Below are 53622 nucleotides of genomic sequence, written 5' to 3' on the forward strand. Positions count from 1 at the left end.
CCTGACAAGAAAGGCACTCGCGCTCAGTTCGGTACGCCTCTCTCTGCGCCAGCAACACGTTGTTTTTCAACAATATCGGCTCGGAGCAGCCATTCGCTGCACTATGCAACAATGACTGCAGTGCCGAAGCTTGTAGTCGGTAGTCTATGCAAAGTGATCCGCCACTTCGAAGTCGATTTCTGCAATAGTCACGCCTTCAAACCAGCATTTCCAGAAAATTGAAGATCGCCTGGGTTTCGTGATCTGACGAGTTCCGTTAGCGTCCTGAAGCAACTCGAAAAACAGAAGAGAGACAAACTGCATGATCTATCCAGCTACAGAGATAGTCTTCCACAACTATCCGCAATCACCCGTAGCTGAGAAAGTGCGCGTGGCTTTCGGTATCAAGCAGCTGTCCTGGCGCGATGTCGAGATCCCGCGCCTGCCGCCGAAGCCCATGCTGACAGCGCTGACGGGCGGCTACCGACGTACCCCGGTCATGCAAATTGGGGCAGACATTTATTGCGACAGCCAATGTATGCTTCGCGAGGTTGAACGTCGTCACCCAACGCCGACACTGATGCCGACATCTGAGGCTGGTTTGATGTGGTGCTTGAGTCGCTACACCGATGGAGATCTTTTCTCGCTGGTCGTGAAAATCGTTCTTGGATCTGCGGGTGATAACCTGCCAAGTGATTTTGCAGAGGACCGCGGACGCTTGTATATTGGCCAAGACTGGGCTGCAGGGCTTAAACGCGCCAACGAGCAGCTACCACATCTTGTCGCTCAGATGCGCGCACCCCTATCTTGGATGGATGCTCAGTTGAGCGACGGGCGTACTTTCTTGCTCGGCTCTGATCCCGCGGCCATTGACGCGCAAATGTACCATATCCTTTGGTTCATTCGTGGGCGGTGGGCCGGTGGCCCTGATCTGCTATCCGAATTTCCTGACCTGATACGGTGGGAAGAAAATGTGCGCGGAATTGGGCATGGGACTTCAAAGGCTATGCGCGCGGAGCACGCAATCGAGCAAGCAAATAACGCCGAGCCCGTGTCGGAAATCGGTGTAGCTCCTCACGATTCGCAGGACCTTCAAATCGATACTTTGGTAACGGTCACCCCTGATGTTGAAGGCGGCGAGCAACCCGTCGAAGGCAAAGTGCGCTACGCAGATGCTGAAACCATTTCGATTGCACGCACAACCGATGAGGTGGGAACAGTCTGCGTACATTTCCCGCGTACAGGCTATCGCATTGCTGTAGCATAAAGGAAAATTCATGCCTGTTATCCGCATAGAAGTGCCAGAAGGCACCCCTCAAGAGTCTAAGAAGAGAATTCGTAAAGGTGTGAAACAAGCCGTTCTGGACACGCTTGCCCCCAAGGAAGTCAAATACGACTACGTCGGTGTGCGCGAAGTCTTCGGCATTTTGGGCGATGGCCTCCCACTAGTTACAGTTGACCTACGCCCAGGTCGCGACGCAGGCCGCAAGAAGGCTTTAGTCGATGCCATTGCGGTGCTGCTGCAAAAGGAACTTAACTCAGACCCTACCGATCTATACGTTCTTTTCCGGGAAAACCCCTCTGAGAACCACTATACTGGTGGTGCTCCGTTGCCTGCGTGGGTGCCTGCAGATCAGTAAAAAAGTCATCCTTAAAAGGGGGTAGCTGATCGGAACAGATTCCTAAAAGTAGTCATGCGAAGACATCGCGGCGTCAAACACTGTGGCCCAGAACTGTCATTCGCTATACTCCGCCTGAATGACAGCCTTGCGAAACGGCGCAACCGTACGAGATTTTGCAAGCGGAGCGAGCTTGATCGGCAAAGCCCCTTGGACAAAACGCTTGCAAACTGGGCAGCGTCTTCAGTCTAATCCTTTCTCAACAACAACGCTGAGCGGATAAAACTGAGCTTGTTTGACGACGTGGTTGCAACAAGGAGTAATAATAAATGTATCGTTCAATTTCACTTTCTGTTTCCGTTGCGGTAAGCCTTCTGGCCGCCGAATCTTTTGCACAAGGAACGAATGTCGCTCATCCGATGGGCTTTTTTGTTACATCAGTTGGATTGGGTGATGGAGGAAACCTCGGCGGCCTCGAAGGCGCTGACGCCCATTGCCAAAGCCTCGCGGCGGCTGTCGGCACTGATGAACGTCAATGGCGCGCGTATTTGTCAACACAGGAAGAAGGAAAACGCGGAATTTCCGCCAGAAGTCGCATCGGACAAGGTCCTTGGTACAACGCAAATGGCGAATTGATCGCTTCGGACCTGGATCAACTGCACATCTTGCCAAACATCTACTACCGGACTGCGGTTGACGAGAATGGAAACAAAATCAAGGGCCGCGGCGATAGCCCCAACGAACACGACATTCTGACCGGCACTCAGGCCGATGGAACCGCCTATTTCCCTTGGCAGGAGGGAGACAAGACGTGCTCGAATTGGACATCCAATGGAGAGGGCTCGGCGACTGTCGGACATCACGATCGTCACGGCGGGGGAAACACATCTTGGAACGCAGCTCACGGTAGTCGTGGTTGTTCTCCTGATGCGCTTCGAGGCACCGGTGGGAACGGCTATTTCTACTGTTTTGCCGCTGACTGACAGTTCTACCGGAAAGTCTGCAAATAGCTCGGAGTGGTATCAAATGTCCGCTCTGGGCTCTGGGCAGGCTTTCGCCGCGGTAATAGCCAATGAGCGTAATAGAGCCGTCCGCACCGTCCAAATATCCTGAACACCATTGGCTTGATAGCGTATTTATTGCCTTAGCGCTCGGATAAGTGCGAGAGCGCCAAGGCATTTAGCCCAAGCTGGCAAGTGCGAAGTGGTGCCATACAAAAGTGCAATCGACGGCTTGGCAGCGCCCCCTGCCCGATCAGCCATCCAGAGCACGCCATCCGATATCGCGTCGAAAGAACCCATCAGACCAATCCACACTGTCAACCATCACATAGGCTCGGTCGCGCGCCTCTTGCAGCGTTTCACCGCGCGCGGTGACGTTCAAGACACGCCCGCCGGCGGCCTGCACCTGACCCTCAACAGCCTTGGTGCCAGCGTGAAAGACCATGTTGCTGCTGTCTTCAGGCAGCGCGTCCAATCCTTTGATGACAGAGCCTTTCTCGTACGCACCCGGATAGCCATTGGCCGCCATCACAACTGTCATCGCATGATCATCGGCCCAATTGACCCGCACCTCGCCCAGCCGCCCTTCGGCAGCGGCGTGCATCAGATCCATCGCCTGCGCGCCTAGGCGCATCATCAAAACCTGACACTCAGGATCGCCAAAACGCACATTGTATTCCACCAGGCGTGGCTGTCCGTCCTTGATCATCAACCCCGCATAGAGAACGCCCTGAAACGGTGTACCCCGGCGCTTCATCTCGGCAATGGTCGGACGCACGATCTCTTCCATTGCGCGCGCTTCGATCTCTTCGCTCAGCACCGGTGCCGGTGAATACGCCCCCATGCCGCCCGTGTTCAGCCCGGTGTCGCCTTCACCTACCCGTTTGTGATCTTGTGCGGTGCCGATGGACAGGATGTCTTCCCCATCACACAGAACAAACAGCGAGGCTTCTTCACCTTCCATAAATTCCTCGATGACTACCTCAGCGCCCGCACCGCCAAAAGCGCCGCCGAACATGTCGTCAATGGCTTCAAGCGCTGTGCCTTCGTCCATCGCCACGATCACGCCCTTGCCTGCGGCCAAACCGTCGGCTTTGACCACAATCGGCGCGCCTTGCTGGCGGATATAGGCCTTGGCGGATTCCGCTTCGGTGAACCGGGCATAACCTGCGGTGGGGGCATCAGCCGCGTCGCAGATTTCCTTGGTGAAGCTTTTCGAGGCTTCCAACCGGGCAGCTTCGGCCGACGGTCCAAAAACCAGCACACCAGACTCGCGCAGACGGTCGGCCACACCAGCGGCCAATGGTGCCTCGGGGCCGACAATCACGAAATCAATCGCGTTTTCTTCAGCAAAGCTGACGACGGCCCCGCCATTCTCGATATTCAAATCCGCACAATCCGCGATCTGAGCGATCCCGGCATTTCCCGGTGCCACGATCAGACGGTCGCATTTGGGGTTTTGCAACACCGCCCAGGCGAGACTGTGTTCGCGCCCGCCGCTGCCGAGAATGAGGATGTTCATGAATGCGCTCCGATCTGCTTGGCCTTGCCTGCGCGGCGTTCTAAGCTGGCCCGGCATATGAAACAAGGCGTTGAAATGTCCGACCTGCTTGATGACCCGATTCCGGGCCAAAATACCCCTGAATACACGGTGTCCGAGATCTCGGGCGAGGTGAAACGGACACTCGAAGGCTCGTTTGGGCGAATCCGTGTGCGCGGTGAGGTCGGGCGCGTGTTCAAAGCACGCTCGGGCCATCTGTACTATGACATCAAAGATGACCGGAACGTTCTGTCCTGCACCACATGGAAAGGACAAATTTCCGGCTTATCGGTGGTGCCGGAGGAAGGGCTGGAGGTTATCGTCACCGGCCGCCTCACCGCTTTTGGGGCGCAATCGAAGTACAACCTGAATGTCGATGAAGTTTCAGTCGCCGGGCAAGGCGCGCTGATGGCGTTGCTGGAAAAGCGCAAGAAACAACTTGAGGCCGAGGGCTTGTTTGCGCCCGAGCGAAAGAAGCCCTTGCCCTATCTGCCGCAGATCATTGGGGTGGTGACATCTCCTTCGGGTGCCGTGATCCGCGACATTCTTCACCGTCTGCGGGACCGGTTTCCGCGCAAGGTGCTGATCTGGCCCGTGGCCGTGCAAGGGGCGAACTGCGCACCTGAGGTCGCCCGCGCCATCGATGGTTTCAACCAGTTGAGGCCCGGAGGTGCATTGCCACGCCCAGACCTGATCATCGTGGCGCGTGGCGGTGGGTCCATCGAAGACCTCTGGGGCTTTAACGAAGAGGTCGTCGCCCGCGCCGCTGCTACTTCGGACATACCGCTGATCTCGGCCGTCGGGCACGAAACCGATACAACGCTGATCGACTATGTCTCGGACCGCCGCGCGCCCACGCCCACTGCAGCAGCGGAACTTGCCGTGCCCGTCCGAATGGAATTGCTCGCCTGGACCGGAGAGCAAGGTGCCCGTTTGTCGCGCGCGGCAACGGATGCAGTTCAACGCCGAACCCAAAGGTTGCGCGATCTGTCCCGCGCCCTGCCGCGCCCGGACACCCTGTTGAACACCCCACGACAACGCCTTGATTTAATTGCAGATCGCTTAACCCCTGCCTTGACCCGCGGCGTACAAAACCGCCGTCTGCAAGTGGTGGAAATGTCTGCGCATCTGCGCCCCTCGACCTTGCGCAGTTTGGTAACGACGCGGCAGGAATCGCTGCGCAACCTGTCTTCGCGTCTGTCTCTGCGTCCCATTCAACGAGAAATCAGCCAGCAGCAGCAGAGCCTTGCACGGCTTGGCGATCGTATGAGCACCGCCCAGACCACACGGCTGGATCGCCTTCAACAACTGCTTGAATCGACGGACCGCTTGCGTGAAACGCTCAGCTACAAAGCCACACTGGAACGCGGATATGCCGTCGTCCGCGCGGACGGGGACTTGATCACCACCAAAGCGCAGGCCGCGAAACACTCGGCGCTTGAGATCGAATTCACAGATGGCATTCTCGGCACCGGAACAGCGGGAAAACCGACACCCAGGAAACCCAAACCGGACGCCCCGGATCAAGGATCGTTGTTCTGAACCATGCTGACTATCTGGGGCCGCAAAACATCATCGAATGTTCAAGCTCTGATGTGGTGTGTCGGTGAGTTGGGGGTGGAATATCACCGTCACGATCTGGGACACAGGTTCGGAGGGTTGGACACCGACGCGTTCCGCCAATTGAACCCAAACAGAACCATCCCGGTCATACAGGACGACGACCACCCACCCCTATGGGAGACAGGCGCGATCTTGCGCTACCTGGCCAACGCCTACGGGGATCAAGCGTTCTGGCCCCGCGATCCGGCACGACAGGCCGAAGTCGACAAATGGGCGGAATGGGCCAAGATCAATATTGCTATGGCGTTTACCGTCCCCGTGTTTTGGCAGGTTGTTCGAACCCCTAAATCAGAACAGGACCAATACAAAACTGAACGCGCCGTGGCTGCATTGGAGCACAAACTGGCACTTGCCGATGCGCAACTGTCCGAAGGCGCGTTTCTTTGCGGCGCCGACCTGACCTTGGCGGACATTCAGCTGGGTCACATCCTTTACCGCTATTACGACACCGACATATCTCGTGCAGAACTGCCGAACCTGCGCCGGTATTACATGATGCTGGCGGACAGGCCCGCGTATCAGACCCATGTCATGACCAGCTATGATGAACTGCGCGCGCCGTGATCAAACACCAACCTCAGGACCGTAGCACACCATTTCCTCACCAAGTTCTTCGGCCTCATACAGCTCCGTCGCCTCCGGATTGCCCTCAAACTGTGCGACAAGGCCGCCACCGGATTGTGTGAAAACCCAGCATTGAGGGTCGGGCCTGTCTTCGTAGAGAAAACAGATCTGCTCATCCCGCTGATACCAGACGCCTTCCTTGCAGTTGCCATCCAGAAAGGACCAGATCACGCGGCGGTTCGGCAGGTACCGCTCGACCCCGTACACCTGCCCCTCAAACCCGTAGAACAGAGTTTTGCCCTGCGTGTATTTATCAAATTCCGGGCCAGACAAAGGGGTCTGGGCCGCAACGGATTGCGCAACAAAGCTTGCGAGAATCATCCAGTATCTGAGCATAAGTGCATACTGCCAGAAGCGCTTTACCTGCGCCATTCACCCTTTGCCTCCGGGGCATCACAAGGAACTTAACTCGACGTAAGCGGTTGATTTCAAATCTCACTCCGGCTGAGATCATCTGAAAACTGCAAGGGGCACCTATGATCAATATACTCTTCTGGATCGCTCTTGGCTGCGCGCTCAGCTATCTGCCCCTTACGGCTCGCCCGGCATCGCATTTGCGCACAGTATTGAAAACCGCTTCCGTGGCCACCTTGGCCATTGTTGCCCTGGTGCACGGCGGACCTTGGTTACTTGTATTCGCGCTTGTCTTATGTGCGACGGGTGACGCTTTGTTGTCGCGCGAAACGGATGCCACGTTCATGGTGGGTATTGCCGCCTTTGCCGCCGGACATCTGGCCTATGTCACGCTGTTCCTGATCCATCCGGCCAGTGACCCTGGCCTGATCTGGAACGCGCCCGCAATGGTATGGTCTCTGGTCATCCTGGGCATCATCATGGCCACGGTGCTTGCGCCCCGCGCCGGTAATCTCAAAGGGCCCGTTCTGGCCTATATCCCCATCATCCTTGGGATGGGTATCACCGTTCTGGCGCTGCCGGATACGGGCGCAATGCGGTGGGCATTTCCTGCCGCCATCGCCTTCATCGCGTCCGATCTGATCCTTGCGACCGAAAAGTTCCTGCTGACACCGGGCCATCCGGCCCTCAAAGCGACACCCTATCTGGTCTGGCCACTGTACTGGGGCGCGCAGCTTGGCTTTGTTCTTGCGTTCGCGTGACCCTTTGCAACTGCCGCAAATCCGCATTAGTTGAAGGGAACACCTGCGGAGACCAAAAATGGCGTTTTTCTCAAAGCTAAAAGACAAGCTGTTCAAATCCTCTTCTCGTCTGGAAGAGGGGTTGGAAGCCATCGTCGAAGATGGCGGCGAGGAAACGGTCGCGCCCGATCCGGTGATCCCCGAACCTCAGCCTGAACCGCAACCGGTTCCCGAAATTCCGGATCCGGCCCCGGCCCCGCAACCGGTTGAGCCGCCTGCCCCGATCCCGACCGATCCCACGCCCGTCGCGCCACCGCCAGAGATACCGGAATCCAAAGGTATCCTGAATCGCCTGTTCAACCGCGGTGGCACCACTGAAATGCGCCGCACGCTGGATGACGACATGCTGGAGCAGCTCGAAGAGCTGTTGATCGCTTCCGACATGGGCGTTGATACGGCCTTGCGCGTCACTTCGAACATGGCCGAGGGGCGCTTTGGTCGCAAACTTTCAACTCTGGAAATCAAGCAATTGCTGGCACAAGAGGTTTCCCGCGTGATGGAGCCCGTGGCCAAACCATTGCCAATCTATCCCAATCGCCCGCAGGTGGTGCTGGTCGTTGGCGTCAACGGATCGGGCAAGACCACCACCATCGGCAAGCTGGCCAGCCAGTTCAAAGAAGCCGGCAAGAAAGTTGTCATCGCCGCCGGTGACACCTTCCGCGCCGCAGCCGTTGAACAATTGCAAGTCTGGGGAGACCGCGCCGGGGTTCCGGTACTGACGGCGCCCGAAGGCTCGGACCCGGCCAGCCTTGCGTTCGACGCCCTGACCCGCGCACAGGCAGACGGTGCAGATCTGTTGATGATCGACACCGCAGGACGCCTGCAAAACCGTGCTGACCTGATGGAGGAACTGGCCAAGATCGTCCGTGTCATCCGCAAAGTCGACGACACAGCACCGCACAACACCTTGCTGGTCCTTGACGCCACAACCGGCCAGAACGCGCTGAGCCAGGTGGAAACCTTCCGCAATCTGGCGGACGTTTCGGGCCTGGTCATGACCAAGCTGGACGGTACTGCCAAAGGCGGCGTGCTGGTCGCGCTGGCAGACAAGTTCGGCCTGCCCATCCACGCGATTGGCGTGGGCGAACAGATTGACGACCTTGCGCCTTTCGACCCCGAAGAATTTGCCGCCGCCCTGACCGGTCTGGACAAAGGCTGATCCGCCCCTTCATCTGGCCCAAAATATCCTCGGGGGGTGTGGGGGGGCAGACAGCCCCCCACCTTCTCCACCCTACAAAAGGTTGGCATTTTTGAGCAACTGGCTGATCTCACTTGAAGGGACCGAAACGGGCCACCAGCTTGCGCTGGGCTTGGCCCTTATGGCCGCCTTCCTTCATGCCGTGTTTGGCGCGCTGCAAAAAGGGCGGCATGATCCGTGGCTGTCCCGTGGGGCCATTGATGCCAGTTACTGCATTATGGCCGCGCCTTTTGCCTTCTTTGTGGTGCCCTGGCCTGAACCGCATATGTGGTCGATTTTTGCATTCGTATGGCTGATCCACATTGCCTACAAGACGCTTCAGGCCATGGCATATACTAAAGGCTCTTACACCGTGGTCTATCCAGTGGTGCGCGGCACCGGTCCCCTGTTCACCGTGATCGGCGCTTATCTGTTATTCGGCGAGACCTTTACGACAGTACAATGGCTGGGCGTCGCAACCCTACTGGCCGGGATATTCGGCCTGGCCGCGTATAACTTCCGATTTCTGGAAACCAATCGGGATACACTGGGCATCGCGTTGACACTTGCGATCATCACGGGCCTTTTTGTAGCCCTATACACCACCTATGACGCCTATGGCATCCGCGCCACCGCCGACCCGTTCACCTTTCTGGCCTGGTTTTTCATGATTGATGGCGCAGCCATGCCCATCTACGCCTTCCTCAGGTGGCGAGCCATGATCGACCGCCCTGCAGTTGGCCCGCTGATGGTGCGCGGTTTGGCCGGCGGTCTGATCGCTCCGCTGTCTTTCGGCGCAATCATGCTCGCCACTCGACTGGATAAAGTGGGTGAGGCCGCCGTTCTGCGCGAAACCTCAACTGTCTTTGCGGCATTGATCGGCTGGCTTGTGCTAAAGGAAACCGTAGGCCCCAGACGCATTGCCCTGATGGCATTGATTGCACTCGGCGCAGTAATAGTTGAAATGGGCGGGTAAACAGCAGGACAATCAGATGACAGGCAAAAAAGACATCAACCCGTTTCTCAAACAGGTGCTGGAACTGGGCCCTCCGCTGGCCTTCTTCTTCATCTACCTGCGCCTTCGCGACGACAGTTTTCTCGTCGCTGGCACCGAGTATTCCGGCTTTATCGTGGCGACGATCATCTTTGTTCCGCTGATGCTGGGGGCAATGGCCATCCTGTGGTATCTGACCGGCAAACTCAGCCGAATGCAAATTTTCACGGCCTTCATGGTGATCTTTTTCGGCGGCCTTACCGCCTGGTTCAATGACGAGCGGTTCTTCAAAATGAAAACCACGCTGGTCTACGGCCTGTTCGCCCTGATCCTGGGGATCGGCCTGATGCAAAAGAAATCCTATCTGGCTTATGTGCTGGACGAGATGTTGCCGATGCAGCACGAAGGCTGGATGATCCTGACCCGGCGTCTGTGCGCCTGTTTTGCGGTTCTGGCACTGGCAAACGAACTTGTCTGGCGCACCATGTCGACGGACATGTGGGTCAAGATCGAGACCTTCGGATTTCCTATTGCACTGATGGCCTTCCTGATGCTGCAATTCAGCATTTTGCAGCGGTTCATGGACGACCCAGAGAAAAAATAGCTGCCCTTACGTCCGCCAGGTCTGCCAAAACAAACAAAATTCTTGGCTAATGCGCCCAGCTATGGGAAATTGAGTGACCACCCACACACTCACCTTGCCCAAGATCGGTTCATACATGACGGCCTTTCCCAACAGCGGCTTCCTTTCCGAAGCCTCCGACGGGCTCAGAGACATGCTTTCGGCTCAAGCGACCGAAATTTCCCTGGCCCAAAGCGAAACACTCTTTGAACAAGGCGACGAGGGCGACGCGCTCTACGCCATATTGGACGGCACGCTGGAAGTGTCGTTTCTGGCCATGAGCGGCCGCAAACTGACCCTGACGCTGATGCGTCCGGGTGAAGTCTTTGGTGAGATTGCCCTGTTCGACAACGGCCCGCGCACTGCCACCATTGCGGCTGCAGAACCGTCACGCGTGCTGCGTGTGCGCCGCAACGACGTCATGAAACAAGTCCGGCAACAACCTGATCTTGCAGAGGATTTGATCCGCTTGGCGGGATTACGGATGCGATGGATGGGATCGCAGTTGAACGAGCAGGTCTTTTTGCCCATGCCCATTCGACTGGCCCGCAAGCTGCTGCATCTGTCGGGCCTGCAAGACAACCCGTCAGAACGGATCACCTTGTCTCAAAGTGAGCTGGCCGAGTTCGTCGGGGCCACGCGTGAAGCCGTGTCCAAAACAATATCAGGTTGGAAGCGTGACAATGTGGTCGAAGCCTCCCGGGGCGGAATATTGATTCAGGACTTCTCAGCCTTGCGTGAATTGGCCGATTCCGACCTAATTTGACCTTATGTGACCTGGTTCACAGATCGAACACAGAAGATGGTTAGGTTGGATTTGTTACCGTAGGAGGTCAGAGAATCATCCCCGATATCTGTCCAATGACCTCTCCCTGTATCTGAGCCATACGCAATAGCAGCGTATGGCTCATTTTTTCTCATTATTCAGAGTTTGAAGCCGACCAGGCAAAGAAAAAGGCCGGGATTTTGTCCCGGCCTCGTGTCTTTAGTCTTCGAGGCTCAGCGCCACAAATCGCGGGTCGCCGCCTCTTCGAACCAGAAGAAGCAAAGACTTTCTGCCAGCTTCGCGTGATTCTTCCATCCGCTTTTCCAGATCTCCGATGGTCGTTACCTTCTGCTGACCTGCTTCGGTGATCAGATCACCAGCCCGCAGACCTTTGGCGTAAGCTTGCGACGCCTGATCAACTTCGGAAATCACCAGACCTTCTGCATCTGCATCCAGCCCAAGATCCTCGCGCAGCGTATCTGTAAGAGGCGAGATGGTCAGGCCGAGAATATCAGCATTCTCATCGACGGGAGCTTCCTCGACGCTTTCTTCACTACTGTCAGCGCGTTCAGCATCCTCACGACGACCCAGCGTGACCAGCACGGTCTGTGTGCCGCCGTCACGGTGCACGATCACGCGCACGGACTTGCCAACTTCGGTTTCACCAACCTGACGCACCAGTGCGCGCGTGTCCTCGACCTCTACACCATCAAAGCTGGTGATAACGTCGCCTGCCTTCAAACCCGCCTCCTTCGCGGGTCCATCCGGGACATCGCTGATCAGGGCACCACTTGGTTTCTCAAGCCCCATGGCTTCGGCCATGTCCTCGGTCACGTCCTGAATACGCACACCCAGCCAGCCACGACGGGTTTCGCCAAATTCACGCAGTTGATCGACAACTTTGACAACAACATTGGAAGCCATCGAAAACCCAATACCGATCGAACCCCCGTTCGGAGACAGAATCGCGGTGTTCACACCGATCACTTCGCCTTCCATGTTGAACAGTGGGCCGCCCGAATTGCCGCGGTTGATCGCCGCGTCGGTCTGAATGTAGTCGTCATACGAGCCGCTCAGTGCCCGATTGCGTGCCGAAACGATCCCGGCGGATACCGAAAATCCCTGCCCCAGCGGGTTGCCCATGGCAATCACCCAGTCGCCCACTCGTGCGATATCGCTGTCGCCGAAGGTCACATACTGCAGAGGACCCGACGCCTCGACCTTGAGCAGCGCGATATCGGTTTTCTCATCTGTACCGATGACCTTGGCCACCAGTTCTTTCTTGGGCTGATCGTCGCCGGGAAAGAATTCCACAAGGATTTCATCCGCTTCGGCGATGACGTGATTGTTGGTGACAATGAAGCCGTCTTCCGAGATCACAAATCCCGAGCCCAGAGCATTGCTACGACGCGGAGCGTCGTTGTCGTCATCGCCGTTGCGGTCCTGAAACTCGCGAAAGAAATCCTCGAACGGAGATCCTTCGGGCACAATACCCTGCGGGCCGGTCTGGCCTTCAATCAGGGTGCTGGTTGTGATGTTCACCACCGCAGGGCTGATTTTCTCTGCCAGCGGTGCCAGGCTTTCGCCCCGGGCCTGAGCTTCGGCTGATTGCGCCAGCAAAAGCAACGAACCAGCAAACGCCAGCCACATCAGCCGCATCCAAACACTCACTTCGTCCCACCGGACGGATACACTGCGCGCTTTCGCCTGCACTTGAGCTCTCCTTGTTGACGTTCTTGCCAAGACCGCTCCTACACGGTCTTTCTTGACAACCAATGTAGTCAGTTTGGTCTGACGAGCAACTCGGGATCGCAGGGAAATCACTGCCAAGTGAAGGCATCGTATCAAAAACCCAGTTGATACGCCCCCCAAAGCAGGATCAGCCCACTGATGACACAAAGCAGCCCGGCCAATCGACGCGCCTGTTCAGGCAGCGACCTTAACGCTTCGAGCATACGCTCGATAAGCGAAGGGGCCAGCGCATAGGCCAGCCCCTCGACAATCAATACCAGCCCGAAGGCCAGAAGGATCATACCCATTATTCAGAGGCCGGAGCCGCCGGCACAGGCCGCCCTGTCGGAGACCCGAGGTAATTGAAGAACTCTGAATCCGGGCTCAACACCATCGAGCTATTACCGCCTTGCAGCGCATTCTCATAGGCCGTCAGTGAGCGGTAAAACTCAAAGAACTCCGGATCGGCACCGTAGGCTTCAGCAAAGATCGCGTTGCGTTCGGCGTCGGCCTCACCGCGGGTGATTTCAGCCTCACGACGCGCATCCGACACCAGTTCAACCACAGTTCGGTCGGCCTGCGCACGTACACGCTGCGCGGCCTCGTTACCACGCGCGCGTTCGTCGGTCGCTTCACGTTCCCGCTCGGCCTTCATCCGATCGAAGGTCGCCTCAAGGTTGGCCTGCGGCAGATCTGTCGCCTTCAAACGAACGTCGATCACGGTAACACCCAGCGCCAGCGCCTCGGCAATAGCACTGTTGCGGATACGCAGCATCAGCGCGGCACGGTCGGAACTCAGGATATCGCGCGAGGACACCGAACCCAGAACTTCACGGGTTTCGGCGCGCAAGATGCGATCCAGTCGATCCTCGGCAACCGGGATACCGCCAACACCAACAGCCTGACGGAATTGGTTCAGATCGGAAATCCGGTAACGTGCAAATGCGTCGACCACGAGGCGACGATCATCCAGAGGTGTGACCTCCAGCGGCTGCACATCGATGGACAAGATGCGGTCGTCATAGCGCACCACTTCCTGAATCAGCGGAATTTTGAACGCCAGACCTGGCTCTTCCTTCACCGCGACAACGCGGCCAAATTGAAGAACCAGCGCGCGTTCACGCTCGTCCACGATGAAGATCGAGGACAGCACGCCGACTATCGCGATGAAAACGATCGGCAGAATAAATGTCGTCTTACGCATCAGTTGCTCTCCCCTGCAGGGCTTCGGCGCAGCTCGTTGAGCGGCAGATACGGCACAACACCCTGCCCTTGCCCACTAGAGCTCTGGTCCAGAATGATCTTATCGACGTCACCCAAAATCTGTTCCATCCGTTCCAGATACAAACGCTTGCGGGTCACGTCCGGTGCCTTGGAATACTCTTCCAGAACCGCGCTAAAGCGGCTGGCCTCACCCTGAGCGCTGTTGATCTGTTGCGCACGATATCCTTCGGCCTCTTCCAAAATCTGTGCGGCTTCACCGCGCGCTTCGGCGAGTACCCGGTTGGCATAGGCGTCAGCGACGTTCTGCAGACGGTCACGCTCTTGCGCGGCCGCCTGAACATCGCGGAACGCAGCAATCACGTCCTGTGGCGGGTCGGCCTTGTCAAAGTTCACACGGACGATGTTCACGCCCGAATCGTAGCTGTCCATCGTCTCCTGAATCAGTTCCTGCAGGCGGTCGGCAATAATACCGCGATCCCGGTTCAGAATCGGCGCCAGTTCGCTTTGCGCAATAATCTCACGCATCGCAGATTCTGACACGGCGCGGATGGTTTGGCGTGGATCGCGCAGATTGAACAAGTATTTGGCGGGATCGTTGATGTTCCAGACCACTTGATAGTCGATATCGACCACATTTTCGTCACCGGTCAACATCAGGCCGTCATCACTGCCACGGGCACCGCCCATGTCTTCGTTCTGTTCGCGTGTTACCGGGATTACCTCAGCGGTTACGAACGGCCAGGGCGCAAAGTTTAGACCCGGATTGCCGACGGCCGAGAATTCGCCCAGGAACAACTCAACCGACTGTTCTTCTGGCTTTACGGTGTAGAAGCTCGCCAACCCCCAAAGACCGGCAGCGACCAGAACGCCAATTGCAATAGTGCCCTTGGTAAAGGCCGGACCACCGCCGCCTTGACCACTGCCGCCACCCTTGCCCGAGCCGCCGCGACCGCCCATCAGAACGCGCAGCTGCTCTTGGCCCTTTTTCATCAGTTCGTCGATCTCGGGGATTTGCGGGCCATCGCCTTCGGGGGGCTTGCGCCCATCGCCGTTGTTGCCCCGATTTCCTCCGCCGCCGGAAGAGCCTCCGCCCCCCCAGGGGCCGCCGCTGTTGCCCGCCATATGTTTCAATTCCTTCATTATGGACCGTGTGATCACGGTGTCCCTTGTAACGTGTGTATTCGCGCTTGCAAATCAAGCGGTGCGTAAAGGTTGCCGCATTGTCACCAGTTCTTCAGCCATCACCGGGTGCACCGCAACCGTGCGGTCGAAATCTTCCTTGGTGGCGCCCATCTTTACGGCGATACCAGCCAACTGGATCATCTCACCCGCGCCGGGCGCCACGATATGGCAACCCAGAACCTTGCGGGTGGCCTGGCTGACCAGAAGCTTCATCAAAACCCGCTGCGTTCCGCCAGCGAATGCCTTCTGCATCGGCTTGAACGACGTGGCATAAACCTCGATCGGTTCTTGTGCTGCGGCCTCTTCTTCGCTGAGGCCAACTGTTCCAAATTCCGGTTGCGTGAAGATCGCAGTCGGGATCAGTTCGTGATCCACGGGCGTTGGGTTGCCTCTGAACACCGTTTCGACAAAAGCCATGCCCTCGCGGATCGCTACCGGTGTCAGGTTCACCCGATCCGTAACATCGCCAATGGCATAGATCGAAGGCACCGCCGTCTGGCTGTATTCATTTACAATGATCTCACCCTTGCGACCACGTTCGACGCCCAGATCTTCCAGCCCCAGATTGTCGGCATTTGGCGCACGGCCCGTGGCGTACATCACGACGTCAAATCGATCCTCGGTGCCATCGGTTGCCTTGACGCGTATCTGGTCCCCGTCTTTGGTCATTTCCAGAACATTGGTGCCCAGACGTACGTCGATACCGTTCTGGCGCATCTCTTCACAGATCAGCCCCCGCGCTTCTTCATCAAAGCCACGCAGAATCTGCGCGCCACGATAGAATTGCGTGGTCTTGACGCCCAGCCCATTCATGATCCCTGCGAATTCGCTGGCGATATAACCGCCACCAACGATCAGGATGTTCTGGGGCAGCTTGTCCAGATGGAATATCTCGTTCGAGGTGATCGCCAGGTCCGAGCCCGGAAACTCTGGCACGACCGGACGGCCGCCAGTGGCGATCAGGATGTGCTTGGCGGTTTTGCGGGTGCCATCGGTCAGCTCGACCGTATGGGCATCAACCAAATGCGCGCGCTGGTCAAAGCTTTCAACACCGTTGTTTTTCAGGATGTTACGATAGATACCTTCCAGCCGGTCCAGTTCCGTCACCAACTTGCCGTGGAAGGTGTTCCAGTTGAACGCACCGGGTTGAATGTCCCAGCCATAGGCTTGTGCATCACCGACCATGCCCGAGTATTCACTGGCAAAGACCATCAGCTTCTTGGGCACACAGCCACGGATCACACAGGTGCCGCCATAGCGGTCTTCTTCGGCCAACGCGACCTTGGCCCCTGTCTCACCTGCCGCCACACGCGCAGCTCGAACCCCGCCCGAGCCTCCGCCGATGACAAAAAGATCATAGTCAAAGCTCATGCCGGGTTCCTTCGTTCAACATTCAAAAAATTCTCTGGATATCTGGGCGCGAAAACCCCGGTGCCAACCCCTGGGCACAGAAATTTCGAACATTCACTGACGCTTGTCGGGATCAAGGGCATCAAACTCAGTCCGAAACATCGGAAAACAGGTTGTCGCGCGACCGGCCCAAAAACTGGTCCAGCTCGATGGTGCCTGCATTGATGTCCCGCAGTTCGACCCGGCCATCGCCGTGGCCCAGAACGACCTTGTCGCAGATATCGATGAACAGGCCATTTTCGACCACGCCCGGCACCTGATTCAGGATCAGCGCCATCTGACGCGGATTGCCGATGCGTTGCAGGTGCAGGTCCAGAATGTGGTTTCCTTCATCGGTCACAAAAGGGGCCTGACCATTCATGCGCAATGCAGAGGTCGTGCCCAGAACATCCATGGTGTCCAGCGCCTCTTCGATCAGCGTCCGCGTGGTTTGCCAGCCAAAGGGAACCACCTCGACCGGCAGTGGGAAAGCGCCCAGTGTTTCAACCTCTTTTCCGGCATCAGCGATGACGATCATCTGATCACTGGCCGTGGCCACGATCTTTTCCTGCAGATGCGCTCCGCCGCCGCCCTTGATCAGGTTCAAGTCCGCATCAAACTCATCGGCACCATCAATGGTCATGTCCAACCACCCGGCTTGGTCCAGTGAAATGACCTCGACCCCGACCTCGCGCGCAAGCTGTGCCGTGCGGGTCGATGTCGGCACGCCCTTAATCCGTAAGCCTTCCTCGCGAACCCGTTCGCCCAGACGGCGCACCAACCAGGCGGCTGTGGAACCTGTCCCAAGGCCCACGCGCATTCCGTCTTCGACCATCTCGGCCGCACGGCACGCGGCCACGTATTTTGCAGTGTCGATGGGCGACAAATCTCCGGTCATGGCAGCTTTCCAAGGTTGGCTTGCCGAAGTTATAGGGAATGCGTCGGGTGACTGCGACCCCAATTTGCGACCCGGCGGGCTTAAAGACACCGAAGGACTACGCGTTTCCTATCGGAAACGTCGCAATCATGTCTTACAAGCTCATCTTTGCGTTATAAGTTGCCGCCATGTTGACGCCCTACCGCCTGCACTATGCCCCCGACAACGCCTCGCTGGTGATCCGCCTGGCGCTGGAAGAGATGGGTGTGCCTTATGAAACCGCTCTGGTGGATCGGCGCCAGAACGCGCAGGACAGCGCTGCCTATCGGGCACTCAATCCCAACGGCCTGATCCCGGTTCTGGAAACGCCGCAAGGGCCGATCTTTGAAACCGCCGCTATCCTGCTGTGGTTGTCCGAGCAGCATGGCCAGCTTGCCCCGGCCAAAGATGATCCGGACCGCGCAGGCTTTCTGAAATGGCTATTCTTCGCATCCAACACGCTGCACGCAGACTTGCGCATCCTGTTTTATGCCGAGAAATACATCGACCCGTCGCAGGCTGACACATTGCGGGCTGGCATTCGCCCCCGCGTGAGACACCATTTGCAATTGCTGGACCAAGTAGCAAAGAGCGCGCCGGATTGGTTCTGTGCTGATCATCCATCCGTTCTGACGTATTATGTCGCGTGCATGATGCGCTGGATGGCACTTTACCCCGCTCAGGCAGACCGCAGTTGGTATCAACTGCCGGACACGCCTTACCTGCAAACGCTGCTGATGAAGCTTGAAGCACGCCCAGCGACCCGTTCGGCCATTGCGGCAGAAGGTCTGGGAGTCACCCCGTTCACATCCCCAGTTCACGCCAACCCACCAGAAGGCTCAGCTATCTGATATGTTCCTCTCTGTTTTCGATATGTTCAAAGTGGGCATCGGCCCGTCCTCTTCTCACACTATGGGCCCCATGGTGGCTGCCGCACGCTTTCTGGATATGATGCGTGCGTCGCCGTTTGATTTTTCGGGTCTCAAGGGGTCATTGCACGGTTCACTGGCCTTTACCGGCGTGGGTCACGCAACCGACCGGGCGACCATCCTTGGCTTGGCCGGTTTTGTACCGGACACCTATGACAACGCCAAAGCCGAGGCTGCGCTGACGGAAATCACCCGTACGCATACGGTTACGCCAGAAGGCTTGCCGTCGCTTCAATTCGACCCCAAGACCGACCTGATTTTCGACTATGACAACACTCTGCCCGGACACGCCAACGGCATGATCCTGATGGCGACGGACGCACAGGGCGACGTTATCCTGCGGCAGGTTTTCTATTCCGTCGGCGGCGGATTTGTCCTGACCGAGGAAGAACTGGCCGAGGGAAAAGCAACCAATGAAGGCGCACCGGTGCCGTTCCCATTCAAATCAGCCGTGGAAATGCTGGAGATGGCAAAATCCAGCGGCAAGAGCATTGCCGGAATGAAGCGCGAAAATGAAATCGCGCGGGGCTGTGCTGACAGTTTTGCCAAAGGCTCAGCGCGCCTGTGGGAAGTCATGAACGCCTGCATCGAACGCGGATTGACCACAGACGGCATTCTGCCGGGCGGGTTGAAAGTGCGCCGCCGCGCCAAGGGCATTTATGACGCCCTGATGGCTGAACGCGGCATGAACCTGACCGCGCCGCATACGATCAACGACTGGATGAGCGTGTACGCGATGGCGGTAAACGAAGAAAACGCAGCCGGTGGGCAGGTCGTCACCGCACCTACCAACGGTGCGGCAGGTGTTCTGCCTGCGGTGCTGCGTTATTACCTCGACCACGTGCCCGGTGCCTCGGAAAGCCATATCGAGGACTTCCTGCTGACCGCAGCCGCCATCGGCGGGTTGGTGAAGTACAACGCCTCGATCTCGGGGGCCGAAGCGGGATGTCAGGCCGAGGTCGGCAGCGCAGCCGCCATGGCTGCTGCCGGGCTTTGCGCCGTAATGGGCGGAACGCCTGAACAGGTAGAGAACGCCGCCGAAATCGCGCTGGAGCATCACCTGGGCATGACCTGCGATCCCGTCGCCGGGCTGGTTCAGGTACCCTGTATCGAGCGGAACGGGCTGGGTGCCATCAAGGCAGTTTCTGCCGCGTCACTTTCCTTGCGCGGGGACGGTCAGCATTTCGTGCCTTTGGATTCGGTAATCGAGACCATGCGTCAGACCGGGTATGACATGCACGAAAGGTACAAGGAAACCTCGCTTGGCGGATTGGCTGTGAACGTGCCAAACTGCTGAAGGAGACCAGGAGAGGGTCGATATGCGTGGACATTGCCTGTGCGGTAAAATCAAATACGAAATCGACTCTGCGCCCCTGTCCTGCGTCAGCTGTCATTGCGACAGCTGCCGACGCCAATGCGCCGCTCCGATGACCACCTATTTCGCGGTCCGCGACGGGCAATGGCGCTGGACCGGAGAGGACCCCAAGCGCTTCAACTCTTCTCCGGGCGTTGAGCGCAGCTTTTGCCCTCATTGCGGCACACCGATCTCATTCCGTTCGACGAAGATGTCGGGTGTGCAGCACCTGTATGTCGCGACATTGGAAAACCCCGAGGCTCTGACGCCCACTCTCCATGTGGCGTATGAAGAAAAGCTGAGCTGGCTTCATCTTGATGATGGTCTGCCCACTTGCATCGGGCCGGATTACACAAAGGTTCAGCCACTGCCCGATGCGTGACATCGGACCTTTCTCCTGTGACGTGAAACGGATAGCGTCGCCGACATGACCCACGATCGCCCCGTCTTTGGCATCGTCTTGATGCTTGGTTTTTGTGTCCTCGCCCCATTGGGCGACGCGATGGCCAAGCTGTTGGGCGAGACCACCCCGTTGGGCTTGCTGGTAACAGTTCGCTTTGCTGCGCAGGCCCTGATTCTGATCCCTCTGATTGTTTTGACTGGGCGGCCCTGGCGGATGAGCGGGCGCATCCTGCGCCTGACGGTGATCCGCACGCTGCTGCACATCGTCGGGATCACGGCCATGTTCAGCGCGTTGAAGTTTCTGCCACTGGCCGACGCCATCGCAATCGCCTTTGTCATGCCCTTCATTATGCTGCTGCTGGGCAAGTTCGTTCTCGGGGAAGAAGTTGGCATACGCCGCCTGGCTGCATGTATCGTTGGGTTCGCGGGCACGTTGCTGGTCATCCAACCCAGCTTTGCCGAGGTTGGCGCCCCCGCCCTGCTGCCCCTGATCGTCGCTGTTGTCTTTGCCTTGTTCATGCTGGTCACTCGGCAAATCGCGAAAGAGACCGATCCTGTGTCTTTGCAGGCTGTCTCGGGTGTTTTTGCCACGCTCATATTGGCCCCGGTTCTGCTGGTCGGTACGCAGCTGGATGTCTGGGAGATCTCAGTGATCTTACCCGGTCCTGACATGTACTGGCTGCTGTTTGCGATTGGGGCGTTGGGCACGATTGCCCATTTGCTGATGACATGGTCCTTGCGCTATGCGCCCGCTGCCACACTGGCTCCGATGCAATATCTGGAAATCCCTGTTGCAACGCTGATCGGCTGGATGATCTTCAGCGACCTGCCAGACGGACTTGCAGCGATAGGAATCGCCATCACAATCGCCGCAGGGCTCTACGTTATTCTGCGCGAACGGGCCACCGCCCGGTCTGCCCCGACAGAAACACCCGCATAAGCGGGTCCAGCGCGGCACGCGGGATCATGACCAAAAGTCCCGGCCCGTCCATTTGCAGTTCAACCTCGGCCAGCGCACGGTTGGACGTCCCCATCTGACCGTCCGGTTCGAACTGCAACCCATCAATTGGCCACTCCAACCCGGTGCTGCGGCCGGTCACCAAGCGCATTGAAAACAGCGATACCACGTCCCCGGGGTCAACTGGCAAGCAAATCCGGGGGGGTGCGTGAAAGACCACCTCATCCTCGCCCAGCAGAATGCACGTCTGATGCTGCCTTCGGATCAGGGTATTCAAAACCGCAAGCTGATGATCCAGCCGCCCCCCCAGAAAACCTGCTCCCAAGATCACCGGGCTCTGCACGCTGCGCAGCGCCTTGTCGAAATCGGTGCTGTCTTGTTCGCGGATCGGAAAAAGCCGCTCCGACGGTATTTTTGCCTTGGCCTCGGCATCCAGCGAATCGAAGTCTCCGATGACAGCATCGGGGATATGACCTGATTCTGTTAAAACAGATGCTCCACCATCGGCCGCAACGACGGACTTGACGCGGCTCAGCACCAGATTCAGGTCATCAGGCCCGACAAATCCCCCTCCAAACAACCCAATTGGATCATTAGAGCGTACAATTGGCTCGAATTTACTAAGATTGGTCATATTTCCCGGTTTTGGACACATTAAGACCACAAAATGATAGATTCATGCAGGATGTTCAGAGCCGATGTGTGCTCCCGATTCCGGGTAAGTTGGCTCTCGTAGTTTGTAAAGGACGTGCGTCTGATGGTACAGAATAACAAGGTATTGACAGTTTCTTACGGAACCTTCTCCTGCACTTTGGAAGGATTTGACGATTCCTTTGAGACGATGAAAGCCATCGCCGAGTATTTTCGCGATCTTGCAGCGGATGACCGCTATTTCGGCTCGGAACCCCCTCAACCTGATGCCGAGATGCTGGCCCACATAGCCCGGCGCGACGCGTCGCAGCGCGTTGAAGCCAGTCAAAACGACACCGGCCTTTTGCTGCGCGCGACTCAGACGCCCGCAACCGCTGCAACTGTCACCCATCAGGATCCAGCCCCGCAAGCAGCAGCCGTGATGTCCGCTGCAACCGCGCCGACTCACGGACAGCCAAGCCCGGCCGAAACCAGCTTCGCAGAGGCGGAACCAGTTGGAGACACTCCTCCTCCGGAAGCCGACAGCATCGCCGCAAAGCTGCAGCGCATTCGGGCCGTTGTTTCTCATTCAGACGTTCCACCCGCAGCCTATTCCGAAGACGAGGATACTTCGCTGCTGACCAACCCCCAGCCCCCTGTTGACGCTGTTGCGGCAGCGTTTGAAGCCGGTGCTCTCAACGCTGAGGACTTTGCTGAACCCGAAGAACCCAAGGCCGAAGAAACGCAAGAATATGTTGTCGATGAACCTGAAGCTGAAGAAACAGATGACCTGACCGCCGAAGCCCCTACCGAAGCACAGGACACCGAAGCCGACGAAATCCTAACGTTCGAAACCGACGATTTGCCCGTGCCTCTGACCCCCGAGCACGTGCAAGTTGACGATCTGGAAGACACTTCGGAAATGGAGCAGCTTCCCGCCGAAGAACTGCTTGCGGACGTGGAACAGGAAACTGAGGACGAATTTGACGAAGAGGACATCCCGAACATCCTTAACGTCGAAGATGTGGCCATCGAAACTGCGGACGAGGTCGCAGATGACGCGGATGAAGATCTTAAGCAGGGCATGTTGACCGCTGAGGATGAAGAAAACCTGCTGAGCGAGATTTCCGATATCGAAGACAGTTTTGCCGTTCGTTCCAGCCAGAGGCTGACCGACGATGCAGATCCCGATCAGGACGTTCTGCGTCTGATGGCCAAAACAGGCGAACATATGGACGACCCGTCCAGCAGCGATGCGCGGGAAACCTATTCGCACCTGCGCACAGCCGTTGCAGCGACCGAAGCCGAACTTGATGACAACGCCACTGCGTCCTCGAAGGATGAGGAATATCGCGGCGACCTTGAATCCGTAGTCAGCCCCCGCCGCCCCGAGGTGAAGGTGACAAGTGCACGCCCGGAAACGGATGCACCTGCCCCGCTTAAACTGGTGGCAGAGCAGCGTGTTGACGACCAAAGCCAACCAACCGGACCGGTTATGCCGCGCCGCGTAACCTCGGATTTGGACGATACCGGATCGGAAGAAGGCGGCTTTGCACAGTTTGCACAGGACCAGGGCGCGCAATCGCTGCCCGACCTTCTGGAAGCAGCCGCTGCCTATCTTTCCTTCATCGAAGGCCAGGAACAGTTCTCTCGTCCGCAGCTGATGAACAAGGTCCGCTCATTGAAACAGGATGAGTTCAATCGCGAAGAAAGCCTGCGTTCATTCGGTCAGCTGCTGCGCGATGGAAAAATCGAAAAAGCTGGCGGTGGCCGGTTCGCCGCATCCAACCTGATCGGCTTCCGTCCAGATGATGAGCGCGCAGTTGGTTAAGTGACGCGCCAACAGACAAGCAGGGCCGGGTAAACCCCGGCCCTTTTTTGTCGCTCCCACGGAAAGGCGAGTTGGAAAAACTTTTTAGGCAGCGTCAACCAACAATTTATGCTGCAGTGCAGAATTGTGATATACTCTTACGGCAGAAATCTCGTCATCATGCCCGTTTCAGACAGAGGAAACGCTATGCAAGACGTCATAATTCGCCGACTTCGAAAATACGACCAAGCCTTAGTTACAAACCATTTCAACAGCTTGGATGAAGATGTTTTGTTGTCACGCTTTGGTACACCTGTTCAGCCTGAGGGATTGCGACACTACATTTCCAACATGTTTGCGAACGCAGCATTGATATTCGGAGCCTTTCCGGATTCTTGCCTGCGTGGTGTAGGAGAGTTGCGTTTGATACCTGATCATAAACACCACGCCGCGGAAGCCGCCTTTACTGTCGAAAAAGTTTGGCAGGATCAGGGGATTGGGGATGCTTTGTTGTCACGCCTCATTACGGTAGCTCAAAACAGAGGGGTCAGAGAAGTTCACATGCTATGCCTTGCAACCAATCAAAAAATGCGACGCCTGGCCGAGAAACACAATGCAGAGCTAGCACTTGTGCCAGGTCAGGTTGAGGCTACTCTGACCACCCCATGGCCGACCCCCTTCAGCATGGCGAAAGAAATCACAAGCGAGTACCGCGCGTTTACGCGCGCAGTGCTAAGCTGGCCAAACCATGTGTAAACTTCACAACAGGCTCAGGACTGATCCGGGTCTTCTTTCCCGACGCCGCGAAACACGAACTTGAACGGCAGAGCCCAAAGAATGCCAAGAACGATATAGACCAGAAGCTCCACCCAGATCGGGGGGCGCTCCAGCCAGTTCACAACTGTCACCACCGCCACAATATAAAGTGGCAGTCCAACAACAAGGATCACCAGCGACCACCGGCGGCGCGCCTTATAGCTTAGACCTGGTTTGTTTTCCTCGGTCATCAGTCAGCAAAGGGGTCGGTCACCAGAATGGTGTCGTCCCGCTCCGGGCTGGTGGACAGAAGCGCCACGGGGCATTCGATCAGTTCTTCGACCCGTCGCACATACTTGATCGCGTTGGCAGGCAGATCGGCCCAACTGCGCGCGCCTTCGGTCGATTCGCTCCAACCAGGCATTTCTTCGTAGATCGGGGTACAACGCGCCTGCTGGTCAGCTGCCGTGGGCAGATAATCCAAACGTTCGCCGTCCAGTTCATACCCCGTGCAGATTTTCAGCGTTTCAAAGCCGTCCAGAACATCGAGCTTGGTCAGCGAGATGCCGTTTACACCGCTGGTCGCGCAGGTTTGCCGCACCAGACACGCATCGAACCAACCACAGCGACGTTTGCGGCCCGTGACGGTGCCGAACTCATGCCCACGGGTTCCGAGGCGCAGACCATCATCATCGTCCAGCTCGGTCGGGAACGGCCCCTCACCCACACGAGTGGTATAGGCTTTTACGATGCCCAACACGAAATCCACAGATCCCGGTCCAATACCCACACCTGTCGCCGCCTGCCCGGCGATCACGTTCGAAGATGTCACAAACGGATAAGTTCCGAAGTCGATGTCCAGCAATGCACCTTGCGCGCCTTCAAACAGGATACGTTTGCCGGCTTTGCGTTTTTCGTTCAACACTTTCCAGACGGGTGCCGCGAACGGCAGAATCTGCTGCGCGATCTCTTTCAACTGAGCGATCAGCCCATCGCGGTCAACTGGTTCAATCCCCAACCCCTTGCGCAGCGGATCATGGTGCTGCAACGCGCGGTCGACACGTGCCTCAAGCGTCGCTTCGTCAGCCAGATCAGCAACACGAACGGACCGACGGCCAACCTTGTCCTCGTAAGCCGGCCCAATACCGCGACCAGTGGTTCCGATTTTGGTGCCTTTGCTCGCGGCTTCTTCACGTGCGCGGTCCAGCTCACCATGAATGGGCAGAATCAGCGGTGTGTTTTCAGCGATCATCAGTGTTTCCGGACTGATCTCGACACCCTGCTCGCGGATCGAAGCGATTTCCCCGACCAGATGCCAGGGGTCTAGCACAACACCGTTGCCGATGACGCTCAGCTTGCCGCCGCGCACGACACCCGATGGTAACGCGTTCAGTTTGTAGACTTCCCCGTCAATGACCAGCGTGTGACCGGCATTATGCCCGCCCTGAAAACGCGCGATCACGTCCGCCCGTTCGCTGAGCCAGTCGACGATCTTGCCTTTTCCTTCGTCACCCCACTGGGCGCCGACAACAACCACGTTGGCCATATCCGGTCCTTTTGTGCTGAATTACCAAACCCGGCTCGTATAGCGGGGCGCAAACGGCAGGGAAACCGATATTTCGCCGCAGATGAAAATCGCGCGAACGCGCAATGCCTCCGGTGGGGATATTTGAAGCCAGATGAAGAAAGGATCCCCTGTTTCATCTGGCTGGAAATATCCCGGGGAGTCGCCCGAATGGGCGGTGGGGGCAGAGCCCCTCCCCAACATTATCGCAAATGCACCGGTTGCCCGTGGGGTGTCGTCAGATAAGCCTCTTCCCACGCATGATGCAGGTCTTTCACATCCTGCGGTAGAGCGGTGCCTTGATCGGCCAGCAAACACTCAAGCGTTTCCAGCCAAGCATGGAAATAGTCATCGCCACCATCCAGTTCCCGATCAAGGCCATTGCGTTTAAGTGTGTCCGAAAAACGTGCCGCCCAGTCAGACCAGTCAAACCGCCCTGCCTCGTTCAACGCAACTGTGACGGCAAAGACCTGCGCGTGCCAGGGTTCAGCGAAGACAGGCTCAGGTGCGCTGTGGGTGATGCAATCGCTCATGCCGGCTCCAGATAGCTTTGCCACAGATCCAGCACCACTTCGTCATCAGGGTGTTCAGGGCTAGACCATAGTTCCGACGCCGGGAAAACCACCGCAAAGATCGGTTCAGGCGCTTCGCCTAACCCATGCGCATTGGAATCGGGCAGAACATGGGTTCCGTGCAGGCGTAAGATGCGCCCCTTGGCGCCAGATGCATAGATCGGCAGGCGTGTATGGCCGCCGTCTACAAGGCGATTCGCTGCACGCCGAGTCGTGACAACCTCTTGCCCAACAGAATAGCGCACCGCGATGTTTGAGGGCCTGTCTGCAGGACCACCTTTCGCCAATGCCGCGGACACAGCTTCCGCTTTCAGCATTTTGTCAGCCAGCGGGTGCGGTTCGTTCTCTCCACCACCACGCAGATCTTCAAGGGTCAATACTCCGTTCTCGACCAACAAATCGGTCAGCCCCGAGATCCATTTCTCATAATACGAAAACCGCGTGTAATCCTTGGGTGACAGCCGTTCGCGCGCATGGCGGGATACATCAATGTTCCACTGCCCCAGAAACCCGGACGCGAGTGTCACTGCCAAGGCTCGAGCGTGCCACTCCTCGGCAAAAACCGGCGCGTCTTCTGCTTCAGGGTTTATCGGCCCATCCCCAAAACGCCCCCCCATGTCATGAACGCGCGTCATGAGGGCACCCTGGGAAGGCCGGTGCCGATCATACTGTCGCGTGTAACCAGCGCGGCAAGTTTGTCTTCACTCAACCCATCTGTGCCTTCGGGACGCATCGGCAGAACGAGGTAGCGAATCTCGGCGGTCGAATCCCAGACCCGCACCGAAGTGCCCTCGACCAGGGTGACGCCGAATTCAGCCAGCACTTTGCGCGGTTCGCGCACGGCTCGGGCCCGGTAGGCGTCCGACTTGTACCAGCCGGGCGGGATACCCAACAACGGCCACGGGTAGCAGCTGCACAAGGTGCAGACGACCATGTTGTGCTGGGCTGGCGTGTTCTCGACAACAACCATATGTTCACCCTGCCGACCATAATAGCCAAGATCAGCCACCACAGGCGTGGCGTTTTCCAGCAAGGCCGCCTTGAAAGCCGGGTCGCTCCACGCTTTGGCAACGACGCGCGTACCGTTCTGTGGGCCAATCCTGTTCTGATAAGTGTCAATGATTTCATCCAGTGCCGCCGGGTTGATCAGCCCTTTGCGGGTCAGAATCGTTTCCAGTGCCTTTACTCGCAAAACAGGTTCCGGCGGCAGTAAAGCGTGCGGGTGGTCGTGATCGTCATGTGGCATGGGCCGCAGCCTGCGTTACGCTACGGCGTTCTGTCCAGTCCCTTTACCGTGATATGATACATCACGCGTCGTGATGCGAACTCCTGACTTGCCCCCGCTGGCAAACTTGCATAAGTACCTCGCGATACACGTCACGCTGTACAGGACCACCATGGAAAACGTCGTTCTCATCATCCACCTTCTGTTGGCCTTGGGCCTGATTGCCGTTGTTCTGATGCAGCGGTCCGAAGGCGGTGGCCTTGGTATGGGCGGTGGCGGCGGTGGCGCCATGACAGGCCGTGCAGCGGCAACCGCTTTGGGCAAGGTGACATGGATTCTGGCTGCGTGCTTCATCGTGACTTCGGTCACGCTGACCATTCTGGCCGCTCAGAAGTCCTCGGGCAGCTCGGTGATTGATCGTCTGGGTGGTCAGGCGCCGGCTTCGACCGAAGAAAGCACTCCGGCGATTCCGTCGGCAGATGACCTTCTGCCGCCGACACAGGGCGACAACGCGCCACTGATCCCGCAGGCGGACTGATCCACAAAACCTAGAAACCAGAAAGAGAACTGCAACAGCATCTTGCGGTTCTCTTGCGCTATTGGCGCGAATCCTTTATATGTGAAGTCCCGTGGTGCAGCGGTTTTTCGGAACCGCCGGGCAGCTGATTTTGACGTCTCACGGGAGCAGCCGAAAAACTATGGCGCGTTTTATTTTCATCACTGGTGGTGTGGTTTCGTCCTTGGGCAAAGGACTGGCTTCGGCGGCTTTGGGTGCACTGTTGCAGGCGCGGGGATACTCGGTACGCCTGCGCAAACTGGACCCCTATCTGAACGTCGATCCTGGCACGATGTCGCCGTTTGAACATGGCGAAGTGTTCGTCACCGACGATGGGGCCGAAACCGATCTGGACCTTGGCCACTATGAACGTTTCACCGGTGTGGCCGCCCGCAAGACCGACTCGGTCAGTTCGGGGCGCATTTATTCGAATGTGCTCGAGAAAGAGCGCCGTGGTGATTACCTTGGCAAGACCATTCAGGTCATCCCGCACGTCACCAACGAGATCAAGGACTTCATCGCCATTGGCGAGGATGAGGTTGATTTCATGCTGTGTGAGATTGGCGGCACCGTCGGCGATATCGAAGGCCTGCCCTTCTTTGAAGCCATCCGTCAGTTCAGTCAGGACAAACCGCGCGGGCAATGTCTTTTCATGCATCTGACGCTGCTGCCATTCATCAAAGCCTCAGGCGAGTTGAAAACCAAACCAACTCAGCATTCGGTGAAAGAGTTGCGCTCGATTGGTCTGGCCCCTGATATTCTGGTGTGCCGGTCCGAGGGTCCGATCCCGACCAAGGAACGCGAAAAACTGGCCCTGTTCTGTAACGTCCGCCCCGACAGCGTGATCGCGGCGCAGGACCTTTCCACGATCTATGACGCCCCGCTGGCCTATCACCGTGAAGGATTGGATCAGGCCGTTCTGGACGCGTTCCAGATCAGCCCCGCCCCAAAACCCGATCTGGCCAAGTGGGAAGACGTCAGCGACCGTATTCACAACGCCGAAGGCGAAGTGAAGGTCGCCATCGTCGGCAAATACACACAGCTCGAAGACGCCTATAAATCGATTGCCGAGGCGTTGACCCATGGCGGTATGGCCAACCGGGTGAAGGTGAAAGTCGAGTGGGTCGATGCCGAGGTGTTCGACACCGAAGACGCCGCACCGCATCTGGAAGGCTTCCACGCCATCCTCGTACCCGGCGGGTTTGGCGAGCGTGGCACCGAAGGCAAGATCAAGGCCGCTCAGTATGCGCGCGAACACAAGGTGCCTTATCTGGGTATCTGTCTGGGTATGCAGATGGCCGTGATCGAAGCCGCTCGGAATGCGGCGGGAATCACAGAAGCAGGCTCGGAAGAGTTCGACCACGAGGCCGGTAAAAAGCGGTTTGAACCTGTGGTTTACCACCTGAAAGAATGGGTACAGGGCAATCACAAGGTTGAACGCAAAGTCGGCGACGACAAAGGCGGCACCATGCGTTTGGGCGCTTACAACGCGGTACTGGCCGAAGGGTCCAAAGTTGCTGACGTCTATGGCAACACCCAGATCGAAGAACGCCACCGTCACCGCTATGAGGTGGACATCAAGTACCGTGAGCAGCTTGAGAAAGCAGGCCTGAACTTCTCGGGCATGTCGCCGGATGGCCGGTTGCCGGAAATTGTCGAATGGTCGGATCACCCCTGGTTCATCGGCGTTCAGTACCACCCGGAACTCAAGTCCAAGCCGTTTGATCCGCACCCGCTGTTCCGCGACTTCGTGCGCGCAGCAAAAGACACTTCGCGTCTGGTTTGATATACCGCTGTGTCGGACTGTCGCCCCCGCGTTGTTTTGTGGGGGCTGATCTCTTAACTGTATGAGGATGCGGAGTTTCTGCTTCGCAGTTTGGATGCAGTTCAGAGATTCAGGAGATTTCCGATGAGCAACGCAACAACGATCACAAACCTCCAGCAAGCGCTGCATATGGAGCTGACGGCGGCGCATCAGTACCAGCTGCACGCCCATGTGCTGGAGGATTGGGGCCTGGATATCCTGGCCGAAAAGATGCGCGGCGAGATGCAGGAAGAATTGGGCCACTCTGACGCGTTCATTGAGCGCATTCTGTTCCTTGGCGGCGTACCCGAGCTTGAGTTTCAAAAAAGCCCGGCAGCAGCAGGTTCTCTGGAAGAGATGTTCTCTGCCGACCTGAAGGACGAAACCGAAGCCGTCGATTTCTATACCAAAGCCGCGCTACAGGCCGCTGAGGCCGGAGATGTCGGCTCACGCACCCTCTTCGAACGCATCCTGTTGGAAGAAGAAGGGCACAAAGAGTGGTTGGAAACTCAGCTGAGCCTGCTGAAACGTCTTGGCGATTCTAACTTCAGTGCAAAATTTGTCTCCGGTGTGGCAGACCAAGCCTGACGGTTATCGAACCAACCTATCAGACGACACAGGCAGCTAAAGGTTCTACGGAGCGTGCCTGCAAAGCCTGTGTCGTCTCTTCAAAGTGACGTGTGGGGCCGAAAAACCTCTATTCCCCTGTCTTGCAAGTGGCTAACTGTTGCGCTGACGACAACAGGAGAGTTCCGATGACCGACCAGATCCAGAACGCGAAGACCTTCACCAGCCTTCACAAAAAAGGCGATCCGGTCATCCTTTTCAACATCTGGGACGCAGGCAGCGCGGGCGCAGTGCGGGATGCTGGCGCACAGGCGATTGCGACCGGTAGCGCCCCGGTTGCCATGGCTCAAGGGTTCAGCGACGGACAAAACATCCCGATCGACGCCGCTTTGGACAACGCCCGCCGCATTGTATCTGCGGTCGATCTGCCGGTGACACTGGATTTCGAAGGCGCTTATGCAGAAGACGTGCAGGGGATCTCAGAAAATGTGAAGCGCGCTCTGGATTGCGGTGTGGTTGGCTTCAACTTCGAAGATCAGATCATCGGAGGTGCGGGGCTTTATGATGTGGCGGTTCAGGCCAAGCGCGTCGAAGCCATGTGTGAGGCGTGCGAAAGCGCGGGCATCTCCGCTTACGTCAATGCACGCACGGATCTCTTTCTCAAAGTTTCCGCTGAGGCCCATGATGAGGCCATGCTGGACGACGCCATCGCCCGCGCTGCTGCCTATGAAGCGGCCGGAGCCAGTGGTTTTTTTGCTCCCGGCCTGAAAGACGAATCCCTTATTGATCGTTTGTGCGCAACAACCAATCTGCCGGTGAACATCATTGCCCTCCCTGGGACGCCTGATTCTTCCAAGCTGGCTGAACTGGGCGTAGCGCGCATCAGCTATGGGCCTGTCCCTTACCGGCAGATGATCAAATGGCTGACCGAGCAGGCACAGACCGCCCTGCAATACCGGGGCTAATCACCCCAACAGGCTTGGGATTGCCTTCAAGACAGTTTTTTTCACCTTTTGGTTGAACCTAACTGTGCGGTGCATCAGAGTGCTGCCCATACCCGTATTGAACGGCGATCTTGTGATCATTCGGGGCTATGACGGGTAGTCTTCGCTTGGCGAGCCACAAAATATGGAATAACCTGATCCTATGTTGAAAAAGTTTCTTCAGGCGCTCAGGCCGCCTCAACATGAACACCTGCCAGATCCCGACGCCGAGCTTGCCCTGGGTGCGCTTATGGTGCGTGTGGCGCAGGCGGATCGGGATTACAAACTGGAAGAGATCAGTCTGATCGATAAGATTCTGGCCCGTCTTTACCAGCACAACGCGATCGAGGCAGCCAAAGTGCGGGCCACCTGCGAAAAGCTTCATGCCGCGGCGCCCGATACCGACACTTTTGGCAAGCTGATCCGGGAGACAACGGACCTGAAAGAGCGTCTGGCCGCGCTGGATGCATTGTGGGAAGTTGTTCTGGCCGATGGCAGCACGGATGAGGGCGAGATGAAGATCGTCGAAGAAGCCCGCGTTGCCATGGGGCTGAGCTTCAATGACAGCCAAGCCGCACGCGAACGCGTTCAAAGCCGCTTGGATGTAAGTTAGACGCTCGCTATATCTAACTCATGTTCAGTGAATTTCTTTCCAGGCTCACGCAGCCTCAACCCGCCCCGCTTGTCGAAGATGACGCCCGCCTTGCATTGACGGCCCTATTGGTACGTTTGGCACGTTCCGACAATGACTACTCTGATACCGAGATGGCGCGCATCGACCGTATCTCGGCAGAACGATATGGGTTGTCCCCATTCGAAAGCGCCGCATTGCGCGCCCGCGCCGAAGATCTGGAGGCCGAAGCCCCAGACACGGTTCGCTTTACCCGCGCCATCAAGGAAGCCGTCGCGTACGAGGATCGGCTTGCCGTGGTACAGGCGTTGTGGTCCGTGGCATTGGCTGACGGTCATCGCACAGGCGAAGAGGATTCATTGCTGCGCCTTGTGGTCAGCCTGTTGGGCGTGAGTGACGTGGATTCGGCCTTGGCGCGTCAAAGGGCTGCAAAGTCGTGATTGCGATGCTGGGCATGTATGACATGCCTGCGCTTCAAGCAGCTCATGATCGTTTCTGGAACCTGATACGCGATGATCTGAGCTTTGGTCCAGATCGACTGACCCGCGATCATAATATGTGGGACGTATGGCAGGATCCGGGTCTGATTCTAGCGCAGACATGCGGGATGCCCTACCGAACCCGGTTGCATGGTCAGGTCCAACTGGTGGGAACGCCGGATTACGACCTGCCCGATTGCCCGGCCGGATACTATAACTCGGTCTTCGTCACACGCAGAGATGATACACGTGACCTGAAAGATCTGGCGGACGGTACCTTTGCATATAACGAGGCGCTGTCTCAGTCCGGTTGGGCAGCCCCTATAGCGCATATGAAACTGATGAACCTGCGTCCTGCGACCCTGATGGAAACGGGTGGGCACGCCCTGTCAGCACAGGCTGTGTGCATAGGGAACGCTGATTATGCCGCGCTGGATGCGCTGACATGGCACCTGCTGCAAGAACACACTGATCTGGGTGAACACCTGCAAGGTCTGACAGGCACCTCGCCGACCCCAGCACTGCCTTACATTACCGCACAGGGGCAGGATGCCGCCCGGATTGCACGCGCGGTGCGTGCGGCTATCGACGGGCTGGAGGAAGGAGATCGGCAACAGCTGCATCTCAGAGGACTGATCGATATCCCACCTGCCGATTACCTGTCTGTTCCCAACCCGCCTACCCCAAAAGCTTTGCATTCAGTCAGTTGACCAAATTGTCGAACGCATTTGGTCATTTTGAGCGTTTGAGGTCTTGATTCTGTCTTTTGCGCATTGCATTGACCTTTTTTTTCAGCCCTAGTACCGCACCAACACCACCAACCACTGGATTGCCCGTGACAGAAACCGCTCCCGTCATCGAAATCAAAGACCTTCACAAAAGCTTCGGCCATCTCGAGGTTTTGAAGGGGGTGGATATCACAGCTCATCGCGGCGACGTGGTTTCGCTGATCGGCTCATCAGGGTCGGGAAAATCGACATTGCTGCGGTGCTGCAATCTGCTGGAAGACAGCCAGCAGGGTGAGATTCTGTTCAAGGGCGAACCGGTCCAGTGGACTGGAACCCATCACGGACGCCGCCCGGCGGATTCCAAACAGGTTTTGCGCATTCGCACCAATCTGTCGATGGTGTTTCAGCAATTTAATCTCTGGGCGCATTTGACCATCCTCCAGAACGTTATGGAAGCCCCCGTAACCGTCCTGGGCCGAGATAGGGCCGAGGTCGAAGACAGCGCACGCGCGTATCTGGAGAAGGTCGGCATCGGCGACAAATGCGACGTCTACCCCGCCCAATTGTCCGGCGGTCAGCAACAGCGTGCCGCCATTGCGCGCGGCTTGTGTATGGAGCCTGAGGCGCTGCTGTTCGACGAACCAACCTCGGCGCTGGACCCCGAGCTTGAACAAGAGGTCATCAAGGTGATCAAGGATCTGGCCGCCGAAGGGCGCACCATGATCATCGTGACCCATGACATGAAAATGGCTGCCGACATTTCAAGCCACGTAGTCTTCCTGCATCAGGGCTTGATCGAAGAAGAAGGCACACCCGAAGATATCTTTACGTCACCCGAATCCGAACGGCTTCGGGGCTTTCTCTCCGCCACTCAGGCGGCTTAAAATCAAAACAGAACCAAACTGGGGAGTAACCAATGAAAAACCTGATTCTGTCCACCGCAGCACTGGCGTTGACCGCCGGTATCGCCATGGCCGACACGGTCCGCATGGGCACCGAGGGCGCCTACCCTCCGTACAACTTCATCAACGATGCTGGTGAGATTGACGGATTCGAGCGTGAGGTCGGCGACGAGCTGTGCAAGCGCGCAAACCTGGAATGCGAATGGGTCAAGAACGACTGGGATTCGATCATCCCGAACCTGGTCTCAGGCAACTACGACACCATCATCGCGGGCATGTCGATCACCGACGAGCGTGACGAAGTCATCGACTTTACTCAGAACTACTTCCCGCCTGCGGCTTCGGCCTATGTAGGCGCAGCGGAAGGCGTTGATGTCGCCAGCGGTATCGTTGCGGCGCAAACCGCGACCATTCAGGCCGGTCACGTGGCTGAATCGGGTGCAACCCTGGTCGAGTTCGCAACCCCGGAAGAAACCATCGCAGCCGTTCGCAATGGCGAAGCCGATGCCGTCTTTGCTGACAAAGACTTTCTGGTGCCGATCGTCGACGAATCGGGCGGTGAGCTGGTTTTCGTAGGCGATGATGTCCCGCTGGGCGGTGGTATCGGTCTGGGCATCCGTGAATCGGATAGCGAACTGCGTGGCAAGTTCGACGAAGCGATCACTTCGATGAAAGCGGATGGCACATTGAACGAGCTGATCGGCAAATGGTTTGGCGAAGGCGTTCCGACCTACAACGCTGACGGTTCAGTCGTTACAAACTAAACCGCATCAAACAGCGGTTCGGCGCGCCTGTTGCGCCGAACCTCGCCCGGCAACTAAGCGGGCACGACGTTCGAAAGACGCTACATGTTTTCCTACTGCGCTGATCCTGACACGCTCGGAACACTCCGTTGGTTCTCTTGTTACCTGACCAACGGTGTTCACTTTTCCTTCTACCTGTCATTTCTCAAGGTGCTGGGATTACTGGCCGTGACCGCGCCTGTTGCTTTGGCGTTTGGATTTATGGGGGCAATGGCAGCCCGGTCGCATTTTCCACCGCTGAGCTGGCTGGGCAAAGGATACATCGCCATTGTGCGTGGTGTTCCGGACATCGCTTTCTTCTTGTTTTTTGTCATTGCCTTGGATCAGGCATTCGAATGGACGCGGCATAAAATCCTGTGCCCGGAATGGACCGACTCGATCCGCCAGGGAAATGACTTCATCGTCTGTCAGGCGGCCAAACTGCCCTTGGGTACTGCCCCGGAATGGGTGCATGAAACCTATGGGTTCTTCCTGGCCATCATCACCTTCTCAATCGTTTTCGGGGCCTTTGCCGCCAACGTCTTGTTTGGAGGGATGCGGGCTGTTCCGCACGCACAGCTTGAAACCGCCGAAGCCTATGGCATGTCCCGTCGCCAGACATTCTGGCGAATCCTTGTGCCGCAGATGTGGGTCTACGCCCTGCCCGGTTTGTCGAACCTTTGGATGGTGCTTATCAAAGCCACGCCGCTGCTGTTCCTGCTGGGCATCGAAGACATCGTCTACTGGGCGCGCGAACTGGGCGGCACCAAGACGTCCAAGTTTACCCAATACCCGCACGGAGACTGGCGCATGTGGTACTTCCTGTTCCTGCTTGTCTTCTATCTTGGCATGACCCGCGTGTCCGAGATCGGATTGGAAAAACTGATGCGTAAGCTGTCGCATGGACAAGCCACCTCGGGTGGTGAACTTCTGCGCAAGGAGACCACGGCATGAGCTGCTTGCAGACCATTCATGACTATGGCCTCCGTTCTCTTGGCATTGGCGAGCGCCTGCTTCCCAAGAACGACTTCACCTTGTGCGAACAGTTCACTCTGATCGGGTCGGGCATGATCTGGAACGTGTATTTCGGTATCATGGCACTGGCGACCGGGTTCCTTTTTGCCACCGCCCTGGCGGTTGGCAAAGCATCGCAGAACAAATGGCTGCGCAAGCCCTCGGAATGGTTCATCTTCCTGTTTCGCGGCTCGCCCTTGTTTATCCAGTTCTTCTTTGCCTATTTCTTCTTCCTGTCGCTGAAGAAATCCTACCCGATGTTTGACGCGTTCACCTCGGCCTGGTTGGGCGCGCTGATCGTTCTGTTCCTGAACACCGCCGCCTATTCAGGCGAGATCTTCTATGGCGCACTGCGGTCGATTCCCAAGGGTGATATCGAGGCTGCGGATGCCTACGGCATGTCTGGCTGGGCCCGCTTCCGCCGGATCGTCTGGCCGACGATGTTACGACTGGCATGGCCGGCGTACACGAACGAGGCGATCTTTCTGTTCCACGCCACCACACTAGTCTTCTTTTCGGCTTTCCCAGCCTGGCAACAACGCGGAGACGCGCTGTATTACGCCAGCTACTTTGCCGACAAGACATTCAACCCATTCGTTCCTTATCCGATTCTGGCGTTCTACTTCATCCTGCTGACATTGGTGATCGTCTGGGGATTTGGCATGATCAACAAGCGCCTGAACCGGCACCTTCCAGCCGCCAGACAGACCAAGATGCGCTTTCGGCTGAATCTGGCGCGCTGAGACACAGCGCGCCTGTCGCCTCACGGTCAAAATCAAACCAACGGCTCAACGCGTGCAGTCTTGCTAAAACAAACCAATTTTAAGAGAAGTGGTACCGCCTCCCTGGCTTGAACAGGGGACCTCTGGATCCACAATCCAGCGCTCTAACCAACTGAGCTAAGGCGGCACTCGTGAGGGGCGATGTACCGAACGCGCCGCAGGATTGCAAGAGGCTTAAAGTCGAAATTTCCAGCTTTGCTCGACAAGATCGACGCCAAAGGAATGCACCGGTTTGCTGCCCGTTAATTCCCAGCCAAACGCCCTATAAAGCGCACATGCCGCCGTGTGACTTTCATGGGTCCACAGAACCATTTCCTGGTATCCTGCCTCCCTAGCAAAGTCTGTACAGGATTCTAGCAGCCGTTTTCCCACCCCTTTACCACGTGCCTCGGGGACAACCAGAAACAGTCGTAGTTTGGCAGTGTGCTGATCGACACTTACACAAAAAATGCTGCCCAGTCGTTGCCCGCCTTGCTCTACGATCCAACCCTTTTCGCGGATGGGATCGTGGGATGTGATGAAGCCGTCAAGGATACGTGCCACCAAAGGCGCGAAGCTGTCATCGAACCCCTCATCACGTGCATAGAGCACACCATGCTGTTCAACCAGCCAAGCGGCATCATCGGGCTGGAAAGCTCTTAGAACGACATCATCCATATCTTATCTGACTACATTGGTGACTTGATTCTCAACCCCGCGCACGCTAGCACGAACGCTCAGTCTCGGAGGCACAGATGGGCATCAACACCGAACGCGACATTCAGGCAAATCTGCAAATCGGTCCGACCGATCAGGGTATGGTACGCTTGTTCATTGAAGCCGATGGCGTGGAAATTCCGATGGATTTCGAACCGGAAGAAGCCGAAGAAATCGCCGATGAGATCCGCGCCGCAATACAGGCCGCCCTGGCGGTGAAAGGCTGATCTCACAATCGTGGATCGCGCAGTGCGTGCAGACGACGCGCTGCATCTGTTGCAAACTTCTGGATCATCTTCTTGCGTCGCGCAGGGGCAAGCTTGTCTTCGGGCGCCATACGCACAATCTCGGCGTCATAGGCATCGGCAATGATCAGTCCTGTTTCATCGGGCAACAGGTCGGTCGGAAACCCGGTATCCACAGCCCAGAAGAATCGGTCGCACCACTCTAAATAGCCCTGCCATTTCGAATCTGACTGATAATCGGCCCGGCTGGATTTGCATTCGATCACCCAAAGTTCACCCTTGGGGCCCAACCCCATCACATCGACACGCAGGCCACGTGCCGGAACAAATTCCTCAACAGAAACAAAGCCATGCGCCGCAAGGTGCCGTGCGACACCGCGCGCCAGTTTCTGTCCAGGTTGCAAATCCAAAACCATTTCGCAAATGTGAACAATTAGCGAACAAATGTAAAGCGCCTCTTCAAGCTTGACATGATACCTAATAGTATCGCATCAATGTGATACCTAATGGTATCTCACTTGAGGGTGCTTATGGAAAACCAAACTCAAAACGCGTTTCGCGCGCTTGCGGACCCAACCCGCAGAGGCATCGTGCAACTGCTCGCGGTTCAGGACATGACGATCGGGCAGTTGACCGACCGGTTCGACATGACCCGCGCTGCGGTCAAGAAACACCTGACGGTGCTGTCTGATGGAGGGTTGATCTCGGTCGAAGTGCGCGGTCGAGAACGTATTAACCGACTTGAACCACTTGGGATGGCCCCTGTTCTGGATTGGCTCAGCTACTTTGACCAATTCTGGGATGATCGCCTCAATTCTCTCAAGGAAGCTGTTGAAGGGGAAGAAAAATGACCGATTCTGTATTGCAAAAAACGATCTTTCTGCGGGCCAAACCGGAAACCGTATGGGCCTATTTGACCGAGCCCGAACGGCTGGCGGAATGGTTTCACAAACCCCAGCGCACATTGGCAAGGGGACAAAAGCTTGAGATGTTCGGGACCACCAGCGGCGATCTTCTGATCTGGGGGGAAGTGCGCGAGGCGCGCGCGCCGGAATATCTGGAGTATACCTTCACCGTCAAACCGATGGGTGACGCCGTCAGCGTAGTCAAATGGACGCTGACCCCTGTTGCGGGCGGGACACGACTGAGCCTGCTGCACGAAGGATTGCCGCAAACCGCCGAGGCCTTCGGCCTGATCTTGGCACTGGACAACGGCTGGGACGAACATTTCGGCAAGATGCGCACAGCGATGCACGAAACTGTTGATGCGTAACCCCTTGTGCGAACCCGTCAGACGCCCTACTTAAGCGCGTGGCGGGTTCTGCCCTTCTTGTGACAGGTAGCATTCTGGTGGCCTTAAGCAATTCCGAGGGGGCTGGCTCTGTTCAGGTCCTGGCCTGATTACCTGGCGCCCACCTGTACATACAGGTCCTCGGGAATCAAACCACACGGTTGACTGGTGGTCCCGCCGCACTTTCCACGAAATATCAGCGCCCTGCGTGGGCCTCCTGTTTGACCGTTGCCGGTTCAAAGCTGTGAACGACCGGTGTTCCCCGGCGTGGACCCTGGGGCTTTTCTGCCATGCTCATGATCTTGTAAGCGAACTGAACACCGGCAAAGACGATACCATTCATGAACCAGATCATCACCAGAGCGACCAGGCCGACTTCGGAGCCAGTAATCAAGTGGCGCAGGTTAGCAACGTTCAGCGCCAATAACACGCCGACGAAAACGGCCGAAATAACAAAACCCCAGGCAACTTGTGTGATATACAGGCGGATCAGTTTCGGCATCGCATCTCTCCTTGCCTATCGCGAATATGATAGCGCATGCTTGGGTGCAGTAAACCACACCAAGTGCGGCAATTTAACAGAGACGCCATGAGCGCGCGGGACCAATTCGTTCTGGACCTTGTTGACGACTTTTCTTCATATCCGATTGACAGCGATCGCTGGGAATTCACCCTAAACCGATTGGCTGAACTGGGCGTCAACGCCCTAAACATTTTGCGTTTCACACCAAAGACAGGACAGATTCACTGGGTGCGCAGTTCGATGTCTAAACCCTGACTGAACCAATATAAACGCGGGGGACATACCGAGGCTGACCCGATGCTGGCGCAGGTCTTTAACGGCACCAAAAGTCTGTATGTACAAGCGGCCAGGCTGCGCGCCGAAGATGGTCATTCTGATCTGGCCCTGGGGTTGAATCACGGGCTGAGCAACGTAGGCTATATTCACCTATTTTCGCTGGTGACCCCTGCCCCGAGAACGAAGCAAAACTGGTCGTTCTGGCCTCGGACCGCCCCGAAATGCATCAGGTAACGGCCCGGCAGGATCGCAGACAGGCTGAACCTGTCCGAGATTACGGTCCGCGCCCATTTGCAAAGTGCACGTCAGAAACTGCAGGCTCCTACCCGTGAATCCGCCTTGGTGCAAGCGATGCAATTGGGGCTGTTTTCGCCCACACCCTATCGGAAACGATAACGAGTTTGGACGTTTGAAGACGCTAGGCAGTTCAAGCCGTGGATAAAACCTGTGAGTGGTCGAATTCGTCGATGTTTTTGAGAAAGTATTTCAGAAGTTCGGGCGCGGATTGGTCACTCGACCACCGCGCCTTTTTTCAGCGCCGTTCTGCTGCGTTCAGAACGCTTCGGGCTGTGCCTCGCGCGCCATGTGGTCAAGCACGGCATTGACGAATTTGGGCTCTTTACCTTCGGGGAAGAAAGCGCGCGCGACATCGACAAACTCAGTAATGACCACCTTGGGCGGCGTATTGCTTTGGGTCAGTTCGGCACCCGCTGCGCGGAATACTGCGCGCAGGGTCGGGTCGATGCGCGCGATCGGCCATTTGGCGACCAGAGCACGGTCGGTCATCTGATCGATCGTGGCCTGATAGTTCACCGCGTTGTCGATCAGCGACCGGAACACGCTAATGTCGCCATCCAGCATTTCATCGCCCTCGTAGACGGCACCAAAACGGTGATCCAGAAACTCATTCACAACCTGTTCGGTCGTCTGGCCCGACTGTTCCATTTGGAACAGCGCTTGCACGGCATAAAGCCGGGCGGCAGATTTCATCAGGCGTTTCTGGTTGGCCGGCTTCGGCGCGTCTGTCTTGGTCATGCTGTCGTGGGTCCATTGCTGTCGCCCGCCACAAGGATGGACTCGGACGGCGGCTTGAAGCCAACGCCCTTTTTGGAAGAGCCCCACTTACGGCTGAGTGCGATAAGATGCAAGGCCGCAGCGGCGGCTCCTCCGCCTTTATTCATCTTTTCGGGGTCGGCACGCACTTCGGCCTGTTCGTCGTTCTCGACAGTCAGAATACCGTTGCCGATGCACAGCCCTTGCAGGCCCATCAGTTGGATGGCACGGCTCGAGTCGTTGCAGACGGTCTCATAATGCGTGGTCTCACCACGGATAACGCAGCCCAGCGCAACATAACCGTCGAAATTGCACTGACGGTCAGCCATCGCAATAGCGGTGGGGATCTCCAGCGCGCCGGGCACTTCAACGACGTCACTGGTGCCGCCTGCCGCTTCGATCTCGGCCTTGGCCCCAGCGATCAGATTGTCGGCAATGGCGCGATAGAACGGGGCCGCCACGATCAGCAGCTTCACTGGCTTGTCGAAACTGGGCGTCGGCAGGATGCCGTGTTTGTCTTGTTCAGCCATGAGCTCACTCTTCCTTTAGAATTGAACGGGTACCCACGATGGACAGTCCAAACGCGTCGAGCCCTAGATACACGGTTTCCGGCGAGTCGGTCAGCAACACCAGTTTCTGAACGCCCATCTTGGACAAAATCTGCGCGCCAAGGCCAGTCTGCTTAATGGTTCGCGGGCCATCATCATCAACAGCGTAAAGCGAGTTGCGCGGTTGCCGGAACAGACAGACAACACCTCGCCCCTCTTCGGCGATCTTCTCCATCGCGCGCGGCAATTCACGTGAAGACTTCGGTCCAAGGCCCAGAATATCCGGCGCTTCATGCAGTGCGTGCGTACGGGTCAGAACCGGTTCTGGCGTGGTAATGTCACCTTTGATCATGACCACATGTTCGATTCCGTGGGTCTGATCGGTGAAAATCCGCATCTCCCATGCGCCGCCATACTCTGACGTGACAGTCTGACGCGAGGTTTCCACCACCAGATTGTCATTGCGCGAACGATAGCTGATCAGGTCACTGATCGTGCCGATCTTCATGTCGTGCGCCTGCGCGAATTCAACCAGATCAGGCAGGCGCGCCATGGTGCCGTCGGGTTTCATGATCTCACAAATCACGCCAGACGGGTTCAGCCCTGCCAGACGCGAGATATCAACGGCCGCCTCGGTATGACCCGCGCGCACCAGCACCCCGCCCCGCTTGGCCCGCAAAGGGAAGATATGGCCTGGGGTGGCGATATGCGCCATCGTGTTTTGTTCGTTGATCGCGGTTGCCACAGTCAGCGCACGGTCAGCGGCGGAAATTCCCGTGCTGACACCTTCGCGTGCTTCAATTGACACTGTGAATGCGGTCTCGTGCCGGGACGAGTTGTTCACGGCCATCATCGGCAGACCCAATGCATCCACCCGTTCTGCCGTCATTGGCAAACAAATCAGGCCGCGCCCATGGGTGGCCATGAAGTTGATTGCCTCGGCATCGGCGAATTCGGCGGCGATCACCAGATCACCTTCGTTCTCGCGATCTTCGTGGTCGACCAGAATATACATCCGGCCTGCACGTGCCTCTTCGATGATGTCTTCGATCGGGCTGATCGCGTCGCGCAGCTGGGCCTCAACTGGACCGGGGGTTTCAAAGCTCATGGGGCAGCCTTTCAGATGGCGTGTTTGCACGGCGGAATAGACCACTCAGGCCCCAAAGACCAGCCTGCAAACGGCGCCGCTCGGGACCGACGCGACGTATCAGGACATCTCGGCCAGACGCGCCACGTAGCGGGCTAACGTATCGATCTCAAGGTTGACCCGATCACCTACTTGGACATTGCCCCAGGTGGTCACCTCTTTGGTGTGCGGAATGAAGTTGATACCGAAATCGCACTCTTTCACTTCGTTGACTGTCAACGAAGTACCATTCAGCGCAACCGAACCCTTTGGGGCAACAAACCGCGCCAGATCTTTGGGCGCACGCAAGGTCACGCGGGTGCTGTCACCTTCGTCTTCGACCGCAACCACTTCGGCCACGCCATCCACGTGACCGGACACGATATGGCCACCGAGCTCATCGCCGACCTTGAGCGCACGCTCAAGATTGACGGGTTTGCCGATTGTCCAAGTATCGAGGTTGGTTTTTGAGACCGTCTCGGCACTGATCTGAACGTCATACCAATCATCGCCCAAAGCGATCACTGTCAGACACACGCCGTCGCTGGCAATCGAGGCTCCGATATCTATGCCAGCAGTTTCATAAGCCGTTTTGATCCGGGCACGCAGGTCTCCATTCTGCTCCAGTTCGGTGACGGTGCCTATGTCGGTGACGATCCCTGTGAACATTCCGTTAACCCTCAGTCTCTACCCTGTGCCTGACTATCACAGCCGAGGTAAGCGTATCGGACCGCGCGGGCAAGCCCTGCCTTGCCGTACTTTGTTCAAACAGGCATAATATTGACAATAAAAACCAAACGAGCAGTCCAGATGCAGTATGCGCCTTCAGGCCCAAAAGACCGCGTATTTCTGTTCCTTCAGGGACCACATGGGCCGTTTTTTTCGGCATTGGGGAGAATGCTGCGCGCCACGGGGGCGCAGGTCTGGCGCGTTGGGTTCAACGCCGGCGATCAGGCGTTCTGGTTCGACAAGGCAAGTTTTATCCCGTTCCTGGACAATCCTGACGCTTGGCCAAATACCCTGAACGCGATCGTCAGCGAAAAGGGCGTCACCGATATCGTACTCTATGGGGACACACGTCCGATCCACGCACAAGCCATTCAAGCCACGAAAGCGCGCGGGGTCACTGTTCATGTGTTCGAAGAAGGCTACCTGCGCCCTTGGTGGGTGACGTATGAGCGGAACGGGTCAAACGGGAACTCTCGGCTCATGTCGCTGGATGCGGCACAAATGCGGCAGGCATTGAAAGTGGCAGAAAGCAGCACGCCCCCTCCACCATCACATTGGGGGGACATGCGGCAGCACATTTTCTACGGTGCCCTCTATCATTGGTTCGTGATGTTCCTGAATGGACGATACCGCAACTTCCGAAGACATCGGGAACTGCCGGTGTCAACTGAGTTCAAGCTTTACTTTAAGCGGCTGATATTGATGCCTTTTCATAGACTGCGCCGTAGTCTTGCGACAGCCCGGGTCAGGTGGGGCGGCTATCCGTATCACCTTGTTCTGCTGCAATTGGGGCATGACAGCTCGGTCCGGGCACATTCCGGCTATTCTGGTATGTGCGAATTTCTGGATCAGGCGATCGAGGGCTTCGCGCAGGGCGCGCCCGCCCATCACAGGCTGGTTATCAAAGAGCACCCGTTGGAAAACCACCGCGAACCATTGCGACGTCACGCGACAGAACGCGCAAGACAACACGGTATCCAAGAACGGGTTCACTATGTCCCCGGCGGAAAACTGGCCAAGCTTTTGGATGAGGCGCATTCGGCCGTGACCGTGAACTCGACGGCAGGGCAGCAGGTTTTGTGGCGCGGCATTCCCCTGCGGATCTTCGGGCGGTCGGTTTATGACAAGCCCGAATTCGTATCTCAGCAACCGATTGCGGCGTTTTTTGCGAACCCGAAACGCCCCGACAACGAAGCCTACCGCTGCTACCGGAAGTTCCTTTTGGAAACCAGTCAGGTGCCGGGCGGGTTCTATTCCCGCCGTGGACGGCGGCAGGTTTTGCGGCGTGCGGCAGACATGATGCTAAACGCCAATGACCCTTATCAAGCGATCCTCAACAAGAACGAGGCGTGGACGCCACAGTTGAGAATCGTCGAAGGACAGGGCCACTCTGTGACTGGAAGTTGAGCGCCTGACCGGGTAGGCTGCGCCCAAGTACAAAAAAAGACTGAGGATATCCGGCAGTGAACATCTCTCCTATGCGTTGGATGCGGGGGGCGTCCCTTGTGGTAGCAATCGGTTTGCTGGCCGCCTGTCAGCTTCCGAAATCCGGGCCGAACAAAACCGAGATTCTGGCCGGTTCCGTTCAGAATGGTGGCAACGCTTTTGTCGTCGAAGTCGATGATCGGGTAACGCGTGCCACTTCAGCCATTCCGCAATTCGGCTTCTCTTCCTCGTTCAGCAGCGCCCAAACTCTAACTGCCGACACGGTGCGGCCCGGCGATGTGCTGGGTCTGACCATCTGGGAAAACGTCGATGATGGCCTTCTGTCGGGGGAAACCGGCACAGCGACCGCGCTGGACGAAGTTCAAGTCGACAGCGAGGGTTTCATCTTTGTCCCCTATGCAGGCCGGATGCGCGCCGCAGGAAACACGCCAGAGCAATTGCGTGTTCTGATCACGAACAAATTGCGGGAACAGACGCCCGACCCGCAAGTTGAAGTACGACGCGTGGCGGGCGACGGGTCCACCGTTTCGCTGACCGGTACCGTTGGGGCACCAGGAATTTACCCGATCGAACGGCCCACCCGGTCCTTGCTGGGCATGTTGTCTCAAGCCGGGGGCGTCTCGGTCGCGTCCGATATCGCGCTGGTGACTTTGATCCGAGGGGGCCAGAAAGGCACCGTCTGGTACGAGGACCTGTACCGCAACCCCAAACTGGATGTGGCCCTGCGTGGCGGTGATCGTATCCTAGTGGAAGAAGACAGCAGATCTTATATCGCCCTGGGCGCCACGGGCGGTCAGTCCCGCGTAGCATTTGAAAGCCAGGACTTGTCTGCGCTTGAGGCTCTGGCCCAGGTGGGCGGCTTGTTGACGCTGTCGTCGGACCCGACAGGTATTTTCATCCTGCGCAAGGAACGCGAGAGTGTGGCTCGCAACATCACCGGGCGCGCTGATCTGAAAGGCGACCAGCGCGTAATCTATCTGCTGAACTTGACAGCACCCAACGGCCTGTTCATCGCTCGAGACTTTGTGATCCGCGATGACGACACGATCTACGTGACCGAAGCGCCCTATTCTCAGTGGAGCAAATCGATCTCGCTTATCGCTGGTGGCCTGACGCCCCTTGCAAACGTTGCCACGCTGACAGGCAGCTGATGCATGATCCCTGATGCAGACAGCTCAGCCGAGGTCAGTCGCACCCGGTTGTTTGTCTATAATGGCGGGTTTTTGACGCAAAAGCGTCTTAGGCGAATCCTGTCTCTTTCTGGCTACGATGTTCGCCTGGGCATTCCCCAAAGCCGGGATTACGTAGGAGTCTGGGGCAACAGCCCCACGGCCCATCGGGGTCAAAAGGTTGCCGAAAAACACGGCGCGCCGGTTTTGCGTATTGAAGACGCGTTCCTCAGATCGTTACATCCAGGACGCGAGGGAGAGCCCCCCTTGGGCTTGCTGCTGGATCGCTCGGGCCTGCATTTCGACGCGTCCGGACCATCGGATCTTGAGAAGATCCTGATCACTGACCCGCTGGACGACACCGCACTGCTGAACCGTGCTCGGGCTGCGATCGAACGGATCAAAGAAAATCAACTCAGCAAATATTCCGCTTTTGATCTGGACCTGGCCCCGCCTGACCCCGGATATGTTCTGGTCATAGATCAGACAGTTGGCGACGCTGCGGTCACAGCCAGCGGCGCAGACCGGGCCCGCTTCCTTGAAATGCTGTTCGTCGCGCAAGAGGAAAACCCCGGGGCACGTATCCTGATCAAGACGCATCCGGAAACTCAGGCGGGTCATCGCCACGGGCATTTCACCGATCAGGACCTTTCAGATCGGATCTCGCTGTTCCGCGACCCGATCAGTCCCTGGCCTCTTCTGGAAGGTGCTGTCGCAGTCTACACGGTGTCTTCGCAACTGGGGTTTGAAGCCATTTTGGCCGGGCACAATCCACGCGTTTTTGGCAAACCCTTTTACGCCGGATGGGGCCTGACACGGGATGAAGACCCGATTGCGCGCCGACAGCGCAACCTGACCCGGGCGCAGCTTTTCGCGGCAGCCATGCTGCTGTACCCCACATGGTATGATCCCTATCGGGACAAGACCTGCGATCTGGAAACAGTGCTAGACACGCTTGAGGCGCAAACGCGCGCCTGGCGGCAGGATCGGAACGGATGGACCGCCTCGGGTATGCGATTGTGGAAACGCAAACATCTACAACAGATTTTCGGGCAACACAGAAAGCTGCGCTTTACAACCACGCAGCCCGAAACCTCTGATCGCCCGCATATGGCCTGGGCCAGTCAGGCGCGAAACATCGAAGGGGCGGTACGGGTCGAAGACGGATTTCTCAGATCACGTGGATTGGGGGCAGAGCTTGTGCCGCCGCTTTCGTTGGTGACGGATGACATCGGCATTTACTACGACCCCACAAAACCCAGCCAGTTGGAAGACCTGATCAGTCGGCGAGAAACTCTGCGCCCGGATCAGGAATTGCGGGCCGAGCGCCTGATCGATCGGTTGCTGACTGAGGGGTTGAGTAAATACAACACGGGTCAGCCCACCCCCGTCTTGCCTGAAGGGCATCGTATTCTGGTGCCGGGGCAGGTCGAGGATGATGCTTCGATCCTCTTGGGCGCCAGCACGGTGCGCAATAATCAGGATCTTTTGCAAGCCGCACGAGACGCCAATCCAAACGCGATCCTGATTTACAAGCCGCATCCCGATGTCGAAGCCGGATTGCGCGAAGGCAGAATCGACGCGGCGGCATTGGCTGACGTTGTCCTGCCCCACACAGATCCCGCCGCGCTGCTGCCCCACGTCCAAGAGGTGTGGACGATGACCTCACTTCTGGGGTTCGAGGCTTTGTTGCGTGGGGTAAAGGTCACGACGTTGGGTGCTCCGTTTTACGCCGGTTGGGGTCTGACCACCGACCTTGGGGCAGTCCCGGTCCGGCGGGGCGCAAGACCATCACTGATGGGTTTGGTCCATGCCGCCCTGATCGATTATCCCCGCTACTTCGATCCCATCACTCGCCAACCCTGCCCCGTTGAAGTGGCGGCAGAGCGTCTGTCGCAGGGGCACTCTACCCCTACGGGTCCGTTCAATCGTATGCTGTCAAAACTTCAGGGCGTGTTTGCGACACACGCCCATCTTTGGCGTTGATCCTAAAGCGGCATTTTGCGCCACCGGTGCAGGATATCCCCCCCCACGTTCAGCGTTTCAACAAGCTGGAATCGCGGCGCAGCCTCCAACGTTTCAAGGCCCAATGATCCAACCGCTGAAAGCCCGTCGGCCCCGATGGTCAGCCCGGCAGTGAAGCCGATCAGTTCATCCACCAGATCTTCGGCCAGAAGAGACGCCGCAAGAGCGGCCCCGCCTTCGCAGAAAACACTGGTCAGACCGGCCTGCCCCAATTGCTGAAGCAAGTCCACCGCATCGATATGGTGATCCTTCAACGCGCAAGGGATCAGCTTCGCGCCCAACACCTCCCAGGCGCGGGCGCGCTCGGCATCCGGGTGATGGGCGTGACACAGCCAGACGGGAATGTTCGAGGCTGTGCGTGCCAGCTGACCCATCAGCGATATGTCCATGTGGCGCGATACCACAACACGCACGGGCTGATGCGCGACACCAAGTTCCCGCACGGTCAGCGAGGGGTCATCGGCACGCGCCGTCCCTGCCCCAACCATGACCGCATCATGACGCGCGCGCATCGCATGAACTACGCGACGCGCCCTTGGGCCGGTGATCCATTGACTGTGCCCGGTCGAAGTTGCGATCCGCCCGTCAAAGCTGCTGGCCAGTTTTAGGGTTACAAAGGGCCGCCCCTGTTCGGTTTTCAAGAAAAAACCGGCCAGATCACGCTCGGCCTGTTCTGCAAGAACACCTGTGACGACCTCGATCCCCGCCTCGCGCAACACGGCAAAGCCCTGCCCGGCCACACGCGGGTCGCTGTCTTCCACGGCGGCCACAATGCGTGACACGCCAGCCGCAATCAACGCCTCGGCGCAAGGTGGCGTTTTTCCGTGATGGGAACACGGTTCCAAGGTCACGTAGGCTGTTGCGCCGCTTGCGGCCTGTCCGGCTTGGGCCAACGCCTCGGTCTCGGCATGAGGGCGCCCACCGGGTTGGGTCCAGCCACGCCCGATGATCCGGTCGTCGCGCACAATGACGCAGCCGACAGCGGGGTTCGGCCAGCACGTTCCTTGGCCGCGCCGCCCCAAAGACAGGGCCAGCGCCATAAATCGCTTATCTGTTTCGTTCACTCGTCCGTCGGAGGCTGCGGCGGGCGCAGTTCGTGGACAAACTCCTCGAAATCATCGGCCGCCTGGAAATTCTTGTACACACTCGCAAAGCGAACATAGGCGACGGTGTCGATCCGCGCCAGAGCTTCCATAACGATCTCGCCGATCTTGTTGGACGGAATATCCGTGTCGCCCATGCTTTCCAGCCGGCGCACGATGCCCGAGATCATCTGATCTATCCGTTCCGGATCAACAGGCCGCTTCTGCATCGAGATACGTATCGAACGCTCAAGCTTGTCGCGATCGAAATCCTCGCGCTTTCCGTTGGTCTTGATGACAACCAGGTCACGCAGCTGCACACGCTCATACGTCGTGAACCGCCCACCACAGGCAGGACAGAACCGGCGTCGGCGGATTGCCACGTGGTCCTCTGCCGGGCGTGAGTCTTTTACCTGAGTGTCGATATTTCCGCAAAACGGGCAGCGCATCCGCCGTCTCCTCGTCCCAAGTTCGGCCTCTTTTTGTAAGCGCTCCGGCTTACTTATCCACAACTATAGGGCAGCCGCTAGGGTTTGGGTAGTCGGAAATTTCAACCGCTAGATAAAGGGTCAGACCAGGTGCGCAGCGACACGTCTGTGATGCGGCGCTGTTCGGTGCTCAAACAGATAAATCCCCTGCCAGGTTCCAAGCACCATCCGACCCCGTGACACCGGGATCGACAACGACACAGGCATAAGTGTCGCCTTGATATGCGCGGGCATGTCGTCTGGCCCTTCATACGTGTGCCGTAAATAGGACATGGCCGGGTGATTGGAAGGCGGCACAAGCCTTTCGAAAAAAGTCTGCAAATCGGTTTGAACCTCAGGATCGGCATTTTCCTGAATCAGCAAGGAACAGGAGGTATGGCGGACGAACAACGTCAAAACGCCATCGGACGCCCCTTGAGCAAGCCAATTCCGTACGTCAGACGTGAATTCGTAAAGCCGGGCCCCTTGGGTGTGCACAACGAATTCAGTCTGCATCGTGGTGATCCCGTGAAATTATCAGTCGTTGAAGAACGGCCGATAGTTACACCGTGCGTTTGCACCTTGTACAGATTCACTGTTGCCAGGCTGAAAGCCGTACGAGACAAAGCTGCTGGGTTGTACATCGACGGATTGAGGTTGCTTGATCGAAAACTGAACCGCCGTTCTGCGCCCGGTGGTGACACTGGGCCCGTATCCGCGCAACACGTAGATCCTGTCTTGCCAACCCAATCCTAAAGTCCGGCGTGCATAATCTGCGGCCGCACACCAGTAGCCTTCCGTGCGTTGATCGCCGCGTGGGACGACCTCAAAATCGGTGGCATTTATGGGTTCTGTTCGATACCCGTTCGGCGCAGCATCTGCGGTCACGGGAATACTGAGAGCCAGGGCCGCAAGCGCGGCGAAGGTGAAAAACTGTTTCATCGTTAATTCTTCCCTGATTGTCTGTTCCAAATAGGTTAGTCGAACTTTGCCAAGTGCACAGGGCACCTCACGATCAATTCAACCCGCCTCGTGCATTGCGTGATCCAGAGTGAGCCAGCCCTGGTATCGGATCAGCAGCCCCAACCCCGGTGCTTCAGCGGAAACATCAAATCGAAATCGGCCCAGCGCGTCCTGCCATTCCCGTGTGTCCGAGCGCGGCAGGGAAAAGGTGGGCATCGGAATGCCAAGGACCGTCAAGCGAAGAATTTTGATGCATAAGGACCCATTCTGCAAGTTGGGTTGAAGCCAGATTGAAATCGCTCCGAAATCTTCGCGGACGCAGTTTCGTTTAGCGTCATAGGTCAGATGCGATGTGGTTCAATGCCCGCCAAAGTCGCGCTGCCAACACAAGGCTTCGCCCTCGGCGCTTATCGTGACGGAAACCGGAACATCATGTCCATTCGGCGGAAACCCAGCCAGGCGCGTCGCAAAAGACGCCAGGATGCCAGCACCGCGCACAATATCACATTGGCCGGAAAACCGGCCGTCGGTCATGTGCAACTGACTGACAGCTTCGGGCAGATCCTCAACCGGGCCCAACGCCTTAAGAAAGGGGTCGGCCGCCATCAAAACCCATCACGAGCAAAACGCGCCACAATATCAGGCTCGGGCACCAAACATGTGCCGGACCTTCCAAACAGCCGGTATCTGTTCCGTGCAATCAATCGATACGCAGGGTCCTTGATCGCTTTGGGTAGAAACCGGCACAGCGACAACACCCGCCACAATCCTTGCAGCTGACGCATCGCTGCGGCAAACGAATCCAGGTGCTGATAGATCACCCCATCCACGATCACCAAATTGGTTTCAAAATCCTGCGTCGGCAATTCAAGCAACTGGTAGAGTTTTTGGCCAAGCGGGGATTGTGCGGTTGCGAACTGAAAGCGATGGGATCGATCGTGTCTGAGCATGAAATTGAAGAAACCCGAACACAGCACGCATTCTCCGTCGAACACGATCAGGTTCCGGCCATAGGTTTCTGTAATTTCAGCATGGTCCTGCATGATCCCGACACCAATAGGCCGCTTTGACGGCAAGGTGACAAATCCCTTACGTCAGAGCAATGCGACATCTGCGAAAGGTCAATGCGTGCCGGGGAGCGCTGAACAGAGAGTGGTGATTTCTCCGGCGGCTCTGACCTCATCCCCATGAAGGTGCTGACCCGGCAACACAGCCTATCTGAGGGCCTGACCCAATATGAACATGCGCGATCCGGTCAATCCTTTTTTTGGTTCGGCCATCTGCTGCCAGAAGGTCGCGAAAAACCCAACTATCACGCAGATTTTTGTGATAATCTGCCTATGATTTTGTAATCGTAAGGTATTGTTGTGCGATGGACGTGAATGTTGGCCGTCTTCATTTCTTTATTCAGGCTCTCGATCGCCACAGCGGCAATCATGATATGTCACGGGCTGTTCTGAAGAAAACCGGCCTCAGGCCGCAGGAAATCGCCCCTCCGGTTGAAACCTGCAGTATTCAGAAAGAGGCCCTGTTCGTCCGCTACGCCTGTGACGCGACGAAAGACATTACCTTCGCAGCCCGTACAGGGCTTGAGGTCACATCCGCATCGACCGTGACGGCCTATATCAGCAAGTATTCACGCGATCTGAAACAGGTAATGGAGAATCTTTCACGTTTTCACGGAATCATTGACCCGGCTATCGCGCTCAATCTGCGCATTGCCGGGAATTTTGCTGCTCTGGAAGCTGATTGGAAAGATGCAGGGTTTGCCCGTTTTCACCGACGCACAGAATTTCTGATCTTCGCGGCCCTCGCAAGAATGCGGAACCTGACTCAGATCAACCTGAACCCAATTGAGATACGGTTTCAGCACAAGGTTGGGGATCACGCCAAAAGGTTTGAAAGACTCGCAGGTTTTCCAGTGGTCTTTGGGTCGGAGAAGATTGAGATTGTCCTGCCTCTCTCGGCGCTGGATGTGCCGGTACCGACTTATGACCCTAAACTGCGTGAGCATCTGCTGGAATACGGTGAACGTCTGCTGGCAGAATGCACGAAACCCGATCATTCGATCCGCGCACGTACCGAAGGGCTTATCACCCGGTCCCTGCCCGGCACGATCCCGCAGGCCGAGAATATCGCCTCTGACCTGGGGATGAGCCTCAGAACCTTTAGCCGGCGCCTTAAGGAAGAAGGCACAAGCTATCGCGACATCGTGGACGACCTTAGATGCGATCTGGCCCAGACCTTCCTGACCAACCAGATGTCTCTGTCAGAGATCTCATTTTCACTTGGGTATGCAGATCAGGCCGCCTTCTCAACCGCATTCAAGCGCTGGACTGGCCAACCGCCAAGCGCCTTCAAGACCCGCGTCGAGCATCCCCTTCGGACGTGAGACCGGGGGTCATCAGCCCAAAAACCTCGCCCCGGCCCTGTCCCATGAGTGGACAAAACCGATATAGACAGGGGCACCGCCCATCCCGTGTGATTTCCCGCCAATGTGATGAGAGAACAGGCCATCGTGATGACCGAACAAAAAAAGGCGCCTCGGGTGAGGCGCCTTTCGACTTACTGATCCAGGAAAGACCGCAGTTTTCGTGACCGGCTGGGATGCTTCAACTTGCGCAGCGCCTTCGCCTCGATCTGACGGATCCGTTCGCGGGTTACGCTGAACTGCTGGCCAACCTCTTCCAGAGTGTGGTCAGTGTTCATACCGATGCCGAAACGCATCCGCAGAACCCGCTCCTCACGCGGCGTGAGCGAGGCCAGAACCCGTGTGGTGGTTTCCTTCAGGTTTTCCTGAATGGCGCTGTCCAGTGGCAGCACGGCATTCTTGTCCTCGATGAAATCGCCCAGTTGGCTGTCTTCTTCGTCGCCAATCGGGGTTTCCAGCGAGATCGGTTCCTTGGCGATCTTCATCACCTTGCGAACCTTCTCGAGCGGCATTTGCAGCTTTTCGGCCAGTTCTTCCGGCGTGGGTTCGCGACCGATTTCGTGCAGCATCTGACGGCCGGTCC

General features: G+C 57.3%; 64 protein-coding genes, 1 tRNA gene and 1 pseudogene (1 of these 66 only partly in view). 37 read left to right on the forward strand and 29 right to left on the reverse strand.

The features are described from left to right. The 4 genes from AC2FJZ_RS02045 to AC2FJZ_RS02060 all read left to right on the forward strand — a co-directional run. Nucleotides 1-222, forward strand: a 222-nt coding sequence (locus tag AC2FJZ_RS02045) for a hypothetical protein (RefSeq protein ID WP_496775914.1), incomplete at its 5' end; no start/stop codon positions are given. Between the two features lie 79 nt (nucleotides 223-301). Next, nucleotides 302-1246, forward strand: a complete 945-nt coding sequence (locus AC2FJZ_RS02050) for a glutathione S-transferase family protein (protein ID WP_496775915.1) — start codon at nucleotides 302-304, stop codon at nucleotides 1244-1246. Between the two features lie 10 nt (nucleotides 1247-1256). Continuing rightward, nucleotides 1257-1619: a tautomerase family protein gene (locus tag AC2FJZ_RS02055; protein WP_496667970.1), complete on the forward strand. Its 363-nt coding sequence runs from the start codon at nucleotides 1257-1259 to the stop codon at nucleotides 1617-1619. A gap of 308 nt (nucleotides 1620-1927) precedes the next feature. Beyond that, on the forward strand, nucleotides 1928-2581 hold the full coding sequence (locus AC2FJZ_RS02060) for a hypothetical protein (protein WP_496775916.1): 654 nt from the start codon (nucleotides 1928-1930) through the stop codon (nucleotides 2579-2581). A 271-nt stretch (nucleotides 2582-2852) separates the two neighbouring features. Here the strand turns inward: AC2FJZ_RS02060 and purD are convergent, their stop codons facing one another. Beyond that, complete coding sequence (purD, locus tag AC2FJZ_RS02065) at nucleotides 2853-4121, reverse strand: phosphoribosylamine--glycine ligase (RefSeq protein WP_496775917.1); 1269 nt, start codon at nucleotides 4119-4121, stop codon at nucleotides 2853-2855. A 75-nt stretch (nucleotides 4122-4196) separates the two neighbouring features. Between purD and xseA the strand changes: the two genes are divergently transcribed. Further along, nucleotides 4197-5681, forward strand: coding sequence for an exodeoxyribonuclease VII large subunit (gene xseA, locus AC2FJZ_RS02070; protein WP_496775918.1), 1485 nt, complete (start codon nucleotides 4197-4199; stop codon nucleotides 5679-5681). A gap of 3 nt (nucleotides 5682-5684) precedes the next feature. Beyond that, on the forward strand, nucleotides 5685-6326 hold the full coding sequence (locus tag AC2FJZ_RS02075; RefSeq protein WP_496775919.1) for a glutathione S-transferase family protein: 642 nt from the start codon (nucleotides 5685-5687) through the stop codon (nucleotides 6324-6326). Here the strand turns inward: AC2FJZ_RS02075 and AC2FJZ_RS02080 are convergent, their stop codons facing one another. Continuing rightward, nucleotides 6327-6722 (reverse strand): hypothetical protein, encoded by a 396-nt coding sequence (locus AC2FJZ_RS02080; RefSeq protein WP_496776120.1) that lies wholly within the window; start codon nucleotides 6720-6722, stop codon nucleotides 6327-6329. Between the two features lie 140 nt (nucleotides 6723-6862). On the opposite strand from AC2FJZ_RS02080, the gene AC2FJZ_RS02085 reads away from it, so the two are divergent. From AC2FJZ_RS02085 to AC2FJZ_RS02105, 5 genes are all read left to right on the forward strand, one after another. Next, a complete protein-coding gene (locus AC2FJZ_RS02085) occupies nucleotides 6863-7501 on the forward strand; it encodes a lysoplasmalogenase family protein (RefSeq protein ID WP_496775920.1) in 639 nt (212 codons plus the stop codon). A 58-nt stretch (nucleotides 7502-7559) separates the two neighbouring features. Continuing rightward, nucleotides 7560-8699, forward strand: coding sequence for a signal recognition particle-docking protein FtsY (gene ftsY / locus AC2FJZ_RS02090; protein WP_496775921.1), 1140 nt, complete (start codon nucleotides 7560-7562; stop codon nucleotides 8697-8699). A gap of 91 nt (nucleotides 8700-8790) precedes the next feature. Next, the gene (locus AC2FJZ_RS02095) at nucleotides 8791-9693 is read left to right on the forward strand and encodes an EamA family transporter (RefSeq protein ID WP_496667964.1); all 903 of its coding nucleotides are present in this window, start codon (nucleotides 8791-8793) and stop codon (nucleotides 9691-9693) included. Nucleotides 9694-9709: 16 nt separating this feature from the next. Then, nucleotides 9710-10315 carry an inner membrane-spanning protein YciB gene (locus tag AC2FJZ_RS02100; protein WP_050602646.1) on the forward strand — a complete coding sequence of 202 codons (606 nt, stop codon included), beginning with the start codon at nucleotides 9710-9712 and terminating at the stop codon, nucleotides 10313-10315. A 115-nt stretch (nucleotides 10316-10430) separates the two neighbouring features. Next, complete coding sequence (locus AC2FJZ_RS02105; RefSeq protein WP_496776121.1) at nucleotides 10431-11099, forward strand: Crp/Fnr family transcriptional regulator; 669 nt, start codon at nucleotides 10431-10433, stop codon at nucleotides 11097-11099. A 219-nt stretch (nucleotides 11100-11318) separates the two neighbouring features. On the opposite strand, the gene AC2FJZ_RS02110 is transcribed toward AC2FJZ_RS02105, so the two are convergent. The 6 genes from AC2FJZ_RS02110 to rpiA form a co-directional block, all read right to left on the reverse strand. Then, entirely contained in the window at nucleotides 11319-12812 is a 1494-nt protein-coding gene (locus AC2FJZ_RS02110) for a Do family serine endopeptidase (protein ID WP_083445177.1), read from the reverse strand. A gap of 131 nt (nucleotides 12813-12943) precedes the next feature. Next, complete coding sequence (locus AC2FJZ_RS02115) at nucleotides 12944-13138, reverse strand: DUF2065 domain-containing protein (protein WP_050602647.1); 195 nt, start codon at nucleotides 13136-13138, stop codon at nucleotides 12944-12946. Further along, nucleotides 13138-14034 (reverse strand): protease modulator HflC, encoded by an 897-nt coding sequence (gene hflC, locus AC2FJZ_RS02120; protein WP_496775922.1) that lies wholly within the window; start codon nucleotides 14032-14034, stop codon nucleotides 13138-13140. The genes AC2FJZ_RS02115 and hflC overlap by 1 nt, the downstream gene beginning before the upstream one ends. Further along, the gene (hflK, locus tag AC2FJZ_RS02125; protein ID WP_496776122.1) at nucleotides 14034-15176 is read right to left on the reverse strand and encodes an FtsH protease activity modulator HflK; all 1143 of its coding nucleotides are present in this window, start codon (nucleotides 15174-15176) and stop codon (nucleotides 14034-14036) included. The genes hflC and hflK overlap by 1 nt, the downstream gene beginning before the upstream one ends. A 72-nt stretch (nucleotides 15177-15248) precedes the next feature. Further along, a complete protein-coding gene (gene gor, locus AC2FJZ_RS02130) occupies nucleotides 15249-16607 on the reverse strand; it encodes a glutathione-disulfide reductase (protein WP_496775923.1) in 1359 nt (452 codons plus the stop codon). 127 nt (nucleotides 16608-16734) lie between these two features. Continuing rightward, the gene (rpiA, locus tag AC2FJZ_RS02135) at nucleotides 16735-17523 is read right to left on the reverse strand and encodes a ribose-5-phosphate isomerase RpiA (RefSeq protein ID WP_050602650.1); all 789 of its coding nucleotides are present in this window, start codon (nucleotides 17521-17523) and stop codon (nucleotides 16735-16737) included. A 167-nt stretch (nucleotides 17524-17690) separates the two neighbouring features. On the opposite strand from rpiA, the gene AC2FJZ_RS02140 reads away from it, so the two are divergent. Genes AC2FJZ_RS02140 through AC2FJZ_RS02155 form a run of 4 tightly spaced genes read left to right on the forward strand, consistent with a single transcriptional unit; the run spans nucleotide 17691 to nucleotide 21166 of the window. After that, on the forward strand, nucleotides 17691-18392 hold the full coding sequence (locus AC2FJZ_RS02140) for a glutathione S-transferase family protein (protein ID WP_496775924.1): 702 nt from the start codon (nucleotides 17691-17693) through the stop codon (nucleotides 18390-18392). A 1-nt stretch (nucleotide 18393) separates the two neighbouring features. Continuing rightward, nucleotides 18394-19767 carry an L-serine ammonia-lyase gene (locus tag AC2FJZ_RS02145; protein WP_496775925.1) on the forward strand — a complete coding sequence of 458 codons (1374 nt, stop codon included), beginning with the start codon at nucleotides 18394-18396 and terminating at the stop codon, nucleotides 19765-19767. A 22-nt stretch (nucleotides 19768-19789) separates the two neighbouring features. Continuing rightward, nucleotides 19790-20206 (forward strand): GFA family protein, encoded by a 417-nt coding sequence (locus AC2FJZ_RS02150; protein WP_083445178.1) that lies wholly within the window; start codon nucleotides 19790-19792, stop codon nucleotides 20204-20206. Between the two features lie 45 nt (nucleotides 20207-20251). Continuing rightward, nucleotides 20252-21166: a DMT family transporter gene (locus AC2FJZ_RS02155; RefSeq protein WP_496775926.1), complete on the forward strand. Its 915-nt coding sequence runs from the start codon at nucleotides 20252-20254 to the stop codon at nucleotides 21164-21166. Here the strand turns inward: AC2FJZ_RS02155 and AC2FJZ_RS02160 are convergent. Continuing rightward, nucleotides 21111-21818, reverse strand: coding sequence for a thiamine diphosphokinase (locus AC2FJZ_RS02160; protein WP_496775927.1), 708 nt, complete (start codon nucleotides 21816-21818; stop codon nucleotides 21111-21113). The genes AC2FJZ_RS02155 and AC2FJZ_RS02160 overlap by 56 nt on opposite strands. 123 nt (nucleotides 21819-21941) lie before the next feature. On the opposite strand from AC2FJZ_RS02160, the gene AC2FJZ_RS02165 reads away from it, so the two are divergent. Both AC2FJZ_RS02165 and AC2FJZ_RS02170 read left to right on the forward strand, forming a co-directional pair. Continuing rightward, nucleotides 21942-23645 carry a hypothetical protein gene (locus AC2FJZ_RS02165; RefSeq protein WP_496775928.1) on the forward strand — a complete coding sequence of 568 codons (1704 nt, stop codon included), beginning with the start codon at nucleotides 21942-21944 and terminating at the stop codon, nucleotides 23643-23645. A 186-nt stretch (nucleotides 23646-23831) separates the two neighbouring features. After that, complete coding sequence (locus AC2FJZ_RS02170) at nucleotides 23832-24380, forward strand: GNAT family N-acetyltransferase (protein WP_172677853.1); 549 nt, start codon at nucleotides 23832-23834, stop codon at nucleotides 24378-24380. Between the two features lie 14 nt (nucleotides 24381-24394). Here the strand turns inward: AC2FJZ_RS02170 and AC2FJZ_RS02175 are convergent, their stop codons facing one another. From AC2FJZ_RS02175 to nthA, 5 genes are all read right to left on the reverse strand, one after another. Next, the gene (locus AC2FJZ_RS02175) at nucleotides 24395-24631 is read right to left on the reverse strand and encodes a DUF2842 domain-containing protein (RefSeq protein ID WP_050602657.1); all 237 of its coding nucleotides are present in this window, start codon (nucleotides 24629-24631) and stop codon (nucleotides 24395-24397) included. Further along, entirely contained in the window at nucleotides 24631-25926 is a 1296-nt protein-coding gene (locus AC2FJZ_RS02180) for an adenylosuccinate synthase (protein ID WP_496667952.1), read from the reverse strand. Before AC2FJZ_RS02180 ends, AC2FJZ_RS02175 begins: the two co-directional genes overlap by 1 nt. 221 nt (nucleotides 25927-26147) lie before the next feature. Next, a complete protein-coding gene (locus AC2FJZ_RS02185; RefSeq protein WP_496775929.1) occupies nucleotides 26148-26477 on the reverse strand; it encodes a nitrile hydratase accessory protein in 330 nt (109 codons plus the stop codon). Continuing rightward, on the reverse strand, nucleotides 26474-27151 hold the full coding sequence (gene nthB, locus AC2FJZ_RS02190) for a nitrile hydratase subunit beta (RefSeq protein WP_496775930.1): 678 nt from the start codon (nucleotides 27149-27151) through the stop codon (nucleotides 26474-26476). Before nthB ends, AC2FJZ_RS02185 begins: the two co-directional genes overlap by 4 nt. Beyond that, entirely contained in the window at nucleotides 27148-27762 is a 615-nt protein-coding gene (gene nthA, locus AC2FJZ_RS02195) for a nitrile hydratase subunit alpha (RefSeq protein ID WP_496775931.1), read from the reverse strand. Before nthA ends, nthB begins: the two co-directional genes overlap by 4 nt. 151 nt (nucleotides 27763-27913) lie before the next feature. On the opposite strand from nthA, the gene secG reads away from it, so the two are divergent. The 11 genes from secG to AC2FJZ_RS02250 all read left to right on the forward strand — a co-directional run bounded on the left by secG (nucleotide 27914) and on the right by AC2FJZ_RS02250 (nucleotide 36930). Further along, complete coding sequence (gene secG / locus AC2FJZ_RS02200; RefSeq protein WP_496775932.1) at nucleotides 27914-28279, forward strand: preprotein translocase subunit SecG; 366 nt, start codon at nucleotides 27914-27916, stop codon at nucleotides 28277-28279. Between the two features lie 160 nt (nucleotides 28280-28439). After that, nucleotides 28440-30083: a CTP synthase gene (gene pyrG, locus AC2FJZ_RS02205; RefSeq protein ID WP_496667947.1), complete on the forward strand. Its 1644-nt coding sequence runs from the start codon at nucleotides 28440-28442 to the stop codon at nucleotides 30081-30083. A 123-nt stretch (nucleotides 30084-30206) separates the two neighbouring features. Further along, nucleotides 30207-30689, forward strand: a complete 483-nt coding sequence (locus tag AC2FJZ_RS02210; RefSeq protein WP_050602664.1) for a bacterioferritin — start codon at nucleotides 30207-30209, stop codon at nucleotides 30687-30689. Nucleotides 30690-30856: 167 nt separating this feature from the next. Then, a complete protein-coding gene (locus AC2FJZ_RS02215; protein ID WP_496775933.1) occupies nucleotides 30857-31633 on the forward strand; it encodes an isocitrate lyase/PEP mutase family protein in 777 nt (258 codons plus the stop codon). Between the two features lie 181 nt (nucleotides 31634-31814). Next, nucleotides 31815-32264 carry a tellurite resistance TerB family protein gene (locus tag AC2FJZ_RS02220; RefSeq protein WP_050602666.1) on the forward strand — a complete coding sequence of 150 codons (450 nt, stop codon included), beginning with the start codon at nucleotides 31815-31817 and terminating at the stop codon, nucleotides 32262-32264. 20 nt (nucleotides 32265-32284) lie between these two features. Next, nucleotides 32285-32722 (forward strand): tellurite resistance TerB family protein, encoded by a 438-nt coding sequence (locus AC2FJZ_RS02225; protein ID WP_050602667.1) that lies wholly within the window; start codon nucleotides 32285-32287, stop codon nucleotides 32720-32722. A 5-nt stretch (nucleotides 32723-32727) separates the two neighbouring features. Next, entirely contained in the window at nucleotides 32728-33471 is a 744-nt protein-coding gene (locus AC2FJZ_RS02230; protein WP_496776123.1) for a phosphate/phosphite/phosphonate ABC transporter substrate-binding protein, read from the forward strand. A 125-nt stretch (nucleotides 33472-33596) separates the two neighbouring features. After that, a complete protein-coding gene (locus AC2FJZ_RS02235; RefSeq protein WP_050603008.1) occupies nucleotides 33597-34373 on the forward strand; it encodes an ABC transporter ATP-binding protein in 777 nt (258 codons plus the stop codon). A 32-nt stretch (nucleotides 34374-34405) separates the two neighbouring features. Then, nucleotides 34406-35155: a transporter substrate-binding domain-containing protein gene (locus AC2FJZ_RS02240; protein WP_496667944.1), complete on the forward strand. Its 750-nt coding sequence runs from the start codon at nucleotides 34406-34408 to the stop codon at nucleotides 35153-35155. 84 nt (nucleotides 35156-35239) lie between these two features. Then, nucleotides 35240-36127, forward strand: coding sequence for an ABC transporter permease (locus tag AC2FJZ_RS02245; RefSeq protein WP_496775934.1), 888 nt, complete (start codon nucleotides 35240-35242; stop codon nucleotides 36125-36127). Beyond that, on the forward strand, nucleotides 36124-36930 hold the full coding sequence (locus tag AC2FJZ_RS02250) for an ABC transporter permease (protein ID WP_050602671.1): 807 nt from the start codon (nucleotides 36124-36126) through the stop codon (nucleotides 36928-36930). The genes AC2FJZ_RS02245 and AC2FJZ_RS02250 overlap by 4 nt, the downstream gene beginning before the upstream one ends. 89 nt (nucleotides 36931-37019) lie before the next feature. Here the strand turns inward: AC2FJZ_RS02250 and AC2FJZ_RS02255 are convergent. Continuing rightward, nucleotides 37020-37096 (reverse strand) — tRNA-His (locus AC2FJZ_RS02255). Nucleotides 37097-37143: 47 nt separating this feature from the next. After that, the gene (locus tag AC2FJZ_RS02260; protein WP_496667942.1) at nucleotides 37144-37626 is read right to left on the reverse strand and encodes a GNAT family N-acetyltransferase; all 483 of its coding nucleotides are present in this window, start codon (nucleotides 37624-37626) and stop codon (nucleotides 37144-37146) included. Nucleotides 37627-37703: 77 nt separating this feature from the next. Between AC2FJZ_RS02260 and AC2FJZ_RS02265 the strand changes: the two genes are divergently transcribed. Continuing rightward, nucleotides 37704-37892, forward strand: a complete 189-nt coding sequence (locus tag AC2FJZ_RS02265) for a DUF6324 family protein (protein WP_050602678.1) — start codon at nucleotides 37704-37706, stop codon at nucleotides 37890-37892. 2 nt (nucleotides 37893-37894) lie between these two features. Here the strand turns inward: AC2FJZ_RS02265 and AC2FJZ_RS02270 are convergent, their stop codons facing one another. Beyond that, nucleotides 37895-38326, reverse strand: a complete 432-nt coding sequence (locus AC2FJZ_RS02270; protein WP_496775935.1) for an MmcB family DNA repair protein — start codon at nucleotides 38324-38326, stop codon at nucleotides 37895-37897. 114 nt (nucleotides 38327-38440) lie between these two features. Between AC2FJZ_RS02270 and AC2FJZ_RS02275 the strand changes: the two genes are divergently transcribed. Both AC2FJZ_RS02275 and AC2FJZ_RS02280 read left to right on the forward strand, forming a co-directional pair. Continuing rightward, nucleotides 38441-38761, forward strand: coding sequence for an ArsR/SmtB family transcription factor (locus tag AC2FJZ_RS02275; RefSeq protein ID WP_496775936.1), 321 nt, complete (start codon nucleotides 38441-38443; stop codon nucleotides 38759-38761). Continuing rightward, a complete protein-coding gene (locus AC2FJZ_RS02280) occupies nucleotides 38758-39183 on the forward strand; it encodes an SRPBCC family protein (RefSeq protein WP_496775937.1) in 426 nt (141 codons plus the stop codon). The genes AC2FJZ_RS02275 and AC2FJZ_RS02280 overlap by 4 nt, the downstream gene beginning before the upstream one ends. A gap of 214 nt (nucleotides 39184-39397) precedes the next feature. Here the strand turns inward: AC2FJZ_RS02280 and AC2FJZ_RS02285 are convergent, their stop codons facing one another. Further along, a complete protein-coding gene (locus AC2FJZ_RS02285; protein ID WP_050602682.1) occupies nucleotides 39398-39703 on the reverse strand; it encodes a hypothetical protein in 306 nt (101 codons plus the stop codon). Between the two features lie 87 nt (nucleotides 39704-39790). Here AC2FJZ_RS02285 and AC2FJZ_RS02290 point away from each other — a divergent pair, with 87 nt between their 5' ends. Further along, the gene (locus AC2FJZ_RS02290; protein WP_496775938.1) at nucleotides 39791-39979 is read left to right on the forward strand and encodes a hypothetical protein; all 189 of its coding nucleotides are present in this window, start codon (nucleotides 39791-39793) and stop codon (nucleotides 39977-39979) included. A 279-nt stretch (nucleotides 39980-40258) separates the two neighbouring features. After that, nucleotides 40259-40396, forward strand: coding sequence for a hypothetical protein (locus AC2FJZ_RS02295; protein WP_496726416.1), 138 nt, complete (start codon nucleotides 40259-40261; stop codon nucleotides 40394-40396). Nucleotides 40397-40552: 156 nt separating this feature from the next. Here the strand turns inward: AC2FJZ_RS02295 and nusB are convergent, their stop codons facing one another. The 4 genes from nusB to AC2FJZ_RS02315 form a co-directional block, all read right to left on the reverse strand. Further along, the gene (gene nusB, locus AC2FJZ_RS02300) at nucleotides 40553-41035 is read right to left on the reverse strand and encodes a transcription antitermination factor NusB (RefSeq protein WP_496775939.1); all 483 of its coding nucleotides are present in this window, start codon (nucleotides 41033-41035) and stop codon (nucleotides 40553-40555) included. Beyond that, on the reverse strand, nucleotides 41032-41583 hold the full coding sequence (locus AC2FJZ_RS02305; protein ID WP_496775940.1) for a 6,7-dimethyl-8-ribityllumazine synthase: 552 nt from the start codon (nucleotides 41581-41583) through the stop codon (nucleotides 41032-41034). Before AC2FJZ_RS02305 ends, nusB begins: the two co-directional genes overlap by 4 nt. Before the next feature lie 4 nt (nucleotides 41584-41587). Then, nucleotides 41588-42709: a 3,4-dihydroxy-2-butanone-4-phosphate synthase gene (gene ribB / locus AC2FJZ_RS02310; RefSeq protein WP_050602687.1), complete on the reverse strand. Its 1122-nt coding sequence runs from the start codon at nucleotides 42707-42709 to the stop codon at nucleotides 41588-41590. A gap of 99 nt (nucleotides 42710-42808) precedes the next feature. After that, the gene (locus AC2FJZ_RS02315; RefSeq protein WP_050602688.1) at nucleotides 42809-43396 is read right to left on the reverse strand and encodes a riboflavin synthase; all 588 of its coding nucleotides are present in this window, start codon (nucleotides 43394-43396) and stop codon (nucleotides 42809-42811) included. Nucleotides 43397-43537: 141 nt separating this feature from the next. Here AC2FJZ_RS02315 and AC2FJZ_RS02320 point away from each other — a divergent pair, with 141 nt between their 5' ends. The 3 genes from AC2FJZ_RS02320 to AC2FJZ_RS02330 all read left to right on the forward strand — a co-directional run bounded on the left by AC2FJZ_RS02320 (nucleotide 43538) and on the right by AC2FJZ_RS02330 (nucleotide 48057). Next, on the forward strand, nucleotides 43538-44863 hold the full coding sequence (locus AC2FJZ_RS02320; protein ID WP_496667935.1) for a capsule polysaccharide biogenesis protein: 1326 nt from the start codon (nucleotides 43538-43540) through the stop codon (nucleotides 44861-44863). 71 nt (nucleotides 44864-44934) lie between these two features. After that, nucleotides 44935-46053, forward strand: coding sequence for a polysaccharide biosynthesis/export family protein (locus AC2FJZ_RS02325; protein ID WP_050602690.1), 1119 nt, complete (start codon nucleotides 44935-44937; stop codon nucleotides 46051-46053). 3 nt (nucleotides 46054-46056) lie between these two features. Beyond that, nucleotides 46057-48057, forward strand: coding sequence for a capsule polysaccharide biogenesis protein (locus tag AC2FJZ_RS02330; protein WP_496775941.1), 2001 nt, complete (start codon nucleotides 46057-46059; stop codon nucleotides 48055-48057). A gap of 2 nt (nucleotides 48058-48059) precedes the next feature. Here AC2FJZ_RS02330 and ribD read toward each other — a convergent pair whose 3' ends face one another. From ribD to AC2FJZ_RS02360, 6 genes and pseudogenes are all read right to left on the reverse strand, one after another. After that, entirely contained in the window at nucleotides 48060-49160 is a 1101-nt protein-coding gene (ribD, locus tag AC2FJZ_RS02335) for a bifunctional diaminohydroxyphosphoribosylaminopyrimidine deaminase/5-amino-6-(5-phosphoribosylamino)uracil reductase RibD (protein WP_496775942.1), read from the reverse strand. Then, nucleotides 49157-49627: a transcriptional regulator NrdR gene (nrdR, locus tag AC2FJZ_RS02340; RefSeq protein ID WP_050602693.1), complete on the reverse strand. Its 471-nt coding sequence runs from the start codon at nucleotides 49625-49627 to the stop codon at nucleotides 49157-49159. The genes ribD and nrdR overlap by 4 nt, the downstream gene beginning before the upstream one ends. Nucleotides 49628-49747: 120 nt before the next feature. Next, a complete protein-coding gene (locus AC2FJZ_RS02345) occupies nucleotides 49748-50161 on the reverse strand; it encodes a secondary thiamine-phosphate synthase enzyme YjbQ (protein WP_496775943.1) in 414 nt (137 codons plus the stop codon). Nucleotides 50162-50182: 21 nt separating this feature from the next. Continuing rightward, nucleotides 50183-50587, reverse strand: coding sequence for a hypothetical protein (locus AC2FJZ_RS02350; RefSeq protein WP_050602695.1), 405 nt, complete (start codon nucleotides 50585-50587; stop codon nucleotides 50183-50185). Between the two features lie 78 nt (nucleotides 50588-50665). Continuing rightward, a pseudogene (locus AC2FJZ_RS02355) lies at nucleotides 50666-51214 on the reverse strand (DUF4166 domain-containing protein). Beyond that, nucleotides 51214-51651 carry a thiol-disulfide oxidoreductase DCC family protein gene (locus AC2FJZ_RS02360; protein WP_496775944.1) on the reverse strand — a complete coding sequence of 146 codons (438 nt, stop codon included), beginning with the start codon at nucleotides 51649-51651 and terminating at the stop codon, nucleotides 51214-51216. The pseudogene AC2FJZ_RS02355 and the gene AC2FJZ_RS02360 overlap by 1 nt, the downstream one beginning before the upstream one ends. 398 nt (nucleotides 51652-52049) lie before the next feature. Between AC2FJZ_RS02360 and AC2FJZ_RS02365 the strand changes: the two genes are divergently transcribed. Continuing rightward, nucleotides 52050-53000, forward strand: coding sequence for a helix-turn-helix domain-containing protein (locus tag AC2FJZ_RS02365; protein ID WP_496775945.1), 951 nt, complete (start codon nucleotides 52050-52052; stop codon nucleotides 52998-53000). Between the two features lie 173 nt (nucleotides 53001-53173). Here the strand turns inward: AC2FJZ_RS02365 and rpoD are convergent, their stop codons facing one another. After that, nucleotides 53174-53622, reverse strand: the final stretch of a protein-coding gene (gene rpoD, locus AC2FJZ_RS02370) for an RNA polymerase sigma factor RpoD (protein ID WP_496775946.1). Its footprint extends 1540 nt past the window's final position; the window shows 449 of its 1989 coding nt (coding positions 1541-1989); the start codon falls outside the window, past its right edge — the gene reads right to left on this strand; it ends in the stop codon at nucleotides 53174-53176.

The organism is Ruegeria sp. CDSA079 (genome assembly GCF_059612245.1).

What these genes read in the sequence shown, in the direction of transcription:
- AC2FJZ_RS02050 (WP_496775915.1), top strand. Translation starts at nt 302, where the DNA reads ATGATCTATCCAGCTACAGAGATAGTCTTCCACAACTATCCGCAATCA.
- AC2FJZ_RS02055 (WP_496667970.1), top strand. Translation starts at nt 1,257, where the DNA reads ATGCCTGTTATCCGCATAGAAGTGCCAGAAGGCACCCCTCAAGAGTCT.
- AC2FJZ_RS02060 (WP_496775916.1), top strand. Translation starts at nt 1,928, where the DNA reads ATGTATCGTTCAATTTCACTTTCTGTTTCCGTTGCGGTAAGCCTTCTG.
- purD (WP_496775917.1), bottom strand. Translation starts at nt 4,121, where the DNA reads ATGAACATCCTCATTCTCGGCAGCGGCGGGCGCGAACACAGTCTCGCC.
- xseA (WP_496775918.1), top strand. Translation starts at nt 4,197, where the DNA reads ATGTCCGACCTGCTTGATGACCCGATTCCGGGCCAAAATACCCCTGAA.
- AC2FJZ_RS02075 (WP_496775919.1), top strand. Translation starts at nt 5,685, where the DNA reads ATGCTGACTATCTGGGGCCGCAAAACATCATCGAATGTTCAAGCTCTG.
- AC2FJZ_RS02080 (WP_496776120.1), bottom strand. Translation starts at nt 6,722, where the DNA reads ATGCTCAGATACTGGATGATTCTCGCAAGCTTTGTTGCGCAATCCGTT.
- AC2FJZ_RS02085 (WP_496775920.1), top strand. Translation starts at nt 6,863, where the DNA reads ATGATCAATATACTCTTCTGGATCGCTCTTGGCTGCGCGCTCAGCTAT.
- ftsY (WP_496775921.1), top strand. Translation starts at nt 7,560, where the DNA reads ATGGCGTTTTTCTCAAAGCTAAAAGACAAGCTGTTCAAATCCTCTTCT.
- AC2FJZ_RS02100 (WP_050602646.1), top strand. Translation starts at nt 9,710, where the DNA reads ATGACAGGCAAAAAAGACATCAACCCGTTTCTCAAACAGGTGCTGGAA.
- AC2FJZ_RS02105 (WP_496776121.1), top strand. Translation starts at nt 10,431, where the DNA reads ATGACGGCCTTTCCCAACAGCGGCTTCCTTTCCGAAGCCTCCGACGGG.
- AC2FJZ_RS02115 (WP_050602647.1), bottom strand. Translation starts at nt 13,138, where the DNA reads ATGGGTATGATCCTTCTGGCCTTCGGGCTGGTATTGATTGTCGAGGGG.
- hflC (WP_496775922.1), bottom strand. Translation starts at nt 14,034, where the DNA reads ATGCGTAAGACGACATTTATTCTGCCGATCGTTTTCATCGCGATAGTC.
- hflK (WP_496776122.1), bottom strand. Translation starts at nt 15,176, where the DNA reads ATGGCGGGCAACAGCGGCGGCCCCTGGGGGGGCGGAGGCTCTTCCGGC.
- gor (WP_496775923.1), bottom strand. Translation starts at nt 16,607, where the DNA reads ATGAGCTTTGACTATGATCTTTTTGTCATCGGCGGAGGCTCGGGCGGG.
- rpiA (WP_050602650.1), bottom strand. Translation starts at nt 17,523, where the DNA reads ATGACCGGAGATTTGTCGCCCATCGACACTGCAAAATACGTGGCCGCG.
- AC2FJZ_RS02140 (WP_496775924.1), top strand. Translation starts at nt 17,691, where the DNA reads ATGTTGACGCCCTACCGCCTGCACTATGCCCCCGACAACGCCTCGCTG.
- AC2FJZ_RS02145 (WP_496775925.1), top strand. Translation starts at nt 18,394, where the DNA reads ATGTTCCTCTCTGTTTTCGATATGTTCAAAGTGGGCATCGGCCCGTCC.
- AC2FJZ_RS02150 (WP_083445178.1), top strand. Translation starts at nt 19,790, where the DNA reads ATGCGTGGACATTGCCTGTGCGGTAAAATCAAATACGAAATCGACTCT.
- AC2FJZ_RS02155 (WP_496775926.1), top strand. Translation starts at nt 20,252, where the DNA reads ATGACCCACGATCGCCCCGTCTTTGGCATCGTCTTGATGCTTGGTTTT.
- AC2FJZ_RS02160 (WP_496775927.1), bottom strand. Translation starts at nt 21,818, where the DNA reads ATGACCAATCTTAGTAAATTCGAGCCAATTGTACGCTCTAATGATCCA.
- AC2FJZ_RS02165 (WP_496775928.1), top strand. Translation starts at nt 21,942, where the DNA reads ATGGTACAGAATAACAAGGTATTGACAGTTTCTTACGGAACCTTCTCC.
- AC2FJZ_RS02170 (WP_172677853.1), top strand. Translation starts at nt 23,832, where the DNA reads ATGCAAGACGTCATAATTCGCCGACTTCGAAAATACGACCAAGCCTTA.
- AC2FJZ_RS02175 (WP_050602657.1), bottom strand. Translation starts at nt 24,631, where the DNA reads ATGACCGAGGAAAACAAACCAGGTCTAAGCTATAAGGCGCGCCGCCGG.
- AC2FJZ_RS02180 (WP_496667952.1), bottom strand. Translation starts at nt 25,926, where the DNA reads ATGGCCAACGTGGTTGTTGTCGGCGCCCAGTGGGGTGACGAAGGAAAA.
- AC2FJZ_RS02185 (WP_496775929.1), bottom strand. Translation starts at nt 26,477, where the DNA reads ATGAGCGATTGCATCACCCACAGCGCACCTGAGCCTGTCTTCGCTGAA.
- nthB (WP_496775930.1), bottom strand. Translation starts at nt 27,151, where the DNA reads ATGACGCGCGTTCATGACATGGGGGGGCGTTTTGGGGATGGGCCGATA.
- nthA (WP_496775931.1), bottom strand. Translation starts at nt 27,762, where the DNA reads ATGCCACATGACGATCACGACCACCCGCACGCTTTACTGCCGCCGGAA.
- secG (WP_496775932.1), top strand. Translation starts at nt 27,914, where the DNA reads ATGGAAAACGTCGTTCTCATCATCCACCTTCTGTTGGCCTTGGGCCTG.
- pyrG (WP_496667947.1), top strand. Translation starts at nt 28,440, where the DNA reads ATGGCGCGTTTTATTTTCATCACTGGTGGTGTGGTTTCGTCCTTGGGC.
- AC2FJZ_RS02210 (WP_050602664.1), top strand. Translation starts at nt 30,207, where the DNA reads ATGAGCAACGCAACAACGATCACAAACCTCCAGCAAGCGCTGCATATG.
- AC2FJZ_RS02215 (WP_496775933.1), top strand. Translation starts at nt 30,857, where the DNA reads ATGACCGACCAGATCCAGAACGCGAAGACCTTCACCAGCCTTCACAAA.
- AC2FJZ_RS02220 (WP_050602666.1), top strand. Translation starts at nt 31,815, where the DNA reads ATGTTGAAAAAGTTTCTTCAGGCGCTCAGGCCGCCTCAACATGAACAC.
- AC2FJZ_RS02225 (WP_050602667.1), top strand. Translation starts at nt 32,285, where the DNA reads ATGTTCAGTGAATTTCTTTCCAGGCTCACGCAGCCTCAACCCGCCCCG.
- AC2FJZ_RS02230 (WP_496776123.1), top strand. Translation starts at nt 32,728, where the DNA reads ATGCTGGGCATGTATGACATGCCTGCGCTTCAAGCAGCTCATGATCGT.
- AC2FJZ_RS02240 (WP_496667944.1), top strand. Translation starts at nt 34,406, where the DNA reads ATGAAAAACCTGATTCTGTCCACCGCAGCACTGGCGTTGACCGCCGGT.
- AC2FJZ_RS02245 (WP_496775934.1), top strand. Translation starts at nt 35,240, where the DNA reads ATGTTTTCCTACTGCGCTGATCCTGACACGCTCGGAACACTCCGTTGG.
- AC2FJZ_RS02250 (WP_050602671.1), top strand. Translation starts at nt 36,124, where the DNA reads ATGAGCTGCTTGCAGACCATTCATGACTATGGCCTCCGTTCTCTTGGC.
- AC2FJZ_RS02260 (WP_496667942.1), bottom strand. Translation starts at nt 37,626, where the DNA reads ATGGATGATGTCGTTCTAAGAGCTTTCCAGCCCGATGATGCCGCTTGG.
- AC2FJZ_RS02265 (WP_050602678.1), top strand. Translation starts at nt 37,704, where the DNA reads ATGGGCATCAACACCGAACGCGACATTCAGGCAAATCTGCAAATCGGT.
- AC2FJZ_RS02270 (WP_496775935.1), bottom strand. Translation starts at nt 38,326, where the DNA reads ATGGTTTTGGATTTGCAACCTGGACAGAAACTGGCGCGCGGTGTCGCA.
- AC2FJZ_RS02275 (WP_496775936.1), top strand. Translation starts at nt 38,441, where the DNA reads ATGGAAAACCAAACTCAAAACGCGTTTCGCGCGCTTGCGGACCCAACC.
- AC2FJZ_RS02280 (WP_496775937.1), top strand. Translation starts at nt 38,758, where the DNA reads ATGACCGATTCTGTATTGCAAAAAACGATCTTTCTGCGGGCCAAACCG.
- AC2FJZ_RS02285 (WP_050602682.1), bottom strand. Translation starts at nt 39,703, where the DNA reads ATGCCGAAACTGATCCGCCTGTATATCACACAAGTTGCCTGGGGTTTT.
- AC2FJZ_RS02290 (WP_496775938.1), top strand. Translation starts at nt 39,791, where the DNA reads ATGAGCGCGCGGGACCAATTCGTTCTGGACCTTGTTGACGACTTTTCT.
- nusB (WP_496775939.1), bottom strand. Translation starts at nt 41,035, where the DNA reads ATGACCAAGACAGACGCGCCGAAGCCGGCCAACCAGAAACGCCTGATG.
- AC2FJZ_RS02305 (WP_496775940.1), bottom strand. Translation starts at nt 41,583, where the DNA reads ATGGCTGAACAAGACAAACACGGCATCCTGCCGACGCCCAGTTTCGAC.
- ribB (WP_050602687.1), bottom strand. Translation starts at nt 42,709, where the DNA reads ATGAGCTTTGAAACCCCCGGTCCAGTTGAGGCCCAGCTGCGCGACGCG.
- AC2FJZ_RS02315 (WP_050602688.1), bottom strand. Translation starts at nt 43,396, where the DNA reads ATGTTCACAGGGATCGTCACCGACATAGGCACCGTCACCGAACTGGAG.
- AC2FJZ_RS02320 (WP_496667935.1), top strand. Translation starts at nt 43,538, where the DNA reads ATGCAGTATGCGCCTTCAGGCCCAAAAGACCGCGTATTTCTGTTCCTT.
- AC2FJZ_RS02325 (WP_050602690.1), top strand. Translation starts at nt 44,935, where the DNA reads ATGCGTTGGATGCGGGGGGCGTCCCTTGTGGTAGCAATCGGTTTGCTG.
- AC2FJZ_RS02330 (WP_496775941.1), top strand. Translation starts at nt 46,057, where the DNA reads ATGATCCCTGATGCAGACAGCTCAGCCGAGGTCAGTCGCACCCGGTTG.
- nrdR (WP_050602693.1), bottom strand. Translation starts at nt 49,627, where the DNA reads ATGCGCTGCCCGTTTTGCGGAAATATCGACACTCAGGTAAAAGACTCA.
- AC2FJZ_RS02345 (WP_496775943.1), bottom strand. Translation starts at nt 50,161, where the DNA reads ATGCAGACTGAATTCGTTGTGCACACCCAAGGGGCCCGGCTTTACGAA.
- AC2FJZ_RS02350 (WP_050602695.1), bottom strand. Translation starts at nt 50,587, where the DNA reads ATGAAACAGTTTTTCACCTTCGCCGCGCTTGCGGCCCTGGCTCTCAGT.
- AC2FJZ_RS02360 (WP_496775944.1), bottom strand. Translation starts at nt 51,651, where the DNA reads ATGCAGGACCATGCTGAAATTACAGAAACCTATGGCCGGAACCTGATC.
- AC2FJZ_RS02365 (WP_496775945.1), top strand. Translation starts at nt 52,050, where the DNA reads ATGTCACGGGCTGTTCTGAAGAAAACCGGCCTCAGGCCGCAGGAAATC.